Origin of the sequence: Paucibacter sp. KBW04 (assembly GCF_003852425.1) — a bacterium.
Taxonomy (GTDB): domain Bacteria; phylum Pseudomonadota; class Gammaproteobacteria; order Burkholderiales; family Burkholderiaceae_C; genus Paucibacter_A.
Window position 1 is genome coordinate 280,547 of sequence record NZ_QAJN01000001.1, and the last position, 57,671, is coordinate 338,217.

The window sequence follows — 57,671 nt, forward strand, 5'->3', positions numbered from 1 at the left end:
CAGCGGCCGCGATGACGCGCCGGGTCACTCTGTCCAAGGCCTTGTTGCTGGTGACGGCCTTGGCGGCAGCGGCGGTGGCGGCGCAGCGGCCGGCGGATATCCTGGCCTTGGTGGCGGCGGCGTTTTCGGTCGCGGCTGCGGCCTTTTTCCCGGCCCTGGTGCTGGGTATTTTCTGGCGCCGCGCCAACGGGCGGGGGGCCGTGGCCGGCATGATGGTGGGCCTGGCGGTGACGTGCTACTACATGGCCGTGGCTACGCCTGGGCTGCGGGCGGCCCTGGGCCTGCAGGGGCCGGCCGAGCTGTGGTGGGGCATACAGCCCATCTCGGCGGGCTTGTTCGGCGTGCCGGCAGGCTTCGTCACGGTCTGGCTGGTCAGCCTGGTGACGGCCCCACCTGAGAGTGCACAGCTGCAATTGCTGGAGAAGCTGCGCAGCCCGCCTGAGGCCTGAGCTGTCGTTCCAGCTAGGTCATTTTCAAAAAATAGCTTAGAATCCTGGGTTCCCCCTTGCCGTGACTACGTGAATCGACGCTGTAGCACGGCTTCCTCAGGGCAGCCGGAAATAAAAAGTCGCGAAATATCTCGACACCGGGCGACCTGGAATCCACAAGGAGTATTCAATGCGTCACTATGAAATCGTTCTGCTGATCCATCCGGATCAAAGCGAACAAGTTCCGGCCATGCTGGAGCGTTACAAGAGCCTGATCACCACTGGTGGTGGTGCCGTGCATCGCGTCGAAGATTGGGGCCGCCGTCAAATGGCTTACCTGATCCAGAAGCTGGCCAAGGCTCACTATCTGTGCGTCAACATCGAGTGCAGCGTTGAGACGCTGCAAGAGCTCGAAACCGGCTTCCGTTTCAACGACGCCGTGTTGCGTCACCTGACCGTTGTCAAGGCCAAGGCCGAGACCACCCCGTCGGTGATGATGAAGACCGTGGAACGCGAAGACGCTCGCAAGGCGCCTCAAGTCGCGACGGCCTAATCAGGCCAAGCCAAGTGTTTGAAGTGAAGCTTGTTCTCAGCTCTGCTTCGCTGCGCAAATTTGCTGTGACATCGGTGACGTTCATTTGAACCAACTGGTTTTGCAAGCGCAGCTGCTGGAGTTGGGGCTTGTTCGATATACACCAGCCGGTTTGATGGCCTTGGACTGCTGCTTGAAGCATGAGTCCCAGGTTCAGGAAGCTGGCAAACCTCGCAAAGTCTCTATGGAGCTCAAGGCGGTGGTGATCGGTGAATTGGGCAAGCGTCTGCAAGCTTTGGGTGTCGGTGGTCATGCTCTGTTCAAGGGCTTCCTCACCACCCAACGAAACGGCAAAGGTGTGATCTTCCACATCACCGCCCTTGAGACTTGATGGCCTTAGGCCGCCAAACTCAGCGTCACAGAATCAAACACGGAATTGTTCGAATCCGGATTAAATTAAAGAGGTCACAAAATGGCACCACCACGTGGCAAGGGTCGCTTCTCCAAGGACAAGAAGCCCAAGCGCAATACCCAATCTCTGTTGTTCCGTCGTAAGCGTTTCTGCCGCTTCACCGTCACCGGTGTTGAGCAGATCGACTACAAGGACATCGACACCCTGCGCGATTTCATCGGCGAAAACGGCAAGATCACGCCCGCACGTCTGACCGGCACGCGCGCTTTCTTCCAGCGTCAACTGACTGTGGCCATCAAGCGTGCGCGTTTCCTCGCCATGCTGCCCTACAGCGACCAGCACAAGGTTTGAGGAGTAGCCCAACATGCAAATTATTCTGCTTGAAAAAGTGGCAAACCTCGGCAACCTGGGCGATGTCGTCACGGTTAAGAACGGTTATGCACGCAACTTCCTGATCCCCACCCGTCAAGCACGTCGTGCCACGGAATCGGCCATCAAGGAATTCGAAGCCAAGCGCGCTGAGCTGGAAAAGGCTGCTGCTGAGAAGCTGGCAGCGGCTCAAGCCTTGGGCGAAAGCCTGAACGGCAAGACCGTGCAAATCAGCCAAAAGGCTGGCGTGGACGGCCGTCTGTTCGGCTCGGTCACCAATGCTGACATCGCTGACGCACTGACCAAGCTGGGCTTTGCTATCGCCAAGTCGCAAGTGCGCCTGCCCCTGGGTCCTCTGAAGGCCGTGGGCGAGTTCTCTGTGAACGTGGCTCCCCACACCGATGTGGTTGTGGAGATCAGCGTCCAAGTGGTTCGCGAAGCCGAGTAATTCGTGCTCAAAATCGGGCGCAACCGCGCCCCTTAGCCGCCCTGTTTCGGGGTAGCATAGAAAAGCCGACGCTGATGAAGCCGTCGGCTTTTTGCTTTTCATTGCTTCTGCTCTCCCAGCCTTGTCCCTGCTAGTGTGGTGTTCCATACAGTGTGAAACACCACACCAGGTCCGGAGCCTTTTTCGCAGGCTGCCTCAGCCTCCAATCGCTGTTTCCGAGTTCATTGATGAGCGCAACTTTTTCATCTCCCTCCCTGCCGACTCCTCCCGGCTCCGCCAATGGTGGCGAGCGCCGTGACGATGATGTCTCGCGCCTGCGCGTGCCGCCGCATTCCATCGAGGCCGAGCAAAGCGTTTTGGGCGGCCTGCTGATCGACAACTCGGCTTGGGACCGGGCGGGCGATTTGTTGACCGAGTCCGACTTTTACCGCTTCGAACACAAGCAAATCTTCACCGCCACCGGCAAGCTGATCAACGCAGGCAAGCCGGCCGACGTAGTGACGGTGTTCGAGGAGCTGACCTCCATCGGCAAGGCCGAGGACTGTGGCGGCCTGGCCTACCTGAATGCCTTGGCGCAGAGCGTGCCCAGTGCCGCCAATTTGCGTCGTTATGCCGAAATCGTGCGCGAGCGCGCCATCCTGCGCAAGCTGGTCACCGCCAGCGATGAGATCGCCACCGCGGCCATGGCGCCGCAAGGCCGGGCGGTCACGCAAATCCTGGACGAGGCCGAGGGCAAGATCTTCCGCATCGGTGAAGAAGGTTCACGCAGCCGCCAAGGTTTCCAGAGCATGGACAACCTCGTCGTTGCGCTGATCGACCGCGTCAACGAACTGGCCGAAAACGGCGCCGAGGACGTGACCGGCGTGCGCACCGGCTTCTTCGATCTGGATCGCCAGACCGCCGGCCTGCAGCCCGGCGATTTGATCGTGCTGGCGGCGCGTCCTTCCATGGGCAAGACGGCGTTTGCGGTGAATATCGCCGAGAACGTGGCCATCAACGAGGGCCTGCCGGTCGTCATCTACTCCATGGAAATGGGCGCGGCCCAGCTGGCCCTGCGTATGGTGGGTTCCATCGGCCGCATCGACCAAGGCCATCTGCGCACCGGCCGTCTGGCTGACGACGAGTGGGGGCGCCTGTCCGAGGCCGTCGACAAGCTGGGCAAGGCCAGCATCTTCATCGACGAGAGCCCCGGCCTCTCGCCTAGCGAGGTGCGCGCACGCGCGCGCCGCCAGGCCCGTATCTGCGGCCAGCTCGGCCTGATCGTGATCGACTATTTGCAGCTGATGAGCGGCAACGGCGGCAACGAGGAAAACCGAGCCACCGTCATCGGTGAAATCTCGCGGGGCTTGAAAGCCCTGGCCAAGGAGTTGCAATGCCCGGTGATTGCGCTCTCGCAGCTGAATCGCTCGGTAGAAACACGGCCCGACAAGCGCCCCATGATGTCCGACTTGCGCGAGTCCGGCGCTATTGAGCAGGATGCCGACATCATCATGTTCATCTACCGCGACGAGTACTACACCAAGGAAGAGTGCAAGGAGCCGGGCGTGGCGGAAATCATCATCGCCAAGCAACGTAACGGCCCGGTGGGCACGGTCAAGCTCTTCTTCCAGCGCATGCACACCAAGTTCGAGAACCTGGCGCCCGACTACGTCAGCCCGGCCAGCGCCGAGTATTAAAGAAAGAAGGCACAAGCCTGGCGCAAAGAGAAATACTGTATGAAAATACAGTATGTCTACTAAATCCCGTACTCCCGCCGTCGTCGCCAGGCCCTCTCAGCTGGTGCCTGCTGAGGCACTCAAGGGCCGAGGCACGGCCTGGGCGATTGCCCACCGCTTCGAGCGCGATCAGCGCGAGGCTTTTGACGATGGTTGGGGTACGCTGGAGCAGTCGGTGGACGAACAGGTCCTGCCGCCTCGCACCCAGATCATTGAGGAGCAGGCGGGCCGCATCCTCAGCCGCAATCAGTCGCCCGACATTCCCTTCGATCTTTCCATCAACCCTTATCGGGGCTGCGAGCATGGCTGCGTTTACTGCTTTGCGCGCCCCACTCACAGCTATCTCAATCTCTCGCCGGGGCTGGACTTCGAGACCCGCATCGTCGCCAAGATGAATGCCGCCGAGCGCCTGTGCACCGAGTTGAGCAAGCCCAGCTACCGCCCGCAGCTGCTCTGCCTGGGTGCCGCCACCGATGCCTATCAGCCCATCGAGCGCAAGCTGCGCATCACCCGTGGCTTGATCGAGTTGCTGCACGATTGCCGCCACCCGGTCTCCATCGTCACCAAGTCGGCTGGCATCTTGCGTGACCTCGATCTTCTGGGGCCCATGGGTCGCGCTGGACTGGCCTCGGTCTATGTTTCCATCACCACCTTGGACGCTGGCCTGGCCCGTGTTCTGGAGCCCCGGGCGGCCTCGCCGCAAAGCCGCTTGAAGGCCTTGCAGGCCTTGGCCGAGGCCGGCGTGCCTGTGGGGGTCAGCGTCTCGCCTTTGATCCCCTTTCTCAACGAGCCCGAGTTGGAGCAGGTGCTGGAAGCCGCCGCCGAAATGGGGGCGCGCAGCGCCTTCAGCATTGCCCTGCGTCTGCCTTGGGAGGTGAACCCCTTGTTTCAGGACTGGTTGCAGCAGCATGTGCCGGACCGCGCCGCGCGCATCATGGCGCGTGTGCAAGAGATGCGGGGTGGGCGAGACAACGACGCACGCTTCGGCAGCCGCATGACAGGGGAGGGCTTGTGGGCGGACCTGGTGCGCCAGCGCCTGCGCAAAGCCTGCGCGCGCTTGGGGCTGAACCGGGAGCGGTTGACCCTGGACCTCAGCCAATTCCAGCCGCCCCAAGGTGGGGGCGAGGCGCCTGCCAAGGCGCAGGGAGAGCTGTTCTAGGCCCGGGCTTCGTTTGCGGCGCCAAGCCGGTGAAGGCCTGGGTGCAGCGGGTGAGGGGCCAGTCGTTGTAGCCGAGCATCTGAGTGCAGGCCTTGACGCTTAGATGGCGCAACTGGCTGGTCAAGGCGGCCAACAAGCCTATGTGCTGCGGCATAAGCGCCTGCCATTGCGGACGCAACCAGGCCTGGACGAGTCGCCAGCGTCGGGAGTCGTTGTCGGTCGACCGAATACTCGCGGCCAAGCCCTTCCAGTTCCGCACCAAGGCATGCCGGAAAGCGGTTGATCTCAGTCGCGGGATCTTGGCTGGATTCATGGCGGGTATCCCGCACAAATCCGGCTCGCAGGCAATCGCACAGATCGGCATCGGGGGCGAGCAGGCGGGCAATGTTTGGCATCAGAAAATTATCTGGCGGTTCGTGAAGGCCTCAGCGCAAGAGGGTGGGGCGCTCCTGAGCCTCGCGAATCTTGCGCTGCAGCTGCAAGATGCCGTAGAGCAAAGCCTCCGCCGTAGGCGGGCAGCCGGGGACGTAGACGTCCACCGGCACGATGCGATCACAGCCTCGCACCACCGAATAACTGTAATGGTAGTAGCCGCCGCCGTTGGCGCAGGAGCCCATGGAGATCACATAGCGCGGTTCGGCCATCTGGTCGTAGACGCGGCGCAGGGCGCGGGCCATTTTGTTGGTCAAGGTGCCGGAGATGATGATCAGGTCCGACTGCCGCGGGCTAGGGCGCGGGATCATGCTGAAGCGCTCCATATCGTAGCGAGCGGCCGCCGCGTGGATCATCTCCACCGCGCAGCAGGCCAGACCAAAGGTCATGTACCAGAGGCTATTGCTTTGCGCCGCATGCAGCAGGTCTTCCAGCTTGCTCAGCACAAAGCCATCGCGTTCAAGTGAGTAGGTGTTGTTGGGGCTGTCCATGGCCCGCATGGTGCCCCGGGCTGCGGCGGCTCGTCTTGAACAACTCCGACATCGCCGCAGCGATACGCGCCAGCCCCTGGCCTCGCTTCAGGTCCGCAAGGCCAGTCCGCCGGCGGCGCGGCTGCGGCTGGTGGTCATGCCCAGCGGCAGGACATAGTGTTTCTGCAACTCGACGATTTGATCGGCCAGGGCCTGGGCGTCCTCGATTTTTTCGGCATGGCGCTTGAGCACCAGGCTGGCCATATCGATCAGCTTGGCATTGCGAGTTTCTTCGCCCTGCTGGATCAACAGGGCCACGCCGATGCGGGCCGAGCCTCGCATGCTGTGGCGCATGGCGGTTTCGGCGATTTCGAAAATACGCGTGTGGCAGGTCTGGAACTCCTGAGCCACGGCCTCATTGCCCTCGGTCATGGCGACCAGCAACTCGGTGCTGGCCTTGGAGGTGCAAAAGCGCAGGCCCAGGCGCTGCATCAGAGGCGGCATCTCGTCCAGTTGCACATCTTGCGCGGCCAGGCGCATCCACACGCCCACGAGCAAGGTGGCGGCTTCCAGATTGAAGTCTTCCTGATCGATCTCGGCCGAGAGCTGGCGGGCCAGCTCCAGCGCTGCCCCGATCTTGCGATCCTGCAGGGCGCGTAAGGCCTGGAAGACCACGGCGAATCGCTGCAAACGCTGATCCTTGGGCTTGCGCTCCAGTTCTTGGACGAGGGCGTCTTGCGCGTACTTCAAGCCCTTGCTGTCACGAGCATCAAAGCGCATCAGGCCCACCAACATCAAGCTAAGCATGTCGAAAAGCTTGGAGCGCAGGCCCTGGGCCATGGTGCGTTCCAGCATCTTCAGTGCCTCGGCGCGTTCGCCCGCGTAAAAAGCCAGGCTGCCGCAGCTTTGCTGGCGCAGCAGGCAGCCGGGGGTTAGCGAGGCGGCCATGCGGTAGGTCTTGAGCGCGCCAGCGATCTCACCTTGCTCCATCTGCACCCGGCCCATCACATCGTAGGAGTCGGCGTAGTCGGGGATCTCGCCGATCAGCGTTTCCAGCGTACGGCGTGCGGCGATGACATTGCCCGAAATCAGCTCGGTGCGTGCCACACCCAGGCGCGCCCAAGGCACGGTGCGGGCCTCGACGATGGCGTCGTAGAGCTTGCGGGCATCGGTATAGCGGTTCAGACGCAGGAGCAACTCGGCGCCGATGCGGGCGGCGTAAAGCCAGAACTCCGCCTTGGCGGCAAAGCGTTTGAGGCAATGGCCGGCGGCGGTTTCGAAGTCTTGCTTCTCAATCGCTTCGAAGATGTCTTTGAGCACCCGCTTGCGATGGCGTGCATGCGTCAGTCGCTCCGACAGGGAGGCGCTGGTATAGGGCTTGATCAGATAGGCGTCGAGTGCGGCCTCGGCCGCCTCGGCCACTTTGGCGTAGGTGGCCTCGCCGGTGACCATCACAAAGACGGTGGAGTAGGGCAGCAGCTGCTCGCGGCGCAACTCGTCCAGCAAGTCCTGGCCGGACATCTCGGTGCCTTCGAAGTGGTAGTCGCACAGCACGATGTCATAGGCCTTGTGCTCCAGAATCATGCGCGCATCGTGGATGCGTGTGGCCTGGCGCACGGTGCCCACGCCCAGATCCCGCAGCTGCGCGGACATCAGGCTGCGCGAGGTGGAGTTGCTGTCGATGATCAGGGCGCTGGCGTCCTGGATGCTGCTGTCCATCACGGCCATCTAGCACCTCCACCGTTCAAGCGGCGGCGGTCCTCGACCCTGGCTTGAGTCAGGGCGGATTCGCGGGTGGGGCGGAGGCAATGCAAAGAGGACTTCACAAAGTCATTATCGGCCGCATGTCCTGAGCGCTTGAGCTTGTGTAGCCGGGCTTAACGTGCGAAATGCGCGCAAAAACAGGGGTAGTTGTGAGTCAAGGCTGGCAATGCCCAGGGATTGGCGGCAGAGCGCCATCCGGCGCTATGAATACACCGGCAAGCGCTTCACTTTTTTTGCCGACCCCGACGGTCTGCCGCTGGCGCTGTACGAGGCTTGAGTTTCGCCTGCCGTTTAAATAAAGAAACGCCCGGACTCTTGCGAGTGCGGGCGTTGGCTTGTGGCTGGCCTAGACCTTACTTGAAGATGTCCTTGACCCGGTCGGTCCAGCTCTTGGCATTGGGCGAGTGGCGCTCGCCGCCGTCGCGGAAGCTCTTGTCCAGCTCCTTCATCAGCTTGCGCTGATGCTCGGTCAGCTTGACCGGTGTCTCCACGCTGATGTGGCAGTAGAGGTCACCGGGGTAGCTGGAGCGCACGCCCTTGATGCCCTTGCCGCGCAGGCGGAAGGTCTTGCCGTGCTGTGTGCCTTCGGGCAGCTCGATCTCGGCTTTGCCGCCCAGGGTCGGCACCTCGATGCTGCCACCCAGGGTCGCCGTGGTCAGGCCCACCGGCATGGTGCAGTGCAGGTCGTCGCCGTCGCGCTCGAAGATATCGTGCTGCTTGATGCGGATCTCGATATAGAGGTCGCCCGCCGGGCCGCCGTTGACACCGGGCTCACCATTGCCGGCCGAGCGGATGCGCATGCCTTCATTGATGCCGGCCGGGATCTTGACTTCCAGCGTCTTGCTCTTCTTCACCTTGCCCTGGCCGTTACAGGCCGTGCAGGGGTCGGGAATGATCTTGCCCGTGCCGTGGCAGTGCGGGCAGGTCTGTTGCACCGAGAAGAAGCCCTGGCGCATATGCACCGTGCCCGAGCCATTGCAAGAACCGCAGCTCTTGGCGCTGGTGCCGGGCTTGGCGCCGGAGCCACCGCAGGTCTCGCAACCTTCCCAGCTGGGGATGCGGATCTGCGACTCTTTGCCGCGCGCCGCTTCTTCCAGCGTGATCTCCATGGCGTAGCTGAGGTCGTTGCCGCGGTAGACCTGCTGGCCGCCGCCGCGGCGACCGCCACCCGCGCCACCGTTGAAGATGTCGCCAAAGATGTCGCCAAAGGCCTCGGCGAAGCCGCCAAATCCTTCCGCACCCGGGCCACCACGGCCGCCCATATTGGGATCCACGCCGGCATGGCCATACTGATCGTAGGCCGCGCGCTTTTGCGCGTCGGAGAGCATCTCGTAAGCCTCTTTGACTTCCTTGAATTGCTCTTCGGCCTTTTTCGCACCCTCGCCCTGATTGCGGTCGGGGTGGTATTTCATGGCCATCTTGCGATAGGCCTTCTTGATTTCGTCCTCGGTCGCCGTTTTGGCGACACCGAGGGCTTCGTAATAGTCACGCTTTGCCATGGGCGGGGTCCGTGCGTATCAAACAACAGCGCCGCGCCTAGCCGTTGGGGTATCAAACCCCTGGGAGCTGCGGCGCGGCGGCGGGATTCAAGGGCCGGGACTTTGCAGTCCCGGTGCCTTGAGCTCGGTCTTACTTCGAGTCTTTGACTTCCTTGAACTCGGCATCGACGACGTTGTCATCGGCCGGCTTGGCGGAAGCCTGTTGAGCACCTTGGGCGTGCTCGGCACCACCGGCGCCAGCGGCTGCCGCAGCGGCGGCTTCAGCGCCTTGGCCTTCGGCGTAGATCTTCTCGCCCAGCTTCTGGCTGGCCGTCATCAGGGCTTCGGTCTTGGCTTCGATATCGGCCTTGTCGTCGCCCTTGATGGCTTCTTCCAAGGTCTTGATCGCGGCTTCGATCTTTTCCTTTTCGGCGGCTTCCAGCTTGTCGCCATGTTCGGTCAGCGACTTCTTCACGCTGTGCACCATGCCGTCGGCCTGGTTCTTGGCTTGCACCAACTCGACCTTGAGCTTGTCGTCGGCCGCATTGGCTTCGGCGTCCTTGACCATCTTTTCGATCTCGGCCTCAGACAGGCCGGAGTTGGCCTTGATGGTGATCTTGTTTTCCTTGCCGGTGCCCTTGTCCTTGGCGCCCACATGCAAGATGCCGTTGGCATCGATGTCGAAGGAGACTTCGATCTGGGGCGTGCCGCGCGGTGCCGGCGGGATGCCTTCCAGATTGAACTCGCCCAGGCTCTTGTTGCCAGTGGCCATCTCACGCTCGCCTTGGTAGACCTTGATGGTCACGGCCGGCTGGTTGTCGTCGGCGGTCGAGAACACCTGGCTGAACTTGGTCGGGATGGTGGTGTTCTTCTTGATCATCTTGGTCATCACGCCGCCCAGGGTTTCGATACCCAGGGACAGGGGGGTGACGTCCAGCAGCAGTACGTCCTTGCGGTCGCCGCCCAGCACCTGACCTTGAATCGCAGCGCCCACGGCCACGGCTTCGTCCGGGTTCACGTCACGGCGCGGTTCCTTGCCGAAGAACTCCTTGACCTTCTCCTGCACCTTGGGCATGCGGGTCATACCGCCGACCAGGATCACATCATCGATGGCGCTGACCGACACGCCAGCGTCCTTGATGGCGGTGCGGCAGGGCGCAATGGTGCGCTCGATCAACTCGTCCACCAGGGCTTCCAGCTTGGCGCGGGTCAGCTTGACGTTCAAGTGCTTGGGGCCCGAAGCGTCAGCGGTGATGTAGGGCAGGTTGACATCGGTCTGCGAGGAGTTCGACAGCTCGATCTTGGCCTTTTCGGCGGCTTCCTTCAGGCGCTGCAGGGCCAGTACATCCTTGGTCAGGTCGACGCCTTGTTCCTTCTTGAACTCGCTGACGATGTAGTCGATGACGCGCTGGTCAAAGTCTTCGCCGCCCAGGAAGGTGTCGCCGTTGGTGGACAGCACTTCGAATTGCATTTCGCCGTCCACATCGGCGATTTCGATGATGGAGACGTCGAAGGTGCCGCCGCCCAAGTCATAGACGGCGATCTTGCGGTCACCCTTGCCGTGCTTGTCCAGGCCGAAGGCCAGGGCAGCGGCGGTGGGCTCGTTGATGATGCGCTTGACGTCCAGACCGGCGATGCGGCCAGCGTCCTTGGTCGCCTGACGCTGGGCGTCGTTGAAGTAAGCGGGCACCGTGATCACGGCCTCGCTGACTTCTTCGCCGAGGTAGTCTTCGGCGGTCTTCTTCATCTTGCGCAGGATCTCGGCCGAGACTTGCGGAGGCGCCAGCTTCTTGCCGCGCACGTCCACCCAGGCGTCACCGTTGTCGGCGGCCGTGATGGTGTAGGGCATCAGGTCGATGTCCTTCTGCACTTCCTTCTCGCCGAACTTGCGGCCGATCAGGCGCTTGACGGCGTAGATCGTGTTCTTAGGGTTGGTGACGGCCTGGCGCTTGGCCGAGGCACCGACCAGGATCTCGCCATCTTCTTGATAAGCAATGATGGACGGCGTGGTGCGAGCGCCTTCGGCGTTCTCGATCACACGCGTCGTGTTGCCTTCCATGACGGCCACGCACGAGTTCGTGGTGCCCAAGTCAATGCCGATGATCTTTCCCATGTTTCGTTCTCCTGATAACTGCTGTGTTCGGCGCGGTCGGCGGGGGCCGCCGGCGGCGCTGTCTTGTTGAGTTGAAGCTGATGCTTCTAAGCTGTGGATAAGTCCTGCCCTTTCAAGGGGCTGGGCTTGCGCATTGCTGCGAAATTTTTAACGTTTGAAACAGGCAATCGCGGTGGGCTGCGCTGTCTCTTGCGATCAACGCGGGGCCGACACGGTCACCAGGGCCGGGCGCAGCACGCGTTCATTGATCAGATAACCTTTTTGCAACACGGCCACCACGGTGCCCGGGTCTTGCTCGGCCGGCACGACCGAGATGGCCTGGTGCTGATGCGGGTCGAACTTGGCGCCGGCGGCGGGGTTGATCTCCAGCACCTTGTTGCGCTCCAGGGCCGAGGCCAGCTGGCGCTTGGTGGCGTGCACGCCTTCCAGCACGGTCTCGACCTTGGCTTCGGGCATGGCGATGGCGGCTTCCATGCTGTCCATCACCGGCAGCAGGGCTTCGGCGAAAGACTCCACGGCGAATTTGCGCGCCTTGGACATCTCTTCTTCCGAACGGCGGCGGATGTTCTCCACCTCGGCCTTGGCGCGCAGATAGGCGTCGGACATCTCGGCCAGACGCGCTTCCACCTCGGCCAGCTTGGCTTCCGGACCGGCGTTCGCGCCTTGTTCTTGGCTCAGATCGGCGGCCTTGTTCAAGGCTTCACCGGCGGGGTCTTGAGGGTTTGTTTGAGCGTTGTTCATGGTGCAGTAAAGAAGCAGTGGCGGGCATATGGGTGCCATGCCCTGCGTTTCAAGAGGGTATTTTGGAAGCTTTCACTCGGAAAACCCGAAGCTGAGATTGTCGCTCAGGCGGGCGAGGCCGCTTTCAGCCCCTGATCGGCTTCAAATCAGGCCTCATCGCTGGCGCTCCAGCGATCCCAATCGGCCAGGCGGCGGCGGTCTTGTTTGGTGGGGCGGCCTTGGGTGATGGACTGGGCCGGTTCGGGCGCCAGTCGGCGCTGCTCGATGGCGCGCTCGCGGACGGCCTGGCTCTCTGGCGTCTCTTCGTACAGCGCCTGGGCCTGCGGGGCGGGTCCGCGGATGTGGCTGAGTCCGCGCACCCAGACCTCACGGCTGTGCTCGCCCTGGCGCAGCCTCACGAGGTCACCGATCTTCATCTCGCGTGAGGCCTTGGCCACCTGGCCATTGATCTGCACCCGGCCATGCCCGATTTCCTCGGCCGCCAGGGCGCGCGTCTTGAAAAAGCGCGCGGCCCACAGCCATTTGTCCAGGCGCAGGCCGCTTGCAGCCCCGCCTTGGCCCTTGCCGGCCGACTTGCTCTTGTCGTTTTGCGAACTCATGGGGCTAGATTGTCCGCCAAGGGTAGACGCACGACCGCGTCCAGGCCAAGCACCCGGGCCGCGGCTGGGTGCTTGGCGCCGTTGGCGGACTTGGCCAGGCGATTCTCCAAGCTGATGCTGCCGCCCATGGACTGCACGATCTCGCGGCAGATGGCCAGGCCCAGGCCGGCGCCATCGGTGCCGCCGGCATTGCCGCCGCTGGCAAAAGGCTGCATCAGGCGCGGCCTCAGGCTGGCGGGGATGCCGCCGCCGCTGTCGGCGATGGCCAGCTGCGCCATGCCGTCCAGCGGGCGCAGGCGCACGCTCAGGCGGCCTTGCTTGGGGCTGTGTTTGAGGGCGTTGTGCAGCAGATTGCGCACCAGTTCACGCAGCGCCCAGGCGTGGCCCAGCACGGTGCAGGGCTGGGTGTCGAGCTCAAAGTCCAGGCCGGCCTCGGCGATCAGCGGCGCCAAATCCAGCGCCACCTCGCGCACCGTCAGCGCCAGATCCAGGGCCGGTGGGTCGCCTTGCTGGCGCAGCTGCTCCACCTTGGCCAGGGCCAGCATCTGGTTGGCCAATTGGGTGGCGCCGTCAATCGTCAGGCCGATCTCGTCCAGGGCCTGGGCCAGGGGCAGGTCGCCGCGCTGGGCCGATTGCACCTGCACCTTGAGCACCGCCAGCGGGGTACGCAGCTGGTGGGAGGCGTCGCGCACAAAGCGTTTCTGGTGGCTGAGCAGGCTGGCCTGGCGGTCCCAGGCCTCGTTGATGGCGGCGATCAGGGGCATCAGCTCCACCGGCGTCTGCGGCGCGTGGATGGGGCGCAAATCATCGCCTTCGCGCGCGGTGATGGCGCGGCTCAGCTCGCGCACCGGCCGGGTGGCGCGCTGCACCACCAGCCAGACCACGGCGGCAATCACCGCCAGCAAGGCGGCCTGGCGCCACAGCGTGGCAATCAGCACCTGGCGGGCCAGGGTGCGGCGCAGCTCCAGGGTCTCGGCCACTTGGATGGTGGCCAAGCCCATGCCGGCCTCGTCGGACACGGGTTGCAAGAGCACGGCGATGCGCACCGGCTCGCCCTGGTAGTGGTCGTCGTAGAAATCCACCAGGGCCGCATAAGGCCCGCGATCGGGCAGCTCGCCCTTCCAGGCCGGCAGGTCGTCAAAGCCCGAAACCAGCTCGCCCTGGAAGCCGGTCACCTTGTAAAACATGCGGCTGCGGTTGTCGGCCTCAAAGGCTTCCAAAGCAGAGTAGGGCACGGTGGCCTGGAGCCGCGGCGTGCCGCTGGCGGCCGAGACCTCCAGCAACTCGCCGATGGCCTTGGCCGAGGCCAGCAAGGTGCGGTCGTAGGCGGTGTCGATGGCGCCCAGGGCATCGTGGTAGAGCCGGTTGGCGTTGATCACCACCAGCAAGCCCACCGGCAGCAAGATGCCCAGCAGCAGGCGGTTGCGCATGGACAAGCTGCCCGTGCGCCGACGCAGGCGGCTCAAAACTTCCATCGCATCAGCTCTCGGCTTTGAGCAAATAGCCCAGGCCGCGCAGGGTCACGATGCGCGCGTTGGTGGCGGCTAACTTCTTGCGCAAGCGGTAGGCGACCACCTCGATGGCATCGGGCTGGACCTCGTCGGCATCGCCAAACACCAGGCTGCTCAGGCGCTCCTTGCTGAGCGCTTGGCCGGGTCTTGCCAACAGGGCGCGTAAGAGCGCCGCCTCGCGCGGCGGCAGCTCCAGTGGCAGGCCCATGTGATAGACGGCGTCGCTGAGCGTGTCGGCACGCAGGCCGCAGAAGCTGGCGCCGTCGCCGCTGCTCTCGCCGCTGCCCAGGCCGGCCTGAGCGCCAGAGCCCTGGCGGCGGCGGGCTAGGGCGCGCACCCGCGCTTCCAGCTCATCCAGGTCGAAGGGCTTGGGCAGATAGTCGTCGGCCCCGATATTGAGGCCCAGGATGCGGTCGCCCACGGTGCCGCGGGCGGTCAGGATGATGACGGGCGTGCCGAGTTTTTCGGCTCTTGCGTCGGACAGCAACTCCAGGCCATCGCGGCCGGGCAGGGAGAGGTCGAGCAGCACCACATCGGGCTTGCACTCGCGCCAGCGCGCCAGGGCCTGGGCGCCGTCGCCGCAGCAGGTCACGCGGATGCCGCGGCGCTCGAAGGAGCGTTGCAGGGTGGCCTGCATCGCCGCATTGTCTTCAATCAGCAGCAAATTCATGCCGGCACGATACCAGTGTCAAAGGGGCGCCGGGTCGCCTCAAGCCGCCTTTCCCGCTTGAGGGTGGTGCAGACCGCCCCGGGGCGCTCATCAATAGCCATCGACCTTGTACGGCGCTTCTACAGGTTTTCCCCAGGGTGGTGGACAGCGATTTGACAGCCTCGCTACGCACCATTCGGGCTCGTCAAGTGCCGCCTTGGTGCAGCGAAGAGGGCTGTGCTGGTGCTCGACGTTCACAACAACATTTCACGGAGAACCCATTGATGAGCAAGAACAAATCCCTGTTGGCCCGCCCCGCTACGACCACTTTGCTCGCGGCATTGCTGCTGGGCCTGGGCGGCGTGGCGCAGGCGCAGTCCAGCGTCACCGTCTTCGGTGTTCTTGATCTGGGCGTGCAATACCTGAAGAACGGCGACAAGTCGCTGACCCAGCAAAGCATCGACGGCCTGCAGACCAGCCGCATCGGCTTTCGCGGTGTTGAGGACCTGGGCCAGGGCCTGCAAGCTAAATTCCATCTGGAAGGTGCGATCGGCCCCGACACCGGTGCGGGTGGCGACTGGCGTCGTCGTGCCACGGTGAGCCTGGACAGTGACGCATTGGGCGAACTGCGACTGGGCCGTGACTACACCCCCTCGTTCTGGAACATCAGCCGTTTCAACGTTTTTGGCACCAACGGCGTGGCCGGTGCCAACAATATGATCTACGGCTTTGACGGCAAGTCCTCGACGGCCAAGACCGTGGTCCGCTCGGACAATACCGTGGGCTACCACCTGCCGGACAATCTGGGCGGCGTCTACGGTCAGTTCATGGTGGCGCCGGGCGAAGGCTCGACCGGCAAGCTGCTGGGTCTGCGCCTGGGTTATGCGTCGGGCCCCTTCGATACCGCCGCCGCTTACTCGCAGACCGACAACAACGCCGCTGGTGACAAGTTCAAGGTCTACAACCTGGGCGCCAGCTACAAGGTTGGTGACGCGCAGTTGATGGCGCTGTACCACGTCAGCGAGCAGACCGTGCGCAAGCAAAGCAACTGGGTGCTGGGCGGCACTTACAAGATCGGCGCCGGCCTTGTGCGCGCCAGTTTTGTGCAGTCCAAGAACACCCATTCGGTCACCGGAAATGACTACACCGGCAATCTGATCGCCCTGGGTTATCGCCACAATCTGTCCAAGCGCACGGCGCTCTACACCACCGTGTCGCGCGTCACCAATAGCGACAAGGGCGTGTTCCTGATTCAAGGCGGCTCCGACGTCTTGCCGGGCCAGAGCTCGGGCGGTGTCGAGGCGGGCATCTACCACGCCTTCTGACCCCCTGTGAGGCCCGCATCTGTCGGGCCTCCAAGCGAGGGCGAGGTCCTATAGTGGCCGATTCGGCATAGAGGCCTTGCCTTCATCACCTCCATCCATCTCAAGCAGTCAACGGGAGACATTGATGCGTCGCGATACTTTTCTGAAATCCCTGCTGGCACTGGGCGCTGCAGGCAGCCTGCCTTTGGCGGCCCGCGCTTCCGGCCTCAATCTGAAGATGATGTTGCCCGCCAACCCGGGCGGCGGCTGGGACACCACCGGCCGTGCCTTGGGCAAGGCCATCCAGGATGCCGGTTTGGCCGCCACGGTCAATTACGACAACAAGGGTGGCGCGGCCGGCGCCATCGGCCTGGCGCAATTCGTCAATGCCAGCAAGGGTGACCCGAATGCCTTGATGGTGATGGGTGCGGTGATGTTGGGTGGTTTGATAACCGGCCGTCCGCCGGTGTCGCTGGACAAGGCCACGCCCATCGCGCGCCTGACCAGCGAATACAACGTTTTCGTGCTGCCCGCCAACTCCCCCTTCAAGACCATGCAAGAGGTGGTCGACCAATTGAAGAAGGACCCGGGCAGCGTCAAGTGGGGCGGCGGCTCGCGCGGCTCCACCGAGCATATCGCCGCGGCCATGCTGGCCCGCGCCGTGGGCGTGGACCCCAGCCGCATCAACTACGTCGCTTTCCGGGGCGGCGGTGAGGCCACGGCCGCCATCCTGGGCGGCAACGTCACCATTGGCGGCAGCGGCTATAGCGAGTTCGCACCCTATATCGCCAGCGGCAAGATGCGCGCCCTGGCCATCACGGCCGACACCCGTCTGCCCGGCGTCAATGTGCCCACGCTCAAGCAGCTGGGCATCGATGTGGTGATCGGCAACTGGCGCGGCGTCTACGGCGCCCCCGGCATCACCCCGGCCCAGCGCAAGGCCCTGACCGATCTGGTCGTCGCCGCCACCAAGAGCCGCGCCTGGACCGAAGCCCTGGCCAAGAACAACTGGACCAGTGCCGTGCTGACCGGCCCGGCCTTTGACAAATTCGTCGACGACGAGTTCGCCAGCCTGCGCGCTGTGATGGTCAAGAGCGGGATGATCTGAAGTTGATAGGCCCCCGGCCCAGCGGGTACGCTGGTCCGCCCCCCCGCGGGGGCGGCGATGCTTGGCGGATTGACCGCCAAGCGTCTCGCCAAGGCGGGCCGGCTTGGGGCGGCCCGGCGCTCGGCCCGAAATACCCTGGCCGTTGGGGCCGACGATGGAATGAACGCGAAATGGAATTTTGAGATGGCTGATGAGCAACAAGCGGACGAAGCCGGTTCGCAGCGCGACCCGCGCTGGCAAATGGGCGTCAGCCTGGGTGTGCTGGCCCTGGCCTTGGGCCTGGGCTTGGGGGCGCGGACGATTTCCGACTTCGCCGGTTACGGCGGTGTGGCGCCAAACTTTCTGCCCTGGGTGGTGGCCGGCTTGCTAGGTGTTTGCTCACTCTTCCTTTTGAAAGAGGCCGCGCAAGGCGGCTTCCGTGAAATGGGCGATGCCGACGGCGCTCCGCGCGGCCATTGGGCCGGTTTTGTGTGGGTCTCGGCCGGCTTGTTGCTGAATGCCTGGCTGATCACCAGCCTGGGCTTCATCCTCAGCTGTGCGCTTTGTTATGTGCTGGCCATTCGTGGCTTCCGTTCCGCGGAAGACCGCCTGGACCTGCGCCCCCGCATCTGGCTGCAAGACGCGCTGGTGGGCATGGCGATTTCGGCGCCAGTGTTCTGGGGCTTTACTCAATTGCTGGCCATTAATTTGCCTGGCCTCAGCAATACGGGATGGATTTGATGTTGGACGTTTGGAACCAGTTGTTGCAGGGTTTCGCCACGGCGGGCACGCCGGTCAATCTGATGTGGGCCCTGGTGGGCTGCACCATTGGCACGGCGGTGGGCGTGCTGCCGGGCATAGGCCCGGCCACGGCCGTGGCCATGCTCTTGCCCATCACGCTGAAGGTGGACCCGACCGCCTCGATGATCTTCTTCGCCGGCATTTACTACGGTGCCATGTACGGCGGCTCCACCACCTCCATCTTGCTCAACACCCCCGGCGAGGCCGGCTCCATGGTGACGGCGCTGGAGGGCAACAAAATGGCCAAGAGCGGCCGCGCAGGCGCAGCGTTAGCGACGGCGGCCATCGGTTCTTTTGTGGCCGGCACCATCGCCACCGTGCTGGTGACGCTGTTCGCGCCCCTGGTGGCCGAACATGCGGTCAAGCTGGGCCCGCCCGAATACTTTTTGCTGATGCTCTTGGCCTTCATCACCGTCAGCGCGGTGCTGGGTCAAAGCATGGTGCGTGGCCTGACGGCGCTGGGCATTGGCCTGGCCCTGGGCCTGATCGGCATTGACCAGATCTCCGGCACGGCCCGCTACACCGGCGATGTGCCGGAGCTGATGGACGGCGTCGAGGTGGTACTGATCGCCGTGGGCTTGTTCGCGGTGGCCGAGGCGCTCTACGCCGTGCTCTACCAGGGCAAGGAGGTGGAGACGCACAACCGCATGAGCTCGGTGCATATGAGCAAGAGCGAGTGGCGACGTTCCTGGCCCTCTTGGCTGCGCGGCACCTTCATCGGCTTCCCCTTCGGCTGCATCCCGGCCGGGGGCAGCGAGATCCCGACCTTCTTGAGCTATGCCACCGAGAAGAAGCTGGCCAAGGACAAGCAAGCCTTTGGCACTACCGGCGCGATCGAAGGTGTGGCGGGGCCCGAGGCAGCCAATAACGCGGCCATCACCGCCACCCTGATCCCGCTGCTGACCCTGGGCATCCCGACCAGCAATACCGCGGCCATCCTGTTGGGCGCTTTTCAGAACTACGGCATCCAGCCCGGCCCGCAGCTGTTCGATACCAACGGTGCGCTGGTCTGGGCCTTGATCGCCTCGCTCTATATCGGCAACGTCATGCTGTTGGTGCTCAACCTGCCGCTGGTGGGCCTGTGGGTCAAGCTGTTGAAGGTGCCCAAGGCGCCGCTGTATGCCGGCATCCTGATCTTTGCCACCGTGGGTGTTTACGGCATGCGCCAGAGCGCGTTTGACCTCTTCTTGCTCTACGCCATCGGCGTGCTGGGCGTGGTGATGCGGCGTTATCGCTTCCCGACCGCACCGGTGGTGGTGGGCATGATTCTGGGTCCCTTGGCCGAGGCGCAGCTGCGCAATGCCCTGTCCATCGGCGAAGGCCACTGGGGGGTGTTCGTGGATCGACCCATGTCGGTCTTCTTGCTGGTGGTGCTGGGGGCGCTGATCGTGTTGCCGCGCCTGGCAGCCTGGCGCAAGCGGGCGCGCAGCGCCTGAGCGGCCTGCCGCTGACTTAAAAAGAAAAGCCGCTCGGCCAGAGCGGCTTTTTTGTTGGCGGGCAGGACTCAGTCCTTGGCGCCCAGGGCCAGGGCGCGTTCGCGCTGGCGCTGCAAGCCGCCAGCGTCCGGCGCTTCTTGCGTGGGCCAGCCTTGCAGATGGCGCTCGGCCAGGGCGCTTAGAGCGCGCATGCCGGCCGGGTCGTCATTGAGGCAGGGGATGTAGTCGAACTTCTGGCCGCCGGCTTGCAAGAACGCGTCGCGGGCCTCCAGACTGATTTCTTCCAAGGTCTCCAGGCAATCGGCGCTGAAGCCGGGGCAGATCACCGCGACATGGCGCAGGCCTTCGGCCGCCAGCTTCTTGAGTGTGGGCTCGGTATAGGGCTCCAACCATTTGGCCTTGCCGAAGCGGCTTTGGAAGGTCACCACATACTCCGTCTTGCTCAGCCCCAGGCTCTCGGCCAGCAGGCGGCCGGTCTTCAGGCATTCGCAGTGGTAGGGGTCGCCCAGCTCCAGGGTACGGGCCGGCATGCCGTGGAAGCTCATCACTAGCTTTTCTGGCCGGCCGTGTGCGGCCCAGTGGCGGCGCACGCTGTCGGCCAGGGCGGCGATGTAGAGCGGGTCGTCGTGGTAGCGGTTGACAAAGCGCAGTTCGGGCAGGTGGCGGGTCTTGAGCGCCCAATTCGCGACATCGTCCACCACGCTGGCGGTGGTGGCGCCCGAGTACTGCGGATAGGCCGGCAAGACCAGCACCCGGGTCACGCCCTCGGCGCGCAGGGCGCTCAAGGTGCTGGCGATGGAGGGTTGGCCGTAGCGCATGGCATAGCGCACGCTGATTTTGTGGCCGCGCTCGCCCAAATGGCCTTGCAGGAGCTTGGCCTGCTTTTCGGTCCAGACCTTGAGGGGCGAGCCCTCGCTGGTCCAGATGCTGGCGTACTTGGCCGCCGACTTGGCCGGCCGCACCCGCAGGATGATGCCGTGCAGAATCGCCTTCCAGACGATGCGGGGGATCTCCACCACCCGCGGGTCACTCAGGAACTGAGCCAGGTAGCGACGCAGGGCCGGCGCGGTCGGTGCATCGGGCGTGCCCAGATTGCAATACAGCACGGCCGTTTTGGGCGTGCTGCCGTGGCTGAAGGGGGCTTCGGGTTGGGTGCTCATCCAGCCATTGTCGCAAGCCCGCGGCTTGCTCGCCGCAAGATTCAGCGGCGTCCTCGGCTTTGACTCAGGCTGAGCGGCTCGGTGTCGGCAAAGTGCAGCACTTCAAAGCGCACGACGGGGGAGGTCGCATCGATGGGCGGGCTGCCCAGGCCGATCACGCCACTGCCGTGCAGCGTGCAGCTGCCACGCTTGAGGCTGACGATTTCGCCATCTGCCCCGAAGCGCACAAAGGTGCCGTTGTAGCTGAGGTCGGTGATGGAGAAGCTGCCGCCATGCCAGTCGATGCGGGCGTGCGAGCGCGAGACCCGACCGTCGGTAATGCAGTAGGTGGCCTGCACGCTGCGGCCCAGCACGATGGGCATGCTGTCGATGTCAAACACCCGGTCCAGATCCATCCACTGCAGCCGTATGCCGTCGGGCTCGACGGCGTGGACGACCTCGCCGAATTGGGTCGCGGCCATATCGCCGCCTTGAGTGGGTTGGTCCAGCACATGGACGTGAACCGGTTCGCTGCGGCCGCGTACCGCGATGCGGTCCAGGCTGCGAAAACGCGCTTTTTGCATGCTGGGCAGGCCCAGCAAGACCTCGACGGTGATCAGGGTTTCGTTGTCGCCGGCATGGTCCAGCAAGCGGGCTGCAACGTTGACGGCATCGCCAAAGCAGTCGCCATTCATTTCCACCACTTCGCCGCGCGCCAGGGCGACTTGCATGCGCAGGGCGCGCAGGCTGGGTGAGCCGCCCTGTAGCTTGCCGCGTGCGACGACGCGCTCCAGCAATTCGTGCATGCGGATGGCGGAGCGCACACCGTCTCGGGGGGTCTCAAACACGGCCATCAGGCCATCGCCCAGGGTCTTGATCAGCTTGCCATGGCATTCGCCAACGGCCTGGCCGATCATGCTGACCGTCTGCGTCACCAGAGCCGTGGCCTCGGCATTGCCCAGGGATTCGAAAATCGCAGTGCTGCCGCGCAAGTCGGCAAACAAAACAGTGCGTTCCCGGATCTGGGGCATGGGTTGAGGTGGCGCGGTGCGCTAGATGAATCGTTGTGAAGAAATTTCCCGCAGTTTAGTCGAGCAATTCACGCTTTGTTACCGGGAATTGGCCATAAAAAAGGGGCTGGATTGCTCCAGCCCCTTGGGGTCAATTCAGGCTTCAAGCGTCAACTTGTGCCTGCGGCGCAAATTCCGTATGGCCCGCATAGCGGGACATGCCGCCTTGCGGCGGCTACGCATCTGCCCGACTTGATTACAGGTTGTCCAGATACGTGCGGAGTTTGTCCGAACGGCTTGGGTGCTTGAGCTTGCGGATGGCCTTGGCCTCGATTTGGCGGATGCGCTCGCGGGTGACGTCGAATTGCTTGCCGACTTCTTCCAGCGTGTGGTCCGTGCTCATCTCGATACCGAAGCGCATGCGCAGCACCTTGGCTTCGCGTGGGGTCAGGCTGTCGAGGATGTCCTTCACCACATCGCGCAGGCCGGCTTGCATTGCTGCTTCGATAGGCGCGGTGTTGTTGGTGTCCTCGATGAAGTCGCCCAGGTGGCTGTCGTCATCGTCACCGATCGGCGTTTCCATGGAGATCGGCTCTTTGGCGATCTTCATGATCTTGCGGATCTTGTCTTCAGGGATCTCCATCTTCTCGGCCAAGGTCGGCGCATCCGGCTCAAAGCCGAATTCCTGCAAATGCTGGCGCGAGATGCGGTTCATCTTGTTGATCGTCTCGATCATGTGCACCGGGATACGGATGGTGCGGGCCTGATCGGCGATCGAACGGGTGATGGCCTGACGGATCCACCAGGTGGCATAGGTCGAGAACTTGTAGCCGCGGCGGTATTCGAACTTGTCCACCGCCTTCATCAGGCCGATATTGCCTTCCTGGATCAGGTCCAGGAACTGCAGGCCGCGGTTGGTGTACTTCTTGGCGATGGAGATCACCAGGCGCAAGTTCGCCTCGATCATTTCCTTCTTGGCGTCGCGCGAGGCCTTTTCGCCCTCGTTCATCTTCTTGTTGATGTCCTTGAGGTCATCAATCGGCACGACGGCCTTGCTCTGGATGTCGATCAGCTTTTGCTGCAGCTCTTGCACCGGCGGCAGATTACGCGCCAGCACATTGGAGTAAGGCTTGCCGGCCGCGACTTCCTTCTCGGCCCATTCGCGGTTCAGCGCGTTAGGCGGGAAGGTCTTGATGAAGTACTCCTGCGGCATGCCGCATTTGTCCACCACGATCTTGCGCAGTTCACGTTCGTAGCGGCGCACGTCGTCCACCTGTGAGCGCAGCAGATCGCAGAGCTTTTCAATCGTCTTGACGGTGAAGCGGATGGTCATCAGCTCGGCGCTGATGGCGTGCTGGGCCTTGTTGTAGGTGGCCGATTTGTAGCCGTCCTTCTCAAAGGCCTTGCGCATCTTGTCGAAGTTGACGGCCAGCGAGTCCAGCTTGACCAGGGCGGCGTTCTTCAGCTCTTCCAGCTTCTTGGTCAGGGCTTTGGAGCCACCATTGCCGTCGTCGTCGTCCTCTTCGTCGAACTCGTCGAAGTCTTCTTCGGCCACATAGTCGTCGGCTTCATCGGCGGCGACGAAGCCGTCCACCACTTCCGAAATCGTCTTTTCGCCGGCGCGGATCTTCTCGGCCAGGTCCAGGATGTGGGCGATGGTGGTGGGCGAGGCCGAGATGGCCAGCATCATGGCTTGCAGACCGCCTTCGATGCGCTTGGCGATTTCGATTTCGCCTTCGCGGGTCAGCAGCTCGACCGTGCCCATTTCGCGCATATACATGCGCACCGGGTCGGTGGTACGGCCGAATTCCGAGTCCACGGTGGACAGGGCGGCTTCGGCCGCTTCTTCGGCTTCTTCCTCGGTTGAGGTGGCGGTGGCGCTGCCCTGGATCAGCAGGGTGGCGGCGTCGGGTGCCTGCTCGTAGACCGCGATGCCCATGTCGTTCAACATGGAGATGATGGCCTCGAGGATTTCCTCGTTGACCAGCTTTTCAGGCAAGTGGTCGTTGATTTCCTGGTGGGTCAGGAAGCCACGCGTCTTACCCATCTTGATCAGGGTCTTCAGCTCGTGGCGGCGCTTGGCGGCCTCTTCTTCCGTCAGTGCGGTTTCTTCCAGGCCGAATTCGCGCATCAGCGCGCGCTCTTTGGCGCGCGAAACCTTCATGCGCAGGGGCTTGGCCTTGGGCTTGTCCTCGGTCGCATCGGCGACTTCGGCCTCGGCTTCGGGTTCACCTTCCAGCTCGGCCTCGAGGTCGGAGAAGTCTTCTTCTTCGACTTCGGCCTTGGCCTTGCCGGCCTTCTTGGTTTCGGTCGCTGCCTTGGGCTTGCGGCCGCGCTTGGGCTTGTCCTCAGTTGCTGCTGCAACGGGTGCCGCCGCCGCTGCAGGCTTGGCGCCCGCAGCAATATTCTTCGCAGCCTTCACGACTCTGACGGCAGGTTTCTTGATCTCGTCAACTTCGGCGGCCTTGGGCGCGGTCTTCTTAGCAGTCATGCAAATCCTCGGGTGGATGGGGCGGGCGGGGCCAGGGATTGGAAATACTGGGATTCTTGCAAAAATATTTTTGCAAAAACCTGATTGAACAATGCAGTAGCCACCTGGGGGCGTTTACTGCGCTTTTCAAGGCGAAGCTCGACCCAGGTGGCTTTCATGCGCCAGGGCCAACTTTGATACTCAAAGATAGGCCATGACGTGGCGCGTGCAAATTAGCGTGTACCTTTGACTGTCGGCAGCGCTTGGCGGATACAGGTGGCCTTGATACCGCTATGGGTGCCCAGTTTCGCTGGGTGGCCGGGTCCGGCAAATCGCTGCGGTCACTTTTGCCGCGCGCGAAAAGCGTGGATTATCAGGGAAACGCCGCCCCCGGTCAAAACCGATTCAGCCCGGACTGTTGCTGACAGCCTCCAAAGCCCGAATCTGCTCCAGCACCTGCTTGAAGCGCTCGAAGGCAGCACCCTGCGGGTTGGAGGCCGCCAGGCGTTGAGACTCCGCCTTGAGCTGCAGCAGGCGCAAGGCCTTGATCACGGCCTGGAAGTCCTCAAACTCTGGCTCGGGTTCGCTGTGCAGGTCCTTGGTGAGGTGGCGGGCTCGGTCCAGCCACTCCTCTTCGGCTAAGGCTGCTTCAAGGGTGGACCAGGGCCCGGGGCCGTGATTGACCAGATGGCGTTCCAGCCAGGCCATCACCTCGCCATGGATGCCAGGCAGCTCATGCAAAAGCAGCTGATCGTCTGGGTTCAGCTGGGCCCACCAGGCGCTGTTGAGCAGGAGCATGCGCACCGCGTGGTCGGCCTTGGCAGCGGGTTGGTGGCGCGGCGTGCCCAGGGTTTCGTCCTCGGGCTCGCCACGGCGCTTCCAGTTGCCACTGGGCTTCCAGTCCTTTTTCCACTCCTTCTTCTTCCAGGTTTTGGGTGGATTGCTGGCGGATGATTCTTCAGGGTGGGCCGGGGGCTCGCCAAGGTCGGCGGCACCGTAATCGATGTAGGGTTCATGGCCGTCAAAGGGCTCAAAAGCCTCGCGCGCTGGGCCGCCGCGTGCGGCGGGTGCAGGGGCGCCCACCTGCCAGAGCGACATCAGCTCCTGATCGGGCAGTTGGGTGCGCCGGGCCAGATCGCCCAGCAGCTGGCGTTTGAGCAGGCCGGTGGGCAGGGCTTGCCACAAGGGTTTGGCGTTGGCCAACATGCGGGCCCGGCCTTCGGCGCTGCCGAGATCGCAGCCCTCGGCGGCGGATTCCATCAGCTGGCGTGAGAGCGGCACCGCCTCGCTGACATAGCGCTCAAAGGCTTCGGCGCCAAACTCGCGCACATAGCTGTCCGGGTCGTGTTCGGCCGGCAGGAAGAGGAATTTGACCGAGCGCACATCGGTGGCATGGGGCAGGGCGGCCTCCAGGGCCCGACCGGCGGCGCGGCGGCCGGCGGCGTCGCCGTCAAAGCTGAACACCACTGACTCGGTGAAACGGAATAGCTTTTGCACATGCTCGGCCGTGCAGGCCGTGCCCAGGGTGGCGACGGCATTGTTGAAGCCGCTTTGCGCCAGGGCCACCACATCCATATAGCCTTCCACCACCAGGGCGTAGCCGCGCTGGCGCAGGCCGACGCGGGCTTCGAACAGGCCGTAGAGTTCGCGCCCCTTACTGAAGACTGGGGTCTCGGGGGAGTTGAGGTATTTGGGCTCGCCCTTGTCCAGCACCCGGCCGCCGAAGCCAATCGTCTCGCCCTGCACATTGCGGATCGGAAACATGATGCGGTCGCGGAAGCGGTCGTAGCGTTTTTGCTCCTCACCGTCTTCGCCCGACACGATCACCATGCCCGATTCGACCAGCAGTGGATCGTCGTAGGAGGGGAAGGCGCTGGCCAGGGTGCGCCAGCCCTCGGGCGAGTAGCCCAGGGCGAAGTGAGCGGCGATCTGGCCGGTCAGGCCGCGCTTCTTGAGGTAGTCAATGGCGCGCGGAGATTTCTTCAGCTGCAGACGGTAGTGGGCGCTGGCCTTGAGCAGCACATCGGTCAGCGTGGCCTGGCGCTTCTTTTGCTGAGCGGCGCGCTCGCGGTCTTCGGCCGAGCGTTCGTCCTCGGGCACGGTCATGCCAACTTGCTGGGCCAGGTCTTGCACCGCTTCGACAAAGCCCAGGCCGCTGTACTCCATCAAAAAGCCCAGGGCATTGCCATGCACACCGCAGCCGAAGCAGTGGTAGGTCTGGCGCGTGGGGCTGACGATGAAGCTGGGGGACTTCTCGCCGTGGAAGGGGCACAAGCCCTTGTGGTTGATGCCGGCCTTCTTGAGCTCGACATGGCGGCCCACGACTTCGACGATGTCGACGCGGGAGATTAAATCTTGGATAAAGCCGGGTGGGATCACCCCGGGGAGTCTAAGTCAGGTCGGCAGCGCTGCCGCCAATCTGGGTGCGCCACTCGGTGTGAGCAAAGCCTTGCACCCAGCTCGGCACCTCGGCCGCGGGCATGGCGGGCGCGATGCCATTGCCCTGGCCCAGCTTGCAGCCCATGCGCAGCAAGGCCTGGGCATGGGCGCTCGATTCGACGCCTTCGGCCACCACGCTGCAGCCAAAGGTGCGGGCCAGGCCGATGACGCCTTCCACCAAGGCGCTGTCCTGCGGGTCGATCAGCATGTTTTGCACAAAGGATCGATCGATTTTGAGCGCATCGACCGGCAAGCGCTTCAGATAGGTGAGGGTGGAGTAGCCGGTGCCGAAGTCGTCCAGCGCAAAGCTCACGCCAAAAGTACGGCAGCGCTGGATCAGGGCATGGGTGGCGTCAACATCGGCCAGGGCAGCCGACTCCAGCACCTCCAGGCAGAGGTGGCGAGCGACGGGTTCGGGGTGGCGGCGGATCAGCTCCAGCAGGCGCTGAGAAAAATCAGGCATCTGCAGCTGGCGTGCCGTCACATTGACGCTGACCTGCAGCGGCAGGCCCTCCTGCAGCCAAAGGGCACATTGCTTCAGCGCTTGCTCGATCACCCAGTCTCCGACTTGCACCGCCAGGCCGGTGGATTCGATCAAGGGCAAAAAGTGCAGGGGCGAGAGCAGGCCGCGGTCCGGGTGTTGCCAGCGCAGCAAGGCTTCCATGCCCAGCACCTCGCCGCTCTGCATATCGATCTTGGGTTGGTAGAAGAGTTGCAGCTCGCCGGCATCCAGGGCCTGTTGCACCCGGGCCAAGGCGATCAGGCTGGCCTCATCGCGCAGGCGCTTGGCGGTGTCAAACAGCTGGAAAGCGTTGCGGCCGCTGTGCTTGACGCGGTAGAGCGCATGGCCGGCGTGGCGCATCAAGGTCTCGGCATCGGAGTTGTCCTGCGGGTAGACGGTGGCGCCAATGCTGGCGGTGATGCTGAGCACCAAGGCTTCCGCGCCGCTCTCGGCGGAGGATTCCAGGCGATAAGGCATGGAGAGCACCTTGAGCAGGCGTTCCAGGGCCAGATGGGTTTCTTCTTGGCTGCTGCTGCGCAGGAGCAGGGCAAACTCATCACCGCTCAGGCGTGCGACGGTGTCGGCCCATTGAGGGGCGCTGCGCAGTGCGTTCTTCAGGCGCAGCGCCACTTGCCGCAGCAAGGCGTCCGCCACATCGCTGCCGCGCTGGCTGTTGATGCGTTTGAACTGGTCCAGGTCGACGCGGCAGATGCTGAGGCGAAAGCCCTCCCGTTCGGCTTGCTGCAAGCCTGCGTTCAGGCGGCGCATGAACTCCTCCTGATTGGGCAGATGGGTCAAGGCGTCAAAGCGAGACTGGCGCTCCAGCAGTTCCTGTTGCAGCAAAGTGGTAGTGAGGTCGGTGACGGTCACCACCCGGTAGCGCAGCGGGCCCTCGGGTTCGGGGATGGTGGAGACGGTCAGCTGCAGTTGGCAGGGGCTGCCGTCAGCGCGTTCGGTCTGCACCCGGCATTGCCAAAAGCCTTGGCTGGCCAGGCCCGCCTGCATTTGCGCCGGGTCCAGGCCGGAGCGGCGCAAGGTGGCCGCGCTGAGCGGGGCGGCGGTCTGGCCGATCAAGGCCTCGCGGCTCGCGCCCAGCATCTCGCAGTAGCTGGGGTTGACGTCCAGCACCTGGTTGTCCAGATCGGTCAGCATCAAGCCCTCATGCATATGCTGGAACAGGCTGATGCTCATGCGTTGCCGCTCTTCCGCCGTGTGGCGCCAGGAGACGTCGGCCAGTGTGCACTGCAGATAGAGCGCCCGGCCCGGCCGGCCGCCATGAAAGCTGCGCTCCTGCACCAGGGCGCGCAGCTCGAAATGCCGCCATTCCTTGCCCCTGACCAGCAGGCGAACCGTCTCGCGACAGCTGTCCTTGCCCACGGCGGGCAGCAGGCCTTCCAGAGCCTGTCGCACCCGCTCGCGGTCCAGTGGGTGGGAGGCCTCCAGCCATTGGCCGATGGGCGCATGGGCGCTTGCGAGCGGACCCAACTCGCGCAGCCACAGCGGCGAAGCGCTGACCAGGCTCGCGCCCTGCGGGCTTAAGCGCCATTCGGCCTGGGCCAGATCGGCATTGGCCAAGACGCGCTGCCAGTCTTGCTGGCGTTCATTCAGCTGCGCCTTCAAGGTGCCGGCTAGCAAAGGGATGGCGCTCAAGCTGGCCAGATAGCCCCAGAGCAGCAAGAGGCCGTCCGCCCCCACGGCCAGAGGCCCCAAGCCCTGGGCGCTGGCCAGCAAGACCATGGCACTGAAGGCCAAGGCGCTCAAGCTGGGCAAGGCGCGGCCCTGGCCCAAGCTCATGGCCGAGAGCAGCAGATGGGGAAGGAACACCCATGCAGCCGCGCCGGGCGAGTTGCCCTTTGGCACGGCGAAAAAAGCGGCGGCGCTGGCCAGCAAGGCCAGGCTCAGCAGCAGCTGTAGCGGCAGCTCCACCCGGTGCGCGCGCGCAATCCCTTGCTGTTCGGGGGCTTTGTGTTGCCAGAGCTCGCGTGCCGCCAGCCAGGCGGGAACCAGGCTCAGCACGCTGAACGCGTGGCTGGCGCTGCCCAAGGCCCAGGCCCGGCCGGGCGCTTGATCCGCTGGGCTGAGCAGCAGAGGCAAAAGGCCGCTGAGGGCCGGGCCTAGCGCCAGGGCTGCGGCGCAGAACAGCAGCAGATCGCGGCGGCGAGCCAGCTTGGGTTGGAAGTCCCAGCGCCGCAACCACAAGGCGGCGGCGGCCGGCCCCGCCAGTTCAAGCACTCTTTGCGCCGCCCAGGTCCAGCTGGGTTTGAGTGGGCCGAACGAGGGGGAGGGGTCTTGGGCCAATAGCGTTAGCAGCAGAGCAGAAACACCTAGCAGCAGGCCGGGGAGTGCGCGTTGGCCGCGCCAGAAAAAGGCCAGCAAGGCAAGCGCGGCCGGCGGCCAGATCAGGGGGGCTGCGCTCGCCGATGAAAAACTGGCCAGGCCTAGCCAGGCGCAAAGCAGATAGGCCAGGGCCAGCAAAGGCGTCTGCGCGAACTCCAGCAGCCAAGGCCGGGCGACCGGCTTGCTTGGGTTCGCGGGGGCGACGGCGATGTTGTCCAAATCATCCACGAATAATTGCTGCGGCGCAGGGCTGCAAAAAGGGGTGAGCATTGGCTTGTCAAAGGTCCAGCGCGAGGTTTCAGGACCAGACAATCAGCGCGAAACCGCCTCGTGAATACTGTCAAAAGCTTGGACCAGGGGGGAATCCTAGCAGTTGCTAGTACGCACTTTAGGGTGTTTGCCCCCTCGATTCGAGTGGGCGGGAAAACCTTGGTGCAGTGCGGCAAAAGACTTGTGAAAGGCGCTGCTCAAATCCCTGCGCGCTGGCCTGGTTTGAACTTCGGCCCAGCCTCGATTTGTGCCGAGCTTTCGTGGGCAAAAAAAAGGCCACCACAGTGGGTGACCTTGATTTGATTTGCGCAGTGATTAATTCACCGGCGCTGACCGCGTACTCAGACGTGGAAGTCGGCCAGATTGGCGCCGGCGGCGATAGCGGCCTTCAACCATTTAGGTTGCAGACCGCGGCCGCTCCAAGTTTCACCAGTGGCTTGGTTGCGGTACTTCACGGCAACCTTGGAAACCTTGGCGGCCTTAGGCGTGCGGGTGCTCAGATCTGCAGCCGTCAAACCATAGTCCGACATCAGGGACTTGACCTTCGCAATGGCCTCGGCGCGCTCGCGCTCCTTGGTTTGCGAAATTTGTTCATCAAGCGCGGCCCGTTGGGCCAAAAGGTCTTTGAGAGAAGACATATGCAAATCCTCGCGAAATAGGGGTGAGGCAAAACCTGGACGGGCCCATTATAGGCATGGGAGAAAAGAAACATCCAGACCCGGAGTTTTACCGGGCCTTCATTTGTTGTCTTTTTGTGTGTGTTTGCATATGCCGGAAGTCAGGGGCGGGCGGGTATCTCCCAGGTAGATACTGCCGCCCCCGCCACTTTCAAATCACTTGTAGCCGACCCGGTCGAGCAGCTGCTGCACCTTGGGCAGATTCGGGCCAATCGCGGCCACCGGAATGGTTTCGCTCTTGAAGTTACCCAGTGCTGCCAGGGCCGGATTGGCGGGGCGCAAGCCAGCCACGGCGGGCCATTCGTTATTGCCGTTGGCGAAATAGCCTTGCGCCTCGTCGCTGCTCAAATATTCAAGGAATTTGATCGCGTTTTCGCGATTCTTGGCATGCTTGGCCACGGCGCCGCCGGCGATATTGATGTGGGTGCCCCAGCTTTGTTGATTAGGGAAAACCACGGCGATTTTCTCTACCGCCGCGCGGTCGTCCGGCTTGTCCGAACGCATCATCCGAGCCAAATAGTAAGTGTTGGTGATGGCGACGCCGCATTCACCGCTGGCCACGGCCTTGATTTGATCGGTATCGCCACCCTTGGGGGCGCGGGCCATATTGCTGACCACACCTTTGAGCCAAGTTTCGGTGGCGGCTGCGCCCAGATGCTCATACACCGAGCCAAATAGCGAGAGGTTGTAGGGGTGCGAACCCGAGCGGGTGCAAACCCGGCCCTTATTCTTGGGGTCACCCAAATCCTCGTAGTTCAGCACATCTTGTTTCTTGACGTTCAATTTGTTGTAAACGATCACGCGGGCGCGTGTCGACAGGCCAAACCAAGCCGTGCCCTTGTCGCTGGCCTTGGCGCGCAAATGGGCGGGGATTCTTTGTTCCAGCACGGTGGATTTGACGGGCAGGAATAGATCGTCTTCTTCAGCCTGCCAAAGGCGTGCGGCATCCACCAGCAAAACCACGTCGGCCGGGCTGGCCCCGCCTTCGCTTTTCAGGCGAGCCAGCAGGCCGGCATCGTCGGTATCCACCCGGTTGATTCGAATACCGGTGGCCTTGGTGAAATTGGCGTAGAGCGCTTCGTCGGTTTGATAGTGACGGGCCGAATAGAGATTCAGGACTTTGTCCTGGGCCGTGACGGCTGTAGCCAGCGCGCTCAAAACAGCGGCGGTCAGCAGGGGTTTTGCAAAGCGGGTGATACGCATGGGGCTGGACTCCAGGCCTAGTGAAAAGATGGCCTGAAGTTTACCTCAAACAAGAATGATTCTTGTTTATCTGCTGCACGAGCTCATTGCGAGCCCATGGTTTTTACAGCTTTGGAGCTTCGCTCAAGCCGCTGGCGGGACATAGCCCGCCACCGCTTCGGCACCCGTGCCAAAGAAGAATTGCTCCATCTGGCGGGCCAGGTATTGGCGGGCGCGCAGATCGGCCAGGTTCAGGCGGTTTTCATTCACCAGCATGGTCTGGTGCTTGAGCCACAGGGCCCAGGCTTCCTTGCTGACTTCTTGATAAATGCGCTTGCCCAGATCGCCGGGGTAGGGCGCGAAGTCCAGGCCATCGCCTTCTTTCTTCAAATAAACACATTGCACGGTGCGAGCCATGGCGATACCTCTTCAGAAAAGTCGAGAAAAATGCTTGGGGCGCACTGTAGCGCCCCGCTAAAAACAGGGCTTGGGCGGGGTCAAGCGATCTTCTTGACCAGCACCTGGGAGCGGCGGTCCCAGTTGTATTTGCGCTTGCGCTCTTCGGGCAGCCATTCCGGGTCTACCTGCACAAAACCGCGCTTGATGAACCAGTGCATGGTGCGGGTGGTCAGCACAAAAATACTGGACAGGCCCATGGCCTTGGCGCGCTGCTCCACACGCTTCAGGATGCGGTCACCGTCGCCCTGGCCTTGCACGGCGGGCGAGACGGTCAGCGCCGCCATCTCGGCCGTCTTGGCCTCGACATAGGGGTAGAGCGCCGCACAGCCGAAGATCACCCCGTCGTGCTCGATGACGGTGTAGACCTCGACATCGCGTTCGATCTCGGTGCGGTCGCGCTTGACCAGGGTGCCGTCGCGCTCGAAGGGCTCGATCAGGGCAATGATGCCGGCCACATCGTCGGAGCTGGCCTCGCGCAGGCTTTCCAGTTTCTCGTCCACCACCATGGTGCCGATGCCGTCGTGGGTGTAGACCTCTTGCAGCAGGGCGCCATCCACCGCCAGCGGCAGGATGTGGGAGCGCTCCACGCCGCCCAAGCAGGCCCGCACGCAGTGCTGCAGATAAAAGCCCACATCGGTGGGGGAGGTCGGCTTGGGGCTGGCGGCCAAGAGGCGCTGGGCGTCTCTGACGGCCAACTCGGTGTCGATGGGGCTGGCCGGGTCCTTGGGGTTCTCGGGCACGCCCGCCACCTCGCAGACGAACAAGAGCTTGTCGGCCTGCAGGGCGATGGCGGTGCTGGTGGCCACATCTTCCATGCTCAGATTGAAGGCCTCGCCGGTGGGCGAGAAGCCAAAGGGCGAGAGCAGCACGATGGCGCCGATGTCGATGGCCTTCTGGATGGCCGTGGCATCGACCTTGCGCACCACGCCGCTGTGCTGGAAGTCGACGCCGTCCACGATGCCCACGGGCCTAGCGGTCAGGAAATTGCCCGACACCACCCGCACGGCCGCATTTGCCATGGGCGTGTTGGGCAGGCCTTGGGAGAAGGCGGCTTCGATCTCAAAGCGCAGCTGGCCGGCGGCTTCTTGCGCGCAGTCCAGGGTCACGGCATCGGTGATGCGCATGCCTTGGCTGTAGCGGGCCGGGTGGCCCTTGGCCACCAATTGCTCATTCACCTGGGGGCGGAAACCATGCACCAAAACGATCTTGATGCCCATGGCATGCAGGATGGCGAGGTCTTGGACAAAGGCGTTGAGCTTGCCGGCCGCCACCAGCTCACCGGTCATGCCGACCACAAAGGTCTCACCTCGGTAGGCGTGAATATAGGGCGCGACGGAGCGAAACCAGGGGACGAAGGTGTGGGGGAAAACCAGGCTCATACCGAGATTGTGCCGCAGTGATTCGGCGCTACCTTTAGCTTTGGTCTGCGGAGCACGGATAATCCGCGCCTCGTGAACGATCAGACCCCCAACCCCAAGCCGCACGCAGCGCGCCGGCCCAGGCCTCAGCAAGATGCCCGGATCCAAACCGCCAACCCGCTGCCTCCCATCACCTTCCCCGAATCGCTGCCCGTCTCCAGCCGGCGCGAGGACATCGCGCGGGCGCTGGCCGAGCATCAAGTCATCATCGTCTGTGGCGAGACCGGCTCGGGCAAAACCACCCAGTTGCCCAAGATCGCCTTGGCCCTGGGCCGCGGCCGTGCCAACACCGGCAAGCTGATCGGCCACACCCAGCCGCGGCGCATCGCCGCCAGCAGCGTCGCCAAGCGCATCGCCGAGGAGTTGAAGACGCCGCTGGGCGAGATCGTCGGCTACAAGGTTCGATTCCAGGACCGCTTGCAGCCGGGGGCCAGCGTCAAGCTCATGACGGACGGTATTTTGCTGGCCGAGACCCAGACCGATCCGCTGCTCAAGGCTTACGACACGATCATCATTGACGAGGCGCACGAGCGCTCGCTGAACATCGACTTCCTGCTCGGTTATCTGCGCGAGGTCTTGCCGCGTCGGCCGGACCTGAAGGTGATCGTTACCTCGGCCACCATCGACGCCGACCGCTTCGCCAAGCATTTCGAGTCGGCCAAGGGCCCGGCGCCGGTCTTGATGGTCTCGGGCCGAACCTTCCCGGTCGAGCAACGCTACCGGCCGTTTGAGGAATCACGCGAGTACGACCTCAATAACGCGATCTGCGATGCGGTCGATGAGTTGTGGCGCGAGGGCGGGGGCGATGTTTTGGTCTTCCTGCCCGGCGAGCGCGAGATCCGCGAAGCCGCCGAGGCCTTGCGCAAGCACCACCCGCCCGGCGTCGAGGTGCTGCCTCTGTTCGCCCGCCTGTCGCAGCAGGAACAGGATCGCGTCTTCGAGCCTCACGGCCAGCGCCGCATTGTCTTGGCCACCAATGTGGCCGAAACCTCGCTGACCGTGCCCGGCATCCGTTATGTGATCGACCCCGGCAGCGCGCGAGTCAAGCGTTACAGCTACCGCAACAAGGTCGAGCAGCTGCAGATCGAGGCGGTCAGCCAAAGCTCGGCCAATCAGCGCGCCGGGCGTTGCGGCCGCGTTTCCAACGGCATCTGCATCCGGCTTTACGACGAGAAGGACTTCCTCGCCCGTCCCAAATTCACCGACCCGGAAATCCTGCGTTCCTCCCTGGCCGGCGTGATCCTGCGCATGAAGGCCCTGGGTCTCGGCCAGGTGGACAACTTCCCCTTTATCGAGCCGCCGCCCCGCAAGGCGATTGCCGATGGTTACCAACTGCTGCAGGAGCTGGGCGCTGTCGATGACTTCAATGAGTTGACGCCGCTGGGCAAGGAGCTGTCGCGCTTGCCCCTGGACCCGCGCGTGGGCCGCATGATTCTGGAAGCCCGTTCGCGCGAGGCCTTGAGCGAGATTCTCATCATCGCCAGCGCCCTGAGCGGCCAGGATGTGCGCGACCGCCCCATGGAGCAGCAGCAGGCGGCGGACGAGAAGCACAAAAAGTTTGACGACGAGAAGAGCGAGTTCCTGGGCTATCTGAAGCTGTGGAAGTGGATCGAAGAGGCCAAAGGCGGCCACGGCGAACACAAGCTCAGCAACCGCCGCTACGAGGCCTTGCTGCGCGAAAACTTCGTCAGCCCGCGCCGGGTGCGGGAGTGGAAGGACATCTACTCTCAGCTGCACACCGTGGTGGCCGAGCAGGGCTGGCGCATGAATGGCAGCCCCGCAACTTACGAGCAAGTTCATCTGAGCATGTTGGCCGGCCTGCTGGGCAATCTGGGCTGCAAGAGCGATGAGGACGATTGGTACCTGGGGGCGCGCGGCATCAAGTTCTGGCGCCACCCCGGTGCCCACCTGAGCAAAAAGCCGGGCCGCTGGATCGTGGCCGCCGAGCTGGTGGACACCACCCGTTTGTTCGGCCGTGGCATTGCCAATATCGAGCCGCAATGGCTGCCCGGCATCGCCGGCCACTTGATCAAAACCCAGCTGCTGGAGCCGCACTGGGAGAAAAAAGCCGCCGAGGTGATCGCGCTGGAGCGGGCCACGCTGTACGGCATCGTCATCTACAACAGCCGCCGGGTCAACTTCGGCAATGTGGACCCCAAGGCCGCGCGCGAGATCTTCATCCGCGAGGCCCTGGTCAATGGGGAATGGGAGTCACGCCTGCCCTTTCTGGCACACAACGCGCGCCAAATCAAAAAGGTGGAGGAGCTGGAGCACAAGTCCCGCCGCCAGGACGTGCTGGTCGATGACGAGCTGATCTACGCCTATTACGACAGCCAGCTGCCGCCTGATGTCTGCTCAGGCGCCACGCTGGAACGTTGGTACCGCCAGGCCAGCAAGGCCGAGCCCAAGCTCTTGCATCTGAGCCAAGACGAGCTGATGCGGCATGAGGCCGCCGGCGTCACCAGCAGCGCTTTTCCCAAGATGCTGCGTTTGGGTGGCGTGGACTGCGCGACCGAGTATCTGCACCAGCCGGGCGATGCGCGCGACGGCGTCACCGTCACCGTGCCCATCTACGCCCTCAACCAGGTCAGCGAGGAGCGGGCCGAATGGCTGGTGCCCGGCATGTTGGAGGCCAAGATCATGGCCTTGCTGAAGAGCTTGCATCAGCGCCCGCGCTCGCGCCTGGTGCCGCTGCCGGACTTCATCAAGGAGTTCACCGCGACGCACACCTTCGCGCAAGGTGCTTTGGTTGAGGTCTTGCTGAAGGCGGTGAAAGAACGCAGCCAGATCGCGGTGCAGCGCAATGACTTCAAGTTAGAACAGCTGCAAGCCCATCTGTTCATGAACTTCCGCGTGGTGGACGAGCATGGCCGCCAGCTGGGCCAGGGCCGCAATCTGGCGGCTTTGAAGGCGGAGCTGGGCGGGCAGGCGCGTTCCGCCTTCCAGGCCTTGGCGGCGCTCAAGCTGCCGGCTTCGGCGCAACAGCAAGCGCCGGCCGCGCCGCTTCCGCCGGTGGCCAAGGGCGGCATCCGCGCCGAGGTTGTTCAGCCAAATAAGAAGCCTGTGCAGGATGCGGCCAAGACGTATACGGCCTGGACTTTTGGCGAGCTGCCCGAGTTGATGGAAGTCAGCCGTGGTGCGCAGACCCTGATCGGCTTCCCGGCCCTGATCGATCGCGGCGCGCATGTGGAGATCGAGGTCTTTGACGAGCCCGAGGTGGCGGCCGCCAAGCACCGCCTGGGCCTGCGTCGTTTGCTGGCCTTGCAGCTCAAGGAGCCGCTCAAGTTCCTGGAAAGAAACATCCCCGATCTGCAGAAGATGTCGGTGCTCTTCATGAGCCTGGGCACGGCCGAAGACCTGCGCGAGCAGATCATCGGCGTGGCACTGGACCGTGCCTTCCTGGCCGAGCCCTTGCCCAAAGACGAGTTCCAGTTCAAGGCGCGACTGGAAGAAGGGCGCTCGCGCCTCAATCTGATCGCCCAGGAAGTTGCCCGTCAGACCGGTGTGGTTCTGACCGAGTTCAGCGCCGCTTCGCGCAAGCTCAAGGACGCCCGCGCAGCCAAGGATGTGGCGGAGGATGTGACGGCCCAGCTGCAACGCCTTTGCCCGAAGAACTTTGTCAGCGCCACGCCCTGGGCCCAGCTTCAGCATCTGCCGCGCTATCTCAAGGCGATTACCGCGCGGCTGGATAAGCTGCGGGCCGATGCCGCACGCGATGCCAAGCTCCTGGCTGAGTTGCGCCCGCTGGAGCAGCGCTATCTGCGCCGCGTGATCGAGCTCAAGGGCACGGCCGACGCCCGCCTGGCCGACTTCCGTTGGCAGCTGGAGGAGTTGCGGGTGAGCCTGTTTGCCCAGGAGCTGCGCACGCCCCAGCCGGTCAGCGTCAAGCGCCTGGAAAAAGTCTGGGCGCAGATTTCCAACTGAGGGAAGGGCTGCGGCCCGACGGCGATTCGAGCGCCCATGAATCGCGGGTTTGCGTGAGTTCTGACAATTTGTAACCGAATTACCTGGGCTTTCCTGCGCTGCTTTGCCCTTCAAAAGCCAGGGCTTTTGTGTCCAATAGGCGCATAGTCCCCCGGATTTCGATTCGGTTTTTTTGACTCAATCAACTATTTGACTGCGCTGAAGCCCAGCGCCAGGCCGCCCGCCACCCATGTCTGCCAACGACGCTTCCGCAGCCCCGGCTGCCGCTCCTGCTGCCGCCAGCCGTGCGCCGATGCGCCGCTTTGGGCGTTTTGAGTTGCGCGCCTTGCTCAGCAAGAGCGGGCGCAGCATGTTGTGGCTGGTGTTTGATGAGCGTCTGGGTCAGGAGCTGATCCTCTGCCTGCCGCGCACGGCGCCCAATAGTGCGGCGGCCCTGGAGCATTGGCTGCGCATGGCCAATGGGGTGGCGCGGGTGCAGCACCCCAATCTGGCGCCGGTGATCGAGGTGGGCCAGGTCGAGCAATGGCCCTTCATCGCCTACGACCGTGCCCTGGGCGAGACCCTGGACGAACGCCTGGCCCGCCAAGCCGCACCGCTGCCGGTGGACGCGGCGGACTGGATCTGCCAATACCTGGAAGGCCTGGCCTTTGCCCACGAGGCCGGCCATGCCCACCGTGATGTGCAATGCGCCACCCTTCTTATCAGCCCCAGCAACCAGGTCAAGGTCATAGGCTTGGAAGTGGCGCAAGAGGTGTTCCCGGCCAATGTGGACTTCAACGCCGTGACCCGCCGCGCCGTGCGCGAGTCGGCCCAGGAAGATGTGCTTTGTGTGGGCTTGATACTGCATCGCATCCTCAGCGGCCGCCATGTGCTGGAGCAAAGCGATTTGCAGCTCACCGTGCAGCAGATGCAGCCCCTGGGCCGCGAGCTGGTGCGCATGAGTTGGGAGACGCCCCACCCAATTCCCGAAGCCTTGCGCGCCATCTGCAACCGCGCTACCGATCGCCAGGCCCGCCAGCGTTATCACATGGCGCGCAGCTTCTACCGCGCGCTCGATGGCTGGCGCACCTCGGTGGCCCAGGATCAGGGCGGGCCGATCGCCTTGTTGATGGACAAGCTGCAGCGCATCGGTCATCTGCCCAGCACCTCCACCGCCTTGCAGCGGGTGGGCCAGTCCTCGGCCCTGGAGCGCCAACATGCCAGCACCCTGTCCACCCTGGCCCTGCAGGACATGGCCTTGAGCCTGGAGCTGCTGCGCCGGGTCAATAATTCTTTGAAGCAAAACGGCGCGGCCGTGGATGGCACGGTGCTGAATATGCAGCGTGCCATCGCCATGCTGGGCCTGGAGGGTGTGCAGCAAGCCGCGCGTTCGCTCAAGCCCTGGCCGGGGCCGCTGAGTGAAATTCAGGCGGCCATGCTCAAGAGCCTGATGGGCCGCGTTCAGCAGGCCGGTCAGATCGCCCAGGCCCTGCGGCCGGCGGGTTATGACGGCGAGGTGGTCTATCTGATCACCGTGATGCAAAACCTGGGCCGCCTGCTGCTGCAGTACCACTTCCCGGACGATGCCCAGCAGATCCGCCAGCTGATGCTGCCGCCCGAGCCCACGGCGGACAACCCCCATCCCGCCAGCCTGAGTGAGCAGGCGGCGGCCTTTGCCGTGCTGGGCTGCGATCTGGAAAGCCTAGGCGTGGCCGTGGCCCGGCATTGGAATCTGGGGGATGAGCTGATCCATATGATTCGCCGCCAGTCGCCCGACGCACCGGTGCGGCATTCCGAGACTGACTCCGATCTGCTGCGCCTGAGCTGCAGCTTGGCCAATGAGCTGGTCGATGCCTTGCAAAACAAGGATCCCAAGCGGCAGACCCATGCAATCGAAGTGGCCACCCGGCGCTATGCGCGCGCCTTGGGCCTGGGCCTGCGCGAGGTTTACGAAGCCATCAACCCGGCTGCCGCCAAAGCCCATGAAGAGGCCGAGGCCAGGCAGCAGGCGGGTCCCGAAACGGGCCTGGGTGAGTTGGAGGCTCGCGCCGCGCTTCGCTATGACTCGCAAGCAGCACCCAAACCCTCGGCCCTGCGTTCGCGCCTGCCCAGCATCAATCCGGCGCAGACCAAGGACAAGAACTGATAATTTCAAGAGGGTGCAGGCCGAGCGCAGACTCGCCGCACTCCCATCGGCCTGCGGTTTCCCCCCGGGGCCTGTTTTAGAGAAGAAGGTCCTATGCAAGAGGATGAACGTCCTGCCTTGAACGCGGAAGCATTGCCGCAGCTGGGGCGTTTTCGCCTGCTCAAGCGCCTGGGTGAGGGCGCGCAGGCGACGGTGTGGCTGGCCCACGATCCGCGCCTGGACCGTGATGTCGCCCTCAAGGTCTTGCGCCCTGGCGCCGAGCCCAGTCGGGTGGATGAGTGGCTGCATGAGGCGCGCGCCGTCAGCCGCCTGACCCATCCATTCATCGTGCCGGTATTCGAGGCCGATACGCAGGACGGCCAGTTCTACATGGTCTTTGAGTACGTGCCCGGCGGCACCTTGGTGGAGAGGCTGCGCCGCGAGCAGCGGCTGCCGGCCCGCGCTGCCGTCGAACTCTGCATGGATGTGCTGGATGGCTTGCAAGCCGCCCATGCGGCCGGCGTGGTCCACCGCGACCTCAAGCCCAGCAATATCTTGATCGACGCCAAGGGCCGGGCCCGGGTGATGGACTTTGGCATCGCCGCGCGTCTGGACGGCGTCAACAGCGCAGGTAGCAACAGCCGGCCCGATCGTATCGTCGGCACGCCCGGTTATCTCTCGCCCGAGGCGGCAAAAGGCCAGCCTCCTAGCGCACAAATGGATGTGTTCGCCGCCGCCGTCATGCTGGTGGAGATGCTCAGCGGCCAGCGCCTCAATTACGACCCCGATCCCTGGCGCGCCGTGCAGCGCGTCATCGACCAGGAGCTGCAAGTGCCGCGCGGCTTGGCCGCCGATGTGGACGATGCGTTGCGTGCCATCGCCCAACGTGGGCTGGCGCGCGACCCCGCCCAACGCTGGCCCAACGCCAAGGCGATGCATGATGCCCTGGCCGAGTGGCTGCATCCCTCCCAGACCGAGGCCCTCAGTGCGACAGGTGAGGGCGCGGCCCTGGACTTTTTGCTGCGTCGCATGCAGCACAAGAGCGACTTCCCGGCCATGTCGGATGCGGTCAGCCGCATCCAGCGCCTGACGCTGTCGGAAAGCGAAAGCCTCTCCAGCCTGTCGAATGAAATTTTGAAGGACGTGGCGCTGACGCAAAAGCTGCTGCGCCTGGTTAACACGGTGCAATACCGTCAGGCCGGCGCCGGAGGCATCACCACCATCTCGCGAGCGGTGGCCTTGGTGGGCTTTGCCGGCATTCGCAATCTGGCGCTGTCCTTGATCCTGCTAGAGCGCATGGAGAACAAGGCGCACGCCCAGCTTTTGCGCGAGGAATTCTTGCGTTCGCTGATGGCTGCTTCGCTGGCCCGCGAGCTGTGCCTGAGCCCGCGCGAGAACGAGGAGGCCTTTCTTTGCGCCATGTTCCATAACCTGGGGCGTGCGCTGACCGAGTTTTATTTCCCCGAGGAGGCCGACCAGATTCGTCGCATGACCCGGGTGGAACGCATCAGCCTGGCCGGCAAGCCCGCGCCTGCGCCGGTGCCCGAGTGGGTGGCCTCGGCACGTGTGCTGGGCATGAGTTATGAACAGCTGGGCCTGGGCGTGGCCAAGCAATGGGGCTTGCCCGAGACCTTGCAAGCCAGCATGCAGCGCCCCGAGGGCGAGCCGCCGCATCGCCTGGTTCAGCACCCCGAGGAGCGCCAGCGCTGGTTGGCCCATGCGGCCAATGATGTGGCCGATGTGATTTTGCGCAGCGAGCCGGCCCAGGCCCATGCCAAGGTGCACGCCATGGCTCAGCGCTATGCGCGCAGCCTGGGCGTCACGGCCGAAGCCTTTAATCTGGCCGCCGACCAGGCCCGTCAGCGTCTGGCCCAGATGACCGAGGCCATGGGCATCATCCTGCCCAAAAACTCGGTGGCCTTGCGATTGCTGGCGCCCCTGACCCCGGCTCCGGATGATTCCTTGGCGGCCCTGCAGTTGCAGGCCACCCAGGTGCTCACGCCCGACGATCCGGGCAGCAGCCAGCGCCTGAATCGCGAGTTGGCGGTCGAAACCCTAGCCGCGGGTATTCAGGACATCAGCAATGTGATGGTGGAGAACTTCAAGCTCAATGAGGTTTTGCGCATGATTCTGGAGTCCATCTACCGGGCGCTGGGCTTCCGCCGGGTGATCTTCTGCCTGCGCGACCCCCGGACCGAAACCCTGACCGGCCGCTTCGGCCTGGGCGCCGAGGTGGAGAGTGTGGTGCCGGCCTTTCGCATCGCCCTGCGCACGCCGCCGGGTACGCAAGCCAATCTCTTCGAGGCGGTTTGCCAGCGCGGGGCCGACACCCTGATCAGCGATGCCGGCGCCGCCAAAATCGTCGATCGCCTACCCGCCTGGTACCAGGGCGCGGTCAGTGCCCAAAGCTTTTTGCTGCTGCCCATGGCTTTGAAGGGCCAGCCCTTTGCCCTGATCTATGCCGACAAGCCCCTGGCCGGCGAGATTGATCTGGGCGAGAAAGAACTGTCCCTCTTGCGCACCCTGCGAAATCAGGCGGTGATGGCTTTCAAGCAGGCCAGCTGATTCCGCTGGGCTTTGCTTGGCTCGATTCTTTCAGTTTGCTGGCGCCGAAATGCGATGTCCGGCGGAGAAATCAAAGGAGAAGCGATCAAGGTAGCAATTAGGGTGCACAGCTTCCTGCAGTCGAGTGGTGGTTTGTAAACCTTTGTGAATTTATGATTGCGCTTTCGTCGTGTCGACCAGCCGCTCTGGCTGGGACAATGCGGCTTGTGTTTGCTTTCCGCCTTGTGTTTGCGGCGGTTTTTGCGGAGTCGGGTCCGGGCCAAAAGCTTCTTGAGACCCGCTGAGGGAATCCAATGGATGGGAACAAGGGGCTCACTGCGTCCGGGTCAAGGGCCGAGCCCTGGCCCGAAGGCGGCGCGGGCCAACAGAGTTTCAAGGTAACGCTGCTGCGTTTTTGGCGCTTGGATACCGGTGATGCTGCTCAGATGCAGTGGCTCACCCTGGCTTTTCTGGCCTTCCATCTACTCTTGTGGACGCTGCTCGCGACCCTGAGTCACCGCGCCCCCCCTTGGGACAATATCGAGCAACTGGTCTGGATGCAGTCTCTGGAATGGGGCTATTACAAGCATCCGCCGTTCCCGACCTGGTGGGTGCACGGCTGGACCGAGTTGCTCGGTCGCAAGATGTGGGTGACCTTTTTTGCCGCCCAGCTCAGCGTGGTGCTGATGCAGTTCTTCATCTGGCGCATCGCCCTGATGGTGACGACGCCGGCGCGCGCCTTTGTATCCGTGGTGCTCAGCAGCTTGCTGGTCTATCACGGTATTCACGGCATCATGGCCAACCACAACACCTTGCAGCTGATGCCCGTGGGCCTGCTGCTGTGGCTGAGTTTGGGGGCTGTGCGTGCGCAAGGCGCGGCAGTAGCAGGGGGCGGCCGGGTGCTGTGGTGGCGCTGGGCCCTGGTGGGGACGGCTGCGGCCTTGTGCCTGCTGTCCAAGTACAGCGCCCTGGTCTGGTTGGCCGTCATCGGCCTGTGGCTGGTGCAGGACCGCCGCATGTGGAGCTGGCGGGCCTGGGTCGGCGTGGCCTTGGCCGTCGCCGTCTGTGTGTTGCTGGTCTCGCCCCATATCAGTTGGCTTGTACAGGATGGCTCGCCGGGGCTGAGCTATGCCGGCAAGGCCATGCAGGGCAAGAACGACCACGACAATCTGGGCCATTGGGCCCGCCTGGCCAATTTCTGGGTGGTGCAGCTGGGTCGTGTCCTGCCCCTGTTGCTGGGCCTGGGCGCCTTGTTGCTGGTGCTCAAACGGGCCACGCGCAAGGCGGAATTGCAGACGCATTCTTCCGAGTTGGACACCTGCCCGCGTGCCAGCTCGGAATGGCGGTTTGTTTTGTTCATGGGCTTGGGCCCCATGCTCTTGACCACGGTGCTGGGGGTGTTTGGCGTCCGTCTGGGTTCGGCCTGGGCCGCCACCTACTTCGTCATGGCCGGTGTCCTGGCCTTGCTATGGGTGCCCAGCAAGCCGGGGCTCAGCTCGGCCCTGCTGCTGCGCAGCGTGCTGTGGGTGGGCATCGTGGCCGAGCTGGTGCTGGCCCTGGGCCTGGCCCTGGGGGCGGGCTGGTTGGCCGATTTGAGTGGCCGTGGTGCGCGCTCCAATTTCCCGGCGGCCAAGCTGGCGCGGCAGCTCGATGAAGTCTGGCGGCAACATGCCAAGACCCCTTTGCGGGTGGTGGTGGGGGAGACCTGGCTGGCCGGCAATGTGTCGGTCCGCTCCAAGTTTCAGCCCCTGGTGTATTTGGACGCCGACCCACAGAAATCCCCCTGGATCAAGCCACATATGTTGGAAGACTGCGGTGCGCTGGTGCTGGTCGATGGGCGCGATCTGGCTGAGCCCTTGCAGCCCGGCGTCCAGGCCTTGGTCGACAAGGCCGAGGCGCGCGGTTTTGTGAAGCTGCACTGGACGCGCATCGCTAACCGTGGTCCCCAGCTGGAGGTGATGTGGGCCTATCTGCCGGCCCGCAATCCGGCGGCTTGCCCGCCCTGAGCAGTTCAGCAAAAGCCCCAAACTACGGCGGGCCTGGGCCGCTGGGCTAGACTGCGCGCCCATGGGCCGAGGCGGCGTTTCTTTTTCAAGCGCCAGGCTGTCGGCCCCAACAAATACTTTCGAGCGCCATGTCCTCCATTCAAGAAGCCGCGCTGCTGCAAGCGCTGCAAACCGTTGTCGATCCCAATACCGCCCAGGACTTTGTCAGCGCCAAGCAGCTGAAGAATCTGCGCATCGATGGTGGCGATGTCTCCTTCGAGGTCGAGCTGGGCTATCCCGCCGCCAGCCAGCACGCTGAGCTGCGCCGTCAGCTGGTGGCCGCGGCACGCGCGGTCGAGGGCGTGGGCAATGTGTCGGTGCATCTGCACAGCAAGATCACCGCCCATGCGGTGCAGCGCGGCGTGCAATTGCTGCCGGGGGTGAAGAACATCATCGCCGTGGCCTCGGGCAAGGGCGGGGTGGGCAAGAGCACCACGGCCGCCAATCTGGCCCTGGCCCTGGCGGCCGAAGGCGCGCGGGTGGGCATTCTGGACGCCGATATCTACGGCCCCAGCCTGCCCCTGATGCTGGGCGTTGACGGCAAGCCCGAGAGCACGGACGGCCAGACCATGGAGCCCTTGATGGCGCACGGCCTGCAGGTCATGTCCATCGGCTTTTTGGTTGAGCAGGATCAGGCCATGATCTGGCGCGGCCCTATGGCCACCCAGGCCCTGGAGCAGCTGCTGCGCCAGACCCGCTGGCAGGAGCTGGACTATCTCGTTGTCGACATGCCGCCCGGCACCGGCGATATCCAGCTCACACTCTCGCAGCGCGTGCCCGTCACCGGCGCCGTCATCGTCACCACCCCGCAAGACATCGCCCTGATCGATGCCAAGAAGGGGCTGAAGATGTTCGAGAAGGTGGGTGTGCCGATTCTGGGTGTGGTGGAAAACATGGCGGTGCATATCTGCACGAATTGCGGCCATGCCGAGCACATCTTCGGCGCCGATGGCGGCCGCAAAATGGCCGAGCAATACAAGCTGGACTACTTGGCCGGCCTGCCCCTGGCGCTGTCCATCCGCGAGCAGGCCGACGCCGGCCGGCCCACGGTGGTGGCCGAGCCCGAGGGCGAGATCGCGGGCCTCTACAAGGGCCTGGCGCGCAAGGTGGCGGTCAAGATCGCGGCTCAAGCCAAGGACTACTCGGCCAAGTTCCCGACCATCGCCATCTCCAAGAACAGCTGACCGAGCCCGCCAAGGGCGGTTGCCCCGATGCCTCATCAGCCTTCTCCGCACAAGCCAGGTCTGCCTCGCCTGAGTCAGGCGCAGGTCGGTTTGACGCGTGAGATCGAGGTGCAGGACGAGCAGGGCTTGCGCCGGCGCCTGCACATCCCTTGCGAGCGGCCGCTCACCGTCTTTGTCGACAAGCGTGAGCTGATCACCTTGATGACGCTGGGCGTGGCACCGGAGCTGCTGGTGCTGGGCTATCTGCGCAATCAAGGGCTGATCCACGCGGCCGAGGCCATCGAGTCAATTACCGTCGACTGGGAAGTCGGCGCGGCCGCGCTGCGAACCCATGCCGGCTTGTCGGAAGCCTGGGCGCAAAAGACCGCCAAGCGCACGCTCACCACCGGCTGCGGCCAAGGCACCGTGTTCGGCGACATGATGGCCGGCCTGGAGGGGCTGGCCCTGCCTGCGCCCACGCAGGCGCGCTTGAGCAAGAGTGCGCTTTACGCCCAGCTGGTGCAAATGCGCGCACAAGACAGCGTCTACAAGCAAGCCGGCTCGGTACACGGCTGCGCTTTGTTTGAGGGCGAGCGCCTGCTGGTGATGGTGGAGGATGTGGGGCGGCATAACGCCCTGGACACGATTGCCGGCTGGCTTTGGATGAATCACCCTGGCCGCTTACAGGCGCCTGTTCTCTACACCACCGGCCGCATGACCAGCGAGATGGTGCTCAAGGCCGCTTGGATGGGCGTGCCCATCATCGTCTCGCGCAACGGCATCACCCAGATGGGTTTCGATCTGGCCCAGCAACTGGGCCTGTGCCTGATCGGCCGGGCCAAGGGGCGGCACTTCATCGTCTACAGCGGTTTCGAGCGTTTCGACGCCATGCTTTGATCTGCGTCAGTGGTCGCGCTCAAGCGGTTCCTTAGCTGACACCAAGTTGAACGCGCGGGGCACAAAAACGACACAAGACTTTGCGCCGACGCCCGGCGAGGCCCAGATAATTCTGCGGGTCACACTGAATAGACAAAGATCATTTCTTGTGCCGAAATCCAAGCGTGTGTGTCGCGTGCCGGCCCCGAGTTTTTAGTGTTCTGAAGATTGTTGGGTCAGGAGCCCTGCCAAGCCTGAAGCGGCGAGCGCCTGAGAAGCATCGAAGAACGGGATCCATTCCTTAGGAGACCAAAGACATGGACATGAACCGGAGGCATTTCTTCCGGGTGAGCGGGGCTGGGCTGGTTGGCTCAAGCCTGGTGGCGCTGGGCTTCTCGCCCACGGCGGCTTTGGCCGAAGCGCGTAACTTCAAGCTCACTCGGGCCACCGAGACCCGCAACACCTGCCCTTATTGCTCGGTGGGTTGCGGCATCCTGATGTACAGCATGGGTGACAAGGCCAAGAACGTCGTGGCCGACATCATGCATATCGAGGGCGACCCGGACCATCCGGTCAACCGCGGCAGCCTCTGCCCCAAGGGCGCGGGCCTGCTGGACTTTGTGCACAGCAAGAACCGCCTGAAGTGGCCCGAGATTCGTGAGCCCGGCGCCAAGGAATGGAAGCGAGTGTCCTGGGATGAGGCCCTGGGCAAATTGACGGCCATGATGAAGGCGGATCGCGATGCCAACTTCCTGGCCCAGACGGCCGACGGCAAGACCGTCAACCGCTGGACCAGCACCGGCATGCTGTGCGCTTCGGCCTCTTCAAACGAGACCGGCTACATCACTCACAAGGCCATGCGCTCCATGGGCATGGTGGTTTTCGACAACCAAGCGCGCGTTTGACACGCCCCGACGGTGGCCAGTCTGGCCCCGACGTTTGGGCGCGGTGCGATGACCAACCATTGGGTGGACATCAAGAACGCGGACCTGGTGTTGATCATGGGTGGCAATGCCGCCGAAGCCCACCCGGTGGGTTTCAAGTGGGTGGTTGAGGCCAAGAAAACGAACAAGGCCAAGCTCTTGGTGGTGGACCCGCGATTTACGCGTTCGGCCGCCATGGCGGACTATTACGCGCCGATTCGCGCGGGCTCCGACATCGCCTTCCTGGGCGGCGTCATTCACTACCTGCTGTCGCAAGACAAGATCCAGCACGAGTACGTCAAGAACTACACCAACGCCAGCTTCATCGTGGGCGAGGGCTATGGTTTTGAGGACGGCATCTTCTCTGGCTATGACGAGAGCAAGCGCAAATACGACGCCAGCAGCTGGGCTTATGAGAAGGACGAGAAAGGCTTTGCCAAGGTCGATCCGACGCTAGAGCATCCGCGCTGCGTGATCAATGTGATGAAGCGCCACTACGCGCGCTACACCCCCGAGATGGTGTCCAGCATCACCGGCACGCCGCAAGACAAGTTCTTGAAATGCTGCGAAATGATTGCCTCGACGGCCAAGCCGGACCGGGTGATGACCGTCATGTATGCCCTGGGATGGACTCAGCACAGCCAGGGCTCGCAGATGATTCGTACCGGCGCCATCATGCAGCTGCTGCTGGGCAATATGGGCTTGGCGGGCGGTGGCATGAACGCCTTGCGCGGGCATTCCAATATCCAGGGTCTGACCGACCTGGGTCTGCTCTCCCACCTCTTGCCGGGTTACTTGGGCGCGCCACGCGAGGCCGAACAAGATTTGGAGGCCTATCTCAAGCCGCGCACCGTGATGCCGTTGCGGCCGGGTCAGATGAGTTATTGGCAGAACTTCCCCAAGTTCTTCGTCAGCCTGCAAAAAGCCTGGTGGGGCAATGCGGCGACCAAAGAGAACCAGTGGGCCTACAACTATCTGCCCAAGCTGGACAAGACCTATGACGTCTTGCAGGCCTTTGAGATGATGAACCAGGGCAAGCTCAACGGCTATATCTGCCAGGGCTTCAATCCGGTGGGCTCCTTCCCCAATAAGAAGAAGATCATTGCCGGCCTGTCCAAGCTGAAGTACCTGGTCATCATCGACCCGCTCAATACCGAAACCGCCGAGTTCTGGAAGAACCATGGCGAGCACAACGACGTCAAGAGCGAAGAGATTCAGACCACCGTTTTCCGCCTGCCCAGCACCTGTTTTGCGGAGGAAGAAGGCTCGCTGACCAACTCCGGCCGCTGGCTGCAATGGCATTGGAAGGGCGCCAATCCGCCCGGTGAGGCCATGGGGGATGCGGAGATCATTGCCGAGATCTTCACCCGCATTCGCGCCGCCTACAAAAAGGACGGCGGTGCCTTCCCTGATGCCTTGCTCAACCTGACCTGGCCCTATCTGAATCCCAAGGCTCCCTCGGCCGAGGAATTGGCCAAGGAGTACAACGGCCGTGCTTTGGCGGATCTGCCCGATCCCAAAGACCCCAGCAAATTGCTGGCCAAGGCCGGGGAACAGTTGGCGGGATTCGGCTTGCTGCGCGATGACGGCTCCACCGCCTGCGGCTGCTGGATCTATGCCGGCGCCTGGACCCAGGCCGGTAACCAGATGGCGCGGCGTGACAATGCCGACCCCTACGGTATTGGTCAGACCCTCAATTGGTCCTGGGCCTGGCCGGCCAATCGGCGTGTGCTCTACAACGCCGCCTCTTGCGACAGCCAGGGCAAGCCCTGGAATGCCAAGCGCAAGCTGGTGGCCTGGAATGGCACGCGCTGGGCCGGCTCCGACGTGCCGGACATCCGGCCCGACGCCGACCCCAATGATGCCGAGCGGGTCAACCCCTTCATCATGACGGCCGAAGGCGTGGCGCGCCTGTTTGCGCCCACCGGCATGGCGGAAGGACCCTTGCCCGAGCATTACGAGCCCTTTGAGTCGCCCCTGCCCAACAACCCCATGCATCCCAAGAACGACAAGGCGCGGGCCAACCCCGCCGCCCGGGTCTTCAAGGGGGATATGGAAGCTTTTGGCAAGCCCACAGAGTTCCCCTATGTGGCGACCAGCTACCGCCTGACCGAGCACTTCCACTACTGGACCAAGAATTGCGAAAGCAATGCGGTGATCCAGCCTCAGCAATTCGTCGAGATCGGCGAGGAGCTGGCCAAGTTGAAGGGCATCGAAAACGGCGGCTGGGTCAAGGTCAGCAGCAACCGCGGCTTCATCAAGGCCAAGGCAGTGGTGACCAAGCGCATCCCGATGCTGGAGGTGGCGGGGCAAAAAGTGCACACCGTGGGCCTGCCCAATCACTGGGGCTTTGTGGGGGTGGCCAAGCCCGGCTATCTGGTCAACACGCTGACGCCTTTCGTGGGCGACGCGAATACCCAGACGCCGGAGTACAAGAGCTTCACCGTCAACATCGAGAAGGCCTGACCATGTCTTCACTTCAATCCCTAGACATCGCCAAGCGCTCGGCCACCACCACGCCCAGCCCGCAGGCGCGCAAGACCATCGAGGTCGCCAAACTCATCGACGTGTCTTCCTGCATAGGCTGCAAGGCCTGTCAGGTCGCCTGCATGCAGTGGAATGATCTGCGCGATGAGGTGGGCGACAACGTCGGTACCTACGACAACCCGCGTGACCTCTCCGCCCAGTCTTGGACGGTGATGCGTTTCTCCGAGGTGGAAGTCGAGGCCAACAAGCTGGAGTGGCTGATCCGCAAGGACGGCTGCATGCACTGCGAGGACCCGGGCTGCCTGAAAAGCTGCCCGGCCCCCGGCGCCATCGTCAAGTACGCCAATGGCATCGTGGACTTCATCTCCGAGCATTGCGTGGGCTGCGGCAACTGCGTCACCGGCTGTCCCTTCGATGTGCCGCGCATCTCCAAGACCGACAGCAAGGCCTATAAGTGCTCGCTGTGCTCCGACCGTGTCGGCGTAGGCCTGGAGCCCGCCTGTGTCAAGGCCTGTCCCACCGGCGCGATTCAATTCGGCGCCAAGGAGGACATGCTGGACTACGGCGCCGAGCGCATTGTTGACCTGAAGGAGCGCGGCTTTGCCCAGGCCTCGGTCTACAACCCGGCGGGCGTGGGCGGCACCCATGTGATGTATGTGCTCCAGCATGGCGACAAGCCGGAGCTCTATCACGGTCTGCCGGCCGACCCCAAGATCAGCCCCTTTGTTTCCCTGTGGAAAGGCATTGCCAAACCCCTGGCCGTGGCCGCCATGGCGGGTGCGGTGGTGGCTGGCTTCTTCCACTATATGAAGGTGGGGCCGATCGAAGAGAAGGGCGAAGACGAAGCCGACGCCAAAGACGCCAAGTCCGAGGCCTGAAGGAGTCAACACCATGAGTACCAAGTATCTACAGCGTTACTCCGACAGGGACCGCATCAACCACTGGATGATTGCCCTGCTTTTCGTCCTGGCGGCGGTGTCGGGCCTGGCCTTCTTCCACCCCAGCTTGTTCTTTTTGAGTACGCTGGTGGGCGGTGGGGTGTGGGCGCGCATCCTCCATCCCTTCCTGGGTGTGGCGATGTTCCTGTCCTTTCTGGGCCTGTTCTTCAAGCTCTGGCGCGAGAACCTGCTCAACGAGGCAGACAAGGAATGGCGCAAGCACAGTCTGGACATGCTTAAAGGCGACAAGAGCAAGATGCCGCCGGTGGGCAAGTACAACGCCGGCCAAAAAGGCGTGTTCTGGCTGATGTCGGTCTGTTTGGCTGTTCTGCTCTTGACCGGGGTGATGTTCTGGCAGCCCTGGTTTGCCAACAGCTTCCCCATCACCCTGCGTCGCATCGCCGTGCTCTTGCACTCGGCCTCGGCCGTGGCGCTGGTGCTGGGCGTGATCATGCATGTCTACGCCGCCATCTGGGTCAAGGGCACCGTGCGCGCCATGACCCGGGGCACGGTCAGCGAGGCCTGGGCCAAGCAAAACCATGCGCTATGGCATGAGGAAATGACCAAAGGGAAGTGATCTCCCCGCATGTTAAAAAGGGCGGGCTCGGGTCCGCCCTTTTGTTTTTTCTTGGATTGCATCAGACCAAATTTATGACTGAAACCAGCACGGCCAAGCTTTTGTCCCCGGAAGAAATCGCGGTGCGTGCCGGCGAGCAGATTCCTTTTCTGCTGCTGCCCCAGCCCGGTGTGTTTGCCGAACGTGCCCTGCGCCTGCGCCAGCTGGCCGCTGGCCACGCCATGGCCGACTATCTTTTGTTTGCCGCCGAGCTGGCCCAGGCTCAGCACGAGTTGTTCAGCCGCAAGCGAGACCTCAGCTTGCCCGAGCAGGCACAGGTCGAAGCCGCCGCCAAGGCCGGCCAGCCTCTCTTGCCGGCCGCCGGCTGGGCGCGTGATCCCGTTTGGCTGCAAGAGCAGCGCGAGTTGATGCAGCTGTTGGCCGCCCGCATCGCGGCCGGCCCTGCGCGCGAGGCCGTGCTCAAGCTGGCCGCTGCCGAAGACCAATTTCTAGAACTGCAAGCCGGCCGCTTGCTGAACAGCGTGATGACAGGCCTGGACCTGGCCACCGCGCCGCTGATCGCCGCAGGCCTGCAAGTGCACTGGGCGCGTTTGCTGACCCAGCTGCAGGCGCGTTTTGAGCGTGAGCAAAAGACGGACAAAAACCAGGTGGCGCCCTTCGGTCGCGTCGACGACCCTTTGATCTGCCCCTGCTGTGCCTCCAAGCCCGTGGCCTCCATCACCCGCATCGGCGCCGAAGGCTCGGGCTTTCGCTATCTGTCTTGCAGCCTGTGCGCCGCGCAATGGCATTACGTGCGGGTCAAATGCGCCCATTGCCAAAGCACCAAGGGCATCAGCTTCCAGAGCCTGCTGAACGAAGACGGTAGCCTGCCGCCGAATGCCGCTGGCGTGCAGGTGGAGTGCTGCGAAGCCTGCGGCCATTACCTCAAGATCGTGCATATGGAGAAAGACCAGCAGGTCGAGCCCCATGCCGATGATCTGGCTTCGCTGAGCCTGGACTTGCTGGTGTCCGAGAGCGGCCTGATCCGGCACGGCATCAACCTGATGCTGCTCTTTGGCGACCCGGATCTGGAGGCAGAAACGACCGAGGTGCAGCACTGATGCTGGCCCAGCCCAAAGACCTGCCCGCGCTGGATCGCCTGCTCAATCACCCGCTGCTGGCCCCGCTGAGCCAGGCCCATGGGCGTAGTTTGCTGACCCAGGAGGCGCGGGCCTTGCTGGACGAGTTGCGTGCCCAGGCTCTGCAAGGCAGCTTGCAAAAGGCGGCGCTGGAGGAGGGCGCTTTGTGCGAGGCTCTGCGTCAGCGAGTCGAGGCCAAGCTGGCCCCGCGCATGCGGGCGGTGATCAACCTCACCGGCACGGTTTTGCACACCAATCTGGGCCGTGCCCTGCTGGCCGACGAGGCCTTACAGCATGTGTTGGCCATGATGGCCGGGCCGAATAACCTCGAATTTGATCTGAGCAGTGGCGGGCGTGGCGACCGCGACAGCATGGTCGAAGACTTGCTGTGCGAGATCACTGGTGCCGAAGCCGCAACGGTCGTCAACAACAATGCCGCCGCCGTGCTGCTGTCCATCGCCGCCCTGGGCGGTGGCAAGGAAGTCATCGTCTCGCGCGGTGAGTTGGTCGAGATTGGCGGCGCCTTCCGCATGCCGGATGTGATGGCTGCGGCCGGTGCCCGCTTGGTGGAAGTGGGCACGACCAATCGCACCCATGCGGCCGATTACGAGCGCGCCATCGGTCCCAACACCGCCATGCTGATGAAGGTGCACACCAGCAATTACCGCGTGCAGGGCTTTACCTCGGCGGTGGATGAGGGCACCTTGGCCCCGATTGCCCATGCCAAGGGCCTGCCTTTGGTGACCGATCTAGGCAGCGGCTCCCTGGTCGATCTGGCGCAATGGGGCCTGCCGCGCGAGCCCCTGCCGCAGGAGATGTTGGCCGCCGGCTGCGATGTCGTCACCTTCAGCGGCGACAAGCTCTTGGGCGGCCCGCAAGCCGGCCTGATTGTCGGCAGCAAGGCGATGATTCAGCGCATACGCAAGTTCCCAATGAAGCGGGCCCTGCGCATGTCCAAGCTGCCGCTGGCCGCTTTGGAAGCCACCTTGCGGCTGTATTTGCAGCCCGAGCGCCTGACGCGCGATCTGCCCACCTTGCGCATGCTGACCCGGCCCCTTGCTGAGATTCAAGCCCAGGCCGCGCGCCTGCAAGCGCCGCTGGTCCAGGCCCTGAGCCCGCGCTTTACGGTGAATCCGAGCGAGATGCTGGGCCAGATCGGGTCGGGCTCCTTGCCAGTGGAATCTCTGCCCTCGGCCGGATTGGTGATTGCCCCGGCAGGCATAGCCAAAAAGGGCGTGGGTACGGCCTTGGACGCGCTGGCCAGCGCCTTGCGCGGCCTGCCCCTGCCGGTGATTGGCCGGGTGCAGCAAGATCAGCTCTGGCTGGATCTGCGCTGCCTGGACGAGCGTCAAGAGGCGCAGCTCTTGGCCCAGCTGCCTGCATTGAAGGAGGCCCTGGCTTGATCATAGGAACTGCCGGCCATATCGACCATGGCAAGACCACCCTGGTGCGCGCCCTGACCGGGGTGGACACCGACCGCCTGCCCGAGGAAAAAAAGCGCGGCATCAGTATCGAGCTGGGCTATGCCTTCATGTCCGATGGCCTGGGCGGCAAGCTCGGGTTCATCGATGTGCCTGGCCATGAGCGCCTGGTTCACACCATGCTGGCTGGGGCCACGGGCATGGACCACGCTTTGCTGCTGGTGGCGGCCGACGATGGCGTGATGCCGCAGACGCGCGAGCATCTGGCCGTGCTCTCGCTGTTGGGCCTCGCCGGGCTGACGGTGGTGATCACCAAATGCGACCGGGCCGACGCCGCCCGCCTGCTGGCCTTGCGGGCCGAGATCGCCGCGCTCTTGGTGGGCAGTGGTTTTGAGTCCGCCGCCATCTATGAAGTGGCCGCTCCCGCTGGCCTGGGTATCGAGGCCTTGCGTGCCCATTTGCTGGCGCTGGCCGCCGCCGCGCAATCGCGCTCGGCCCGGCAAGAGGGCCAGGGCTTTCGCCTGGCGGTGGACCGGGTCTTCAGCCTGGACGGCGTCGGCACCGTGGCCACCGGCACCATCCATGCCGGTGAAGTCAGCGTCGGTGATGAGTTAGTTCTTTTGCCGCCCGCTCGCGGTCAGGCGCCCAAGCGTGTGCGGATGCGCAGCCTGCATGCGCAGAACCAGAACGTGCAGCAGGCGCATGCGGGCCAGCGCTGCGCCCTGGGCTTGGTGGGGGTGGACAAGCAAGAGGTGGCACGAGGCCAGGTCTTTGCGCTGCCCGACTTGGCCTTGAGTGCCGATCGCTTGGATGTGCGCCTGCGGCTTTGGCCCGCCGAGACCAAGGCCTTGCGTAGCGGCACGCCGGTGCATGTGCATCTGGGCTCGGCCACGGTGATGGCTTCGGTCGCCGTGCTTCACACGGAGTCGCAGGGCGAGGCTGCGTCGGACAGTCTTGAGCCCGGCGCCTGGGGCTGGGTGCAGCTGGTCTTGCGCGAGCCGGTGGCCGCCTGGGCAGGTGACCGGGTGGTGCTGCGCGACGCCGCCGCCAGCCGCACGCTCGCCGGGGGCTGGGTCTTGGACCCAGCGCCACCGGCCCGTTATCGACGCACGCCGCAGCGTTTTGCCGAGTTGGCGGCCTTGCAACTGCCTTTGGCGAATGAACGATTGCAGGGGCTGCTGCAGCAGGCCGCCTTGGGCTTGAACTGGGGCACTTGGGCCACGGCCCAAGGCCTCTCAAATGCCGCCAGGCAAGACCTGACCCTGCAGCTGCCCGCCACCGTGCTGAACGCCAAGCCCGCCTCAGACGAGGGCAGTGGCCCTTGGTTGCTTGGCGCTGCGGCGGCCGAGCGCTTGGCCCAGCATGCCCTGGCCGTGCTGGCGGCCTATCACGCCCGATCGCCCGATGAGTTGGGCCCCGATGTGGCGCGCTGGCGCCGCCTGGCCGCGCCCCGTTTGCCTGAAGCTTTGTGGCGGGCCTTGCTGCAGCGCTTGCTGGCCGAGGGAAAGCTTCAGCAGCGCGGGGCGGTGGCGCATCTGCCCGAGCATGGGGTGCAGTTGAACGCGGCCGATGAGCGGGTGGCGCAGAACATCGCGCCCTGGCTGGACAAGGCGGGCTTCGAAGGTGCTTGGGCGCGCGATCTGGCGCGCGACTGCCAGATGCCCGAGCCCTTGATGCGAACCAGTCTTGCGCGCCTGGCGCAAAGCGGTTTGCTGCATCAGGTGGTGAAAGACCTGTACTATGCGGCCCCGGTGATGTCGCAACTGGCCGCGCTGGCGCGTCAGTCGGTGGCGTCTGAGGGCCAGGAGTTGAAGGCCGCCGCGTTCCGGGACGCCACGGGTTTGGGCCGCAAGCGGGCGATTCAGATCCTGGAGTATTTCGACCGCGTGGGCCTGAGCCGCCGGGTGGGCGACAGCCACAAGCTGCGGGCGGATAGCCTGCTGTTTGGCGGCGAGAATGAGGGCGGCTTGGCATGAGTGCCTGCCGCCTTAGGAATTTTTTGGAGGGGAAACGATCCTGGTGGGTCGGCCGGGCTTCAAACCCGGTGGGTGGCGCTATGCGTCGCTGGGTGGGTTCGACTCCCATTCCCCTCCGCCACAAACCTGTGCTCGCCTACTGCGCGGCCCCATGCGGGCCCTGCGGTGCTCAGCGCACGGGAGTGCGCTTGCGCTCCTCGAACCCGCCTGAGCCCGCTCGCTACGGCGCTCCCAGGCTTGTGCACAAACGCCAAACCTCATCATGCTGATCCACGGCATCCTCATCCCCGACGACTTGTTCTATCTGGTCGAGCATCAGACCTGGGCGCGGCAGCTGCAGGAGGGCGGGTTTCGCTTGGGCATCACGGCCTTGGGGCTGAAGGCTTCGGGGGAGATTTATATGTGCCGGCCTAAGTCCGTTGGAGCGGACTTGGCGCAGGGGCGGGCGATGGCGGTGGTGGAGTTGGCCAAGTCGATCGTGTCGGTGAAGACGCCGCTGTCGGGCAGGGTCATGCGGGTCAACGAGGCGCTGGAAGAGCGGCCGGAATTGATTTGGCAAGACCCCTATGGCCAAGGCTGGTTGCTGGATCTGCAGGCCAGTGATTGGAAGGGCGAGCAGGCCGCGCTCGTGAGTGGCGAAGCGGCACGGCAGTCCATGGAGCATTACGCATGGCTCAATCAAATTCAGCCCCAGGCGTGAAAGGCATCGCCCTGATGCTGTGGGCCGCCGACCCGAGCGCGCCCGAACGTTTGGTCACGCCCTTCTTTCATGCCGCTGCGGCGGCCGCCATGGACTTGGAGGTGGAGATTTATTTCACCGCTCGTTCCGTGCTGCTGCTGCAACCGGGCGTGGCCGCTGGCCTGCGCGCATCAAACTTGGTGGACAAGACGGTCTACCAGGCCATGCAGGAGGCCGTTGCGCATGGCGCGCGCTTGCTGGCCTGTACCGATGCCTTGCATGCCCAGGGCCTGAGCCGCGAGGGCCTGATCCCCGAGTGCGCGGGCCATGGCGGCGCAGTGCAATACATGGCGCGGGTGGCCGATCCGGCCTGGCGTGGCCTGGTTTTTTGAAAAGTTGCTGGACATGAGCGATTCTCACCCGGCCCTGCACGCGCTATTAGGTCGTTACTCCGTCGGCCCCAAGCATCTGCGAGCCCCTGGCCCCAGCCGAGAGGAGCTGGGCTTGATGGCCCAGGCTGCTTTGCGTGCGCCCGATCACGGCGAGTTGCTGCCCTTTCGCTTCAAGATCGTGCAGGGCGCGGCGCGTGAGCGCATGGCTGCGTTGTTTGCCGCCGCGGCCCGCGCGGCGGGCAAGGACGAGGCCGCCGCCAGCCTGGACGCGCAACGCGCCCTGCATCCGCCGGTGACGGTGGCGGTGCTGGCCCGCATCGATCTAGGCCACCCCTTGGTGCCGGCGCACGAGCAATGGGCTTGTGTAGGTGGCGCCCTGAGTAATTTTCTGACGGCCGCCCATATGCTGGGTTATGGCGGCAAGATGCTGTCCGGCGCCAAGGTGCGTGACGCCGGCATCCAGGCCGCGTTTTGCGCTCCTGGCGAGACCCTGCTGGGCTGGATCGCCCTGGGCACGCCTGCGCGTCGCCCGAGCGGCCCCTCACGCAAGGGCGGGGTGGACGAGGCCTTGCAAGACTGGGCTTGAATCAGCGCTGTAGCGCGCTCCACAGCTCTTTCTGCGTGTAGGCGCGGCCTTGCCGGGCGGGCCAGTCTTTCACCAGCATGACCATGCGGCTATTGAGGGGCGCACTGCGGCCCAGCGTCTGGGCCAGGCGGACCACCTCGCCACACAAAGCGTCGATCTCGGTCAGCCGGCCCAGGCTTAAATCGTCGGCCATGCTGGAGCGGGCCTGGGCATCGATCTTGAGCATGCGGGCCGCCACCAGGCGAAACAGCGGCGAGGGCAGGCGCAAGACCTGCAAGAGGCGGCGCGGCGGCAGCGGCGTCATCTGCGCGGGGCTGATGCCGGCGGCGGCCAGCAGATCCAGGGCTTCTTCCTGCAGGGCCGCAAAGCAGCGGCGGTAGCCGCGATGCAGCAACTCGGCCCGCAAGGGCTGGCCCGACAAGGCGTTGACCGGGTTGTTCAGGTTCAGCAAGAGCTTGCCCCATTGCACCGCCTGCATGGCGGCGGGCGTGGGCACCAGTTGCAGGTTCAGGCCCTGAGCTTGCCAGGCTTTTTGCAAGGCCTGCAGCAGGGCTTCGTCGGCGCGGC

Annotated in this window: 44 protein-coding genes, 1 tRNA gene and 1 pseudogene (2 of these 46 running past the window's edge); 28 read left to right on the plus strand and 18 right to left on the minus strand. The window is 63.9% G+C overall.

Annotated elements, in window-relative coordinates; translation table 11 throughout:
- The 7 genes from DBR47_RS01285 to DBR47_RS01315 all read left to right on the plus strand — a co-directional run.
- Positions 1 to 449, plus strand: the 3' portion of a protein-coding gene (locus DBR47_RS01285; protein ID WP_370454858.1) for a sodium:solute symporter family protein. 1,636 nt of this gene lie to the left of the window's left edge; 449 of the gene's 2,085 nt are visible here — the last part of the coding sequence; its start codon lies off the left edge, out of view; the stop codon is at positions 447 to 449.
- 169 nt (positions 450 to 618) lie between these two features.
- A complete protein-coding gene (rpsF, locus tag DBR47_RS01290; protein ID WP_124446183.1) occupies positions 619 to 981 on the plus strand; it encodes a 30S ribosomal protein S6 in 363 nt (120 codons plus the stop codon).
- A 100-nt stretch (positions 982 to 1,081) separates the two neighbouring features.
- Complete coding sequence (priB, locus tag DBR47_RS01295) at positions 1,082 to 1,351, plus strand: primosomal replication protein N (protein WP_370454849.1); 270 nt, start codon at positions 1,082 to 1,084, stop codon at positions 1,349 to 1,351.
- 81 nt (positions 1,352 to 1,432) lie between these two features.
- Entirely contained in the window at positions 1,433 to 1,723 is a 291-nt protein-coding gene (gene rpsR, locus DBR47_RS01300; protein WP_102767400.1) for a 30S ribosomal protein S18, read from the plus strand.
- A 13-nt stretch (positions 1,724 to 1,736) separates the two neighbouring features.
- Complete coding sequence (rplI, locus tag DBR47_RS01305; RefSeq protein ID WP_124446185.1) at positions 1,737 to 2,189, plus strand: 50S ribosomal protein L9; 453 nt, start codon at positions 1,737 to 1,739, stop codon at positions 2,187 to 2,189.
- Positions 2,190 to 2,416: 227 nt separating this feature from the next.
- On the plus strand, positions 2,417 to 3,865 hold the full coding sequence (gene dnaB, locus DBR47_RS01310; protein ID WP_124446186.1) for a replicative DNA helicase: 1,449 nt from the start codon (positions 2,417 to 2,419) through the stop codon (positions 3,863 to 3,865).
- A 52-nt stretch (positions 3,866 to 3,917) separates the two neighbouring features.
- Positions 3,918 to 5,063 carry a PA0069 family radical SAM protein gene (locus tag DBR47_RS01315; RefSeq protein ID WP_124446187.1) on the plus strand — a complete coding sequence of 382 codons (1,146 nt, stop codon included), beginning with the start codon at positions 3,918 to 3,920 and terminating at the stop codon, positions 5,061 to 5,063.
- A gap of 425 nt (positions 5,064 to 5,488) precedes the next feature.
- Here DBR47_RS01315 and DBR47_RS01320 read toward each other — a convergent pair whose 3' ends face one another.
- Both DBR47_RS01320 and DBR47_RS01325 read right to left on the minus strand, forming a co-directional pair.
- Positions 5,489 to 5,986, minus strand: a complete 498-nt coding sequence (locus DBR47_RS01320) for an NADH-quinone oxidoreductase subunit B family protein (protein ID WP_124446188.1) — start codon at positions 5,984 to 5,986, stop codon at positions 5,489 to 5,491.
- 87 nt (positions 5,987 to 6,073) lie between these two features.
- On the minus strand, positions 6,074 to 7,693 hold the full coding sequence (locus tag DBR47_RS01325; RefSeq protein WP_124446189.1) for a response regulator: 1,620 nt from the start codon (positions 7,691 to 7,693) through the stop codon (positions 6,074 to 6,076).
- 229 nt (positions 7,694 to 7,922) lie between these two features.
- On the opposite strand from DBR47_RS01325, the pseudogene DBR47_RS24645 reads away from it, so the two are divergent.
- Positions 7,923 to 8,006, plus strand: a pseudogene (locus DBR47_RS24645) (DUF4440 domain-containing protein); the annotation flags it as partial.
- Positions 8,007 to 8,082: 76 nt separating this feature from the next.
- Here the strand turns inward: DBR47_RS24645 and dnaJ are convergent.
- From dnaJ to DBR47_RS01355, 6 genes are all read right to left on the minus strand, one after another.
- Positions 8,083 to 9,228: a molecular chaperone DnaJ gene (dnaJ, locus tag DBR47_RS01330; protein ID WP_124446190.1), complete on the minus strand. Its 1,146-nt coding sequence runs from the start codon at positions 9,226 to 9,228 to the stop codon at positions 8,083 to 8,085.
- 130 nt (positions 9,229 to 9,358) lie between these two features.
- Positions 9,359 to 11,320, minus strand: a complete 1,962-nt coding sequence (gene dnaK / locus DBR47_RS01335; RefSeq protein ID WP_124446191.1) for a molecular chaperone DnaK — start codon at positions 11,318 to 11,320, stop codon at positions 9,359 to 9,361.
- Positions 11,321 to 11,515: 195 nt separating this feature from the next.
- Entirely contained in the window at positions 11,516 to 12,061 is a 546-nt protein-coding gene (gene grpE / locus DBR47_RS01340) for a nucleotide exchange factor GrpE (RefSeq protein ID WP_124446192.1), read from the minus strand.
- 146 nt (positions 12,062 to 12,207) lie between these two features.
- Complete coding sequence (locus DBR47_RS01345; protein WP_124446193.1) at positions 12,208 to 12,660, minus strand: RNA-binding S4 domain-containing protein; 453 nt, start codon at positions 12,658 to 12,660, stop codon at positions 12,208 to 12,210.
- Positions 12,657 to 14,135 (minus strand): sensor histidine kinase, encoded by a 1,479-nt coding sequence (locus DBR47_RS01350; RefSeq protein ID WP_124446194.1) that lies wholly within the window; start codon positions 14,133 to 14,135, stop codon positions 12,657 to 12,659. The genes DBR47_RS01345 and DBR47_RS01350 overlap by 4 nt, the downstream gene beginning before the upstream one ends.
- A gap of 4 nt (positions 14,136 to 14,139) precedes the next feature.
- A complete protein-coding gene (locus DBR47_RS01355; RefSeq protein ID WP_124446195.1) occupies positions 14,140 to 14,841 on the minus strand; it encodes a response regulator transcription factor in 702 nt (233 codons plus the stop codon).
- A gap of 263 nt (positions 14,842 to 15,104) precedes the next feature.
- Between DBR47_RS01355 and DBR47_RS01360 the strand changes: the two genes are divergently transcribed.
- The 4 genes from DBR47_RS01360 (at position 15,105) to DBR47_RS01375 (ending at position 19,448) form a co-directional block, all read left to right on the plus strand.
- Positions 15,105 to 16,145 carry a porin gene (locus DBR47_RS01360; protein ID WP_124446196.1) on the plus strand — a complete coding sequence of 347 codons (1,041 nt, stop codon included), beginning with the start codon at positions 15,105 to 15,107 and terminating at the stop codon, positions 16,143 to 16,145.
- Between the two features lie 124 nt (positions 16,146 to 16,269).
- Positions 16,270 to 17,232 carry a tripartite tricarboxylate transporter substrate binding protein gene (locus DBR47_RS01365; RefSeq protein WP_124446197.1) on the plus strand — a complete coding sequence of 321 codons (963 nt, stop codon included), beginning with the start codon at positions 16,270 to 16,272 and terminating at the stop codon, positions 17,230 to 17,232.
- A 183-nt stretch (positions 17,233 to 17,415) separates the two neighbouring features.
- Positions 17,416 to 17,952, plus strand: a complete 537-nt coding sequence (locus DBR47_RS01370) for a tripartite tricarboxylate transporter TctB family protein (protein ID WP_231512072.1) — start codon at positions 17,416 to 17,418, stop codon at positions 17,950 to 17,952.
- Entirely contained in the window at positions 17,943 to 19,448 is a 1,506-nt protein-coding gene (locus tag DBR47_RS01375; protein WP_370454850.1) for a tripartite tricarboxylate transporter permease, read from the plus strand. Before DBR47_RS01370 ends, DBR47_RS01375 begins: the two co-directional genes overlap by 10 nt.
- A 68-nt stretch (positions 19,449 to 19,516) precedes the next feature.
- Here the strand turns inward: DBR47_RS01375 and hemH are convergent, their stop codons facing one another.
- The 9 genes from hemH to argA all read right to left on the minus strand — a co-directional run bounded on the left by hemH (position 19,517) and on the right by argA (position 33,312).
- Entirely contained in the window at positions 19,517 to 20,608 is a 1,092-nt protein-coding gene (gene hemH, locus DBR47_RS01380; RefSeq protein WP_124446198.1) for a ferrochelatase, read from the minus strand.
- A 41-nt stretch (positions 20,609 to 20,649) separates the two neighbouring features.
- Positions 20,650 to 21,618 carry an adenylate/guanylate cyclase domain-containing protein gene (locus tag DBR47_RS01385; protein ID WP_124446199.1) on the minus strand — a complete coding sequence of 323 codons (969 nt, stop codon included), beginning with the start codon at positions 21,616 to 21,618 and terminating at the stop codon, positions 20,650 to 20,652.
- 235 nt (positions 21,619 to 21,853) lie between these two features.
- Positions 21,854 to 24,088, minus strand: a complete 2,235-nt coding sequence (rpoD, locus tag DBR47_RS01390) for an RNA polymerase sigma factor RpoD (RefSeq protein WP_124446200.1) — start codon at positions 24,086 to 24,088, stop codon at positions 21,854 to 21,856.
- A 384-nt stretch (positions 24,089 to 24,472) separates the two neighbouring features.
- Positions 24,473 to 26,446 carry a DNA primase gene (gene dnaG, locus DBR47_RS01395; protein WP_124446201.1) on the minus strand — a complete coding sequence of 658 codons (1,974 nt, stop codon included), beginning with the start codon at positions 26,444 to 26,446 and terminating at the stop codon, positions 24,473 to 24,475.
- A 10-nt stretch (positions 26,447 to 26,456) separates the two neighbouring features.
- The gene (locus DBR47_RS01400) at positions 26,457 to 29,573 is read right to left on the minus strand and encodes a GGDEF domain-containing phosphodiesterase (RefSeq protein ID WP_197046803.1); all 3,117 of its coding nucleotides are present in this window, start codon (positions 29,571 to 29,573) and stop codon (positions 26,457 to 26,459) included.
- Between the two features lie 383 nt (positions 29,574 to 29,956).
- Complete coding sequence (locus tag DBR47_RS01405; protein WP_124446203.1) at positions 29,957 to 30,253, minus strand: H-NS histone family protein; 297 nt, start codon at positions 30,251 to 30,253, stop codon at positions 29,957 to 29,959.
- A gap of 195 nt (positions 30,254 to 30,448) precedes the next feature.
- The gene (locus tag DBR47_RS01410) at positions 30,449 to 31,495 is read right to left on the minus strand and encodes an extracellular solute-binding protein (protein WP_124446204.1); all 1,047 of its coding nucleotides are present in this window, start codon (positions 31,493 to 31,495) and stop codon (positions 30,449 to 30,451) included.
- A gap of 123 nt (positions 31,496 to 31,618) precedes the next feature.
- The gene (locus DBR47_RS01415; RefSeq protein ID WP_124446205.1) at positions 31,619 to 31,891 is read right to left on the minus strand and encodes an oxidative damage protection protein; all 273 of its coding nucleotides are present in this window, start codon (positions 31,889 to 31,891) and stop codon (positions 31,619 to 31,621) included.
- An 80-nt stretch (positions 31,892 to 31,971) separates the two neighbouring features.
- Positions 31,972 to 33,312, minus strand: a complete 1,341-nt coding sequence (argA, locus tag DBR47_RS01420; protein WP_124446206.1) for an amino-acid N-acetyltransferase — start codon at positions 33,310 to 33,312, stop codon at positions 31,972 to 31,974.
- Positions 33,313 to 33,453: 141 nt separating this feature from the next.
- Between argA and hrpA the strand changes: the two genes are divergently transcribed.
- The 16 genes from hrpA (at position 33,454) to DBR47_RS01505 (ending at position 57,104) form a co-directional block, all read left to right on the plus strand.
- Positions 33,454 to 37,275 carry an ATP-dependent RNA helicase HrpA gene (gene hrpA / locus DBR47_RS01425; RefSeq protein ID WP_231512105.1) on the plus strand — a complete coding sequence of 1,274 codons (3,822 nt, stop codon included), beginning with the start codon at positions 33,454 to 33,456 and terminating at the stop codon, positions 37,273 to 37,275.
- Positions 37,276 to 37,504: 229 nt separating this feature from the next.
- Positions 37,505 to 39,400, plus strand: coding sequence for an HDOD domain-containing protein (locus DBR47_RS01430; RefSeq protein WP_124446207.1), 1,896 nt, complete (start codon positions 37,505 to 37,507; stop codon positions 39,398 to 39,400).
- 93 nt (positions 39,401 to 39,493) lie between these two features.
- On the plus strand, positions 39,494 to 41,944 hold the full coding sequence (locus DBR47_RS01435) for a serine/threonine protein kinase (RefSeq protein ID WP_124446208.1): 2,451 nt from the start codon (positions 39,494 to 39,496) through the stop codon (positions 41,942 to 41,944).
- 425 nt (positions 41,945 to 42,369) lie between these two features.
- Complete coding sequence (locus tag DBR47_RS01440; protein ID WP_197046804.1) at positions 42,370 to 43,929, plus strand: glycosyltransferase family 39 protein; 1,560 nt, start codon at positions 42,370 to 42,372, stop codon at positions 43,927 to 43,929.
- Positions 43,930 to 44,057: 128 nt separating this feature from the next.
- Complete coding sequence (apbC, locus tag DBR47_RS01445; RefSeq protein WP_124446210.1) at positions 44,058 to 45,152, plus strand: iron-sulfur cluster carrier protein ApbC; 1,095 nt, start codon at positions 44,058 to 44,060, stop codon at positions 45,150 to 45,152.
- A 27-nt stretch (positions 45,153 to 45,179) separates the two neighbouring features.
- Positions 45,180 to 46,028, plus strand: coding sequence for a formate dehydrogenase accessory sulfurtransferase FdhD (locus DBR47_RS01450; RefSeq protein WP_124446211.1), 849 nt, complete (start codon positions 45,180 to 45,182; stop codon positions 46,026 to 46,028).
- A gap of 296 nt (positions 46,029 to 46,324) precedes the next feature.
- A complete protein-coding gene (gene fdnG, locus DBR47_RS01460) occupies positions 46,325 to 49,396 on the plus strand; it encodes a formate dehydrogenase-N subunit alpha (protein WP_148090408.1) in 3,072 nt (1,023 codons plus the stop codon).
- Between the two features lie 2 nt (positions 49,397 to 49,398).
- Positions 49,399 to 50,295, plus strand: coding sequence for a formate dehydrogenase subunit beta (gene fdxH / locus DBR47_RS01465; RefSeq protein WP_124446214.1), 897 nt, complete (start codon positions 49,399 to 49,401; stop codon positions 50,293 to 50,295).
- 13 nt (positions 50,296 to 50,308) lie between these two features.
- On the plus strand, positions 50,309 to 50,932 hold the full coding sequence (locus DBR47_RS01470) for a formate dehydrogenase subunit gamma (protein WP_124446215.1): 624 nt from the start codon (positions 50,309 to 50,311) through the stop codon (positions 50,930 to 50,932).
- Positions 50,933 to 51,006: 74 nt separating this feature from the next.
- Positions 51,007 to 52,032, plus strand: a complete 1,026-nt coding sequence (fdhE, locus tag DBR47_RS01475; RefSeq protein ID WP_124446216.1) for a formate dehydrogenase accessory protein FdhE — start codon at positions 51,007 to 51,009, stop codon at positions 52,030 to 52,032.
- Complete coding sequence (gene selA, locus DBR47_RS01480) at positions 52,032 to 53,453, plus strand: L-seryl-tRNA(Sec) selenium transferase (protein ID WP_124446217.1); 1,422 nt, start codon at positions 52,032 to 52,034, stop codon at positions 53,451 to 53,453. Before fdhE ends, selA begins: the two co-directional genes overlap by 1 nt.
- On the plus strand, positions 53,450 to 55,447 hold the full coding sequence (selB, locus tag DBR47_RS01485; protein ID WP_124446218.1) for a selenocysteine-specific translation elongation factor: 1,998 nt from the start codon (positions 53,450 to 53,452) through the stop codon (positions 55,445 to 55,447). Before selA ends, selB begins: the two co-directional genes overlap by 4 nt.
- Positions 55,448 to 55,472: 25 nt before the next feature.
- Positions 55,473 to 55,568: transfer RNA gene (locus DBR47_RS01490), tRNA-Sec, on the plus strand.
- A 141-nt stretch (positions 55,569 to 55,709) separates the two neighbouring features.
- Positions 55,710 to 56,147, plus strand: coding sequence for a glycine cleavage system protein H (locus DBR47_RS01495; RefSeq protein ID WP_124446219.1), 438 nt, complete (start codon positions 55,710 to 55,712; stop codon positions 56,145 to 56,147).
- Positions 56,144 to 56,518: a DsrE family protein gene (locus tag DBR47_RS01500; protein WP_231512073.1), complete on the plus strand. Its 375-nt coding sequence runs from the start codon at positions 56,144 to 56,146 to the stop codon at positions 56,516 to 56,518. The genes DBR47_RS01495 and DBR47_RS01500 overlap by 4 nt, the downstream gene beginning before the upstream one ends.
- A gap of 13 nt (positions 56,519 to 56,531) precedes the next feature.
- Positions 56,532 to 57,104, plus strand: coding sequence for a nitroreductase family protein (locus tag DBR47_RS01505; protein ID WP_124446220.1), 573 nt, complete (start codon positions 56,532 to 56,534; stop codon positions 57,102 to 57,104).
- 1 nt (position 57,105) lies between these two features.
- Here the strand turns inward: DBR47_RS01505 and DBR47_RS01510 are convergent, their stop codons facing one another.
- Positions 57,106 to 57,671, minus strand: partial view of a 2-dehydropantoate 2-reductase gene (locus tag DBR47_RS01510; protein WP_370454851.1) — the 3' portion only. The gene runs 499 nt beyond the window's last position; only the last 566 of its 1,065 coding nucleotides appear in the window; its start codon lies beyond the right edge, outside the window; it ends in the stop codon at positions 57,106 to 57,108.

Excerpts from the sequence above, each read along its gene's own strand:
- DBR47_RS01370 (WP_231512072.1), top strand. The coding sequence starts at position 17,416 with ATGGCTGATGAGCAACAAGCGGACGAAGCCGGTTCGCAGCGCGACCCG.
- argA (WP_124446206.1), bottom strand. The coding sequence starts at position 33,312 with ATGAGCCTGGTTTTCCCCCACACCTTCGTCCCCTGGTTTCGCTCCGTC.
- DBR47_RS01345 (WP_124446193.1), bottom strand. The coding sequence starts at position 12,660 with ATGAGTTCGCAAAACGACAAGAGCAAGTCGGCCGGCAAGGGCCAAGGC.
- DBR47_RS01505 (WP_124446220.1), top strand. The coding sequence starts at position 56,532 with ATGAGCGATTCTCACCCGGCCCTGCACGCGCTATTAGGTCGTTACTCC.
- DBR47_RS01470 (WP_124446215.1), top strand. The coding sequence starts at position 50,309 with ATGAGTACCAAGTATCTACAGCGTTACTCCGACAGGGACCGCATCAAC.
- dnaB (WP_124446186.1), top strand. The coding sequence starts at position 2,417 with ATGAGCGCAACTTTTTCATCTCCCTCCCTGCCGACTCCTCCCGGCTCC.
- DBR47_RS01410 (WP_124446204.1), bottom strand. The coding sequence starts at position 31,495 with ATGCGTATCACCCGCTTTGCAAAACCCCTGCTGACCGCCGCTGTTTTG.
- hemH (WP_124446198.1), bottom strand. The coding sequence starts at position 20,608 with ATGAGCACCCAACCCGAAGCCCCCTTCAGCCACGGCAGCACGCCCAAA.
- dnaJ (WP_124446190.1), bottom strand. The coding sequence starts at position 9,228 with ATGGCAAAGCGTGACTATTACGAAGCCCTCGGTGTCGCCAAAACGGCG.
- fdxH (WP_124446214.1), top strand. The coding sequence starts at position 49,399 with ATGTCTTCACTTCAATCCCTAGACATCGCCAAGCGCTCGGCCACCACC.
- grpE (WP_124446192.1), bottom strand. The coding sequence starts at position 12,061 with ATGAACAACGCTCAAACAAACCCTCAAGACCCCGCCGGTGAAGCCTTG.
- DBR47_RS01385 (WP_124446199.1), bottom strand. The coding sequence starts at position 21,618 with ATGCCCCAGATCCGGGAACGCACTGTTTTGTTTGCCGACTTGCGCGGC.
- DBR47_RS01430 (WP_124446207.1), top strand. The coding sequence starts at position 37,505 with ATGTCTGCCAACGACGCTTCCGCAGCCCCGGCTGCCGCTCCTGCTGCC.
- DBR47_RS01320 (WP_124446188.1), bottom strand. The coding sequence starts at position 5,986 with ATGGACAGCCCCAACAACACCTACTCACTTGAACGCGATGGCTTTGTG.
- rplI (WP_124446185.1), top strand. The coding sequence starts at position 1,737 with ATGCAAATTATTCTGCTTGAAAAAGTGGCAAACCTCGGCAACCTGGGC.
- rpoD (WP_124446200.1), bottom strand. The coding sequence starts at position 24,088 with ATGACTGCTAAGAAGACCGCGCCCAAGGCCGCCGAAGTTGACGAGATC.
- apbC (WP_124446210.1), top strand. The coding sequence starts at position 44,058 with ATGTCCTCCATTCAAGAAGCCGCGCTGCTGCAAGCGCTGCAAACCGTT.
- selA (WP_124446217.1), top strand. The coding sequence starts at position 52,032 with ATGCTGGCCCAGCCCAAAGACCTGCCCGCGCTGGATCGCCTGCTCAAT.
- DBR47_RS01365 (WP_124446197.1), top strand. The coding sequence starts at position 16,270 with ATGCGTCGCGATACTTTTCTGAAATCCCTGCTGGCACTGGGCGCTGCA.
- DBR47_RS01325 (WP_124446189.1), bottom strand. The coding sequence starts at position 7,693 with ATGGCCGTGATGGACAGCAGCATCCAGGACGCCAGCGCCCTGATCATC.
- DBR47_RS01375 (WP_370454850.1), top strand. The coding sequence starts at position 17,943 with ATGGATTTGATGTTGGACGTTTGGAACCAGTTGTTGCAGGGTTTCGCC.
- DBR47_RS01315 (WP_124446187.1), top strand. The coding sequence starts at position 3,918 with ATGTCTACTAAATCCCGTACTCCCGCCGTCGTCGCCAGGCCCTCTCAG.
- DBR47_RS01435 (WP_124446208.1), top strand. The coding sequence starts at position 39,494 with ATGCAAGAGGATGAACGTCCTGCCTTGAACGCGGAAGCATTGCCGCAG.
- rpsF (WP_124446183.1), top strand. The coding sequence starts at position 619 with ATGCGTCACTATGAAATCGTTCTGCTGATCCATCCGGATCAAAGCGAA.
- DBR47_RS01405 (WP_124446203.1), bottom strand. The coding sequence starts at position 30,253 with ATGTCTTCTCTCAAAGACCTTTTGGCCCAACGGGCCGCGCTTGATGAA.
- fdhE (WP_124446216.1), top strand. The coding sequence starts at position 51,007 with ATGACTGAAACCAGCACGGCCAAGCTTTTGTCCCCGGAAGAAATCGCG.
- dnaK (WP_124446191.1), bottom strand. The coding sequence starts at position 11,320 with ATGGGAAAGATCATCGGCATTGACTTGGGCACCACGAACTCGTGCGTG.
- DBR47_RS01450 (WP_124446211.1), top strand. The coding sequence starts at position 45,180 with ATGCCTCATCAGCCTTCTCCGCACAAGCCAGGTCTGCCTCGCCTGAGT.
- rpsR (WP_102767400.1), top strand. The coding sequence starts at position 1,433 with ATGGCACCACCACGTGGCAAGGGTCGCTTCTCCAAGGACAAGAAGCCC.
- DBR47_RS01355 (WP_124446195.1), bottom strand. The coding sequence starts at position 14,841 with ATGAATTTGCTGCTGATTGAAGACAATGCGGCGATGCAGGCCACCCTG.
- DBR47_RS01440 (WP_197046804.1), top strand. The coding sequence starts at position 42,370 with ATGCAGTGGCTCACCCTGGCTTTTCTGGCCTTCCATCTACTCTTGTGG.
- DBR47_RS01360 (WP_124446196.1), top strand. The coding sequence starts at position 15,105 with ATGAGCAAGAACAAATCCCTGTTGGCCCGCCCCGCTACGACCACTTTG.
- DBR47_RS01495 (WP_124446219.1), top strand. The coding sequence starts at position 55,710 with ATGCTGATCCACGGCATCCTCATCCCCGACGACTTGTTCTATCTGGTC.
- DBR47_RS01350 (WP_124446194.1), bottom strand. The coding sequence starts at position 14,135 with ATGGAAGTTTTGAGCCGCCTGCGTCGGCGCACGGGCAGCTTGTCCATG.
- DBR47_RS01415 (WP_124446205.1), bottom strand. The coding sequence starts at position 31,891 with ATGGCTCGCACCGTGCAATGTGTTTATTTGAAGAAAGAAGGCGATGGC.